Below are 56,376 nucleotides of genomic sequence, written 5' to 3'. Positions count from 1 at the left end.
GCTGGGCCAGGTCGGCCTGCATGCGCAGGCCCGCCAGCGGTGTCTTGAGCTGGTGGGCGGCGTCGGCCAGGAAGCGTTTTTGCGTGCCGATCGAGTCCTTGAGTCGCAGCAGCAGATCGTTGACCGATGAGACCAGGGGCGCTACTTCCAGCGGCACCGTCTGCGCATCCAGCGGGCTGAGGTCGTCCGGGCGACGGGCGCGGATGCGCTCTTCCAGGCGGCTGAGGGGCTTGATCGCCTGCACCAGTGCCAGCCAGACCAGCAGCACGGCCAGCGGCAGCGTCACGAATTGCGGCAGCATCACGCCCTTGATGATCTCGGCGGCAAGTACCGATCGTTTGTCCAGCGTTTCTGCGACCTGGATCAGGACCGTTTTCGAGGTCTGCGGGTTCAGTGGAACCCACATGTAGGCGACCCGGATGTCCTGGCCGTGAAAGGTGTCGTCCCGCAGGCGGACCTCGCCGCTGGTGATCGGGGCGTCCTCGGGCGGTAGCGGGAAGTCGCGCTCTCCACTGAGGTACTCACCGCGTACGCCCAGGACCTGGTAATAGACCGTGTCGATGTCATCGGCGCGCAACAGCTCGCGTGCAGGCAGGGGCAGGTTGAACTGCACATGCTGCTGGTTGACCGTGACCAGCTGGGCCAGGGCGTTGACGTTGTATTCGAGCGTGCGGTCGAAAGGCTTGCCGGCGATGCCTTGCGCGACCAGCCAGGTCAGCACCAGGCTGATCGGCCACAGCAGCAGCAGCGGCGTGAGCATCCAGTCCAGGATCTCACCGAAGAGCGAGCGCTGCTCGCGCTGGAAAAGTTTCACGATGCAGGCGTCGCGGTGGAGTAGGCCATGCCCGGCGGTCAGCTGTTCGGGATCTTTTCGAGACAGTAACCCAGGCCGCGCACGGTGGCGATGCGGATGGGGCCTTTCTCGATCTTCTTGCGCAGGCGGTGGATGTAGACCTCGATGGCGTTGTTGCTCACTTCCTCGCCCCACTCACAGAGGCGCTCGACCAGCTGGTCCTTGCTGACCAGGCGGCCGGTTCGCTGCAGGAGCACCTCCAGCAGACCCAGTTCGCGTGCCGAGAGTTCGACCATGCGCCCGTCGATGGTGGCCACGCGTCCGGCCTGGTCGTAGACGAGCGGACCGTGTTTGATATGGCTGCTGGTGCCACCCATGCCGCGGCGCACCAGCGCGCGTACGCGCGCTTCCAGCTCCTGCAGCGAGAAAGGCTTGGCCATGTAGTCGTCGGCGCCGTAGTCCAGGCCCTTGACGCGCTCCTCCACGCTGTCGGCCGCCGTGAGGATGAGCACGGGGAGGCTGGAGCCGCGGGCGCGCAGCTTTCTGAGCACTTCCAGCCCGTGCAGCTTGGGCAGGCCCAGGTCCAGGATCAGCAGGTCGAACTCATTGTTGGTCATCAGCGCCGCGTCGGCTTCGGAGCCGCTGGCCACGTGATTCACGGCCGCACCTGAACTGCGCAGTGTGCGCAGCAGGCCGTCGGCCAGTACCTGGTCATCCTCGGCGATCAGTATCCGCATGCATGTCTCCTCGCGCCTGCCGGCTGTGGACGCCGGCTGGGCGCTTCATGTGCCGATTCTAGGCGCTGGCATAGGCTTCGAGCCCAAGGGCAATCACGGTGGCTACTTCGGGGCTTACGGCCAGTTTGAGTTCGGCTTCCGCCTGGATCACGGCCCGCTGGAAGCCGCGCAACCAGGCCAGGCCCGCGGGCGTGAAGCGCACCAGCTTGGCGCGGCCATCGCGCCGGTCGGCTTCGCGTGTGACCAGGCCCCAGGCCTCGCACTGGTCGACCAGCTTGCCCATGGCCTGTTTGCTCATGCCGGCCGATTCCGCGAGCTCCTGAAGTCGCGCGCCCTGCACGGCCAGATGGCGTGTGATGTGGATGTGGGCGGCGCTGACCTGGCCGCGCGCCGCGAGGTTGGACAGGGCCAACGGCACCTCGGCGTCATGTGCCATCAGGTGGAGCACGCGCTGGTCAAAGCGGCGCATCGCGTGGCCCAGCAGGCGCCCCAGGTGGGTCTGGCGCCAGCCGTCGTCGAGCGGGAATGTGGCAGCATCCGTCATGACTAAATGGTAAACCAAAATGACTAATTTATGGCTTTACTCGAAAGTACAAGCCGGATAAATTACTGATCAAGCATCCAGCCTGTGATTAAAAACACTGGAACCAAGTCAACCCCACCCAAGGAGCAAGTCATGGACGTATCCGGCAAATCCATCAGCGTCGCCAATAGTGAAAAAGCCAAGGCCCTGCAGGCCGCGCTGGCCCAGATCGAGAAGCAATTTGGCAAGGGCACCATCATGCGCCTGGGCGAGGGTGAGGCGATCGAGGACATCCAGGTCGTCTCCACCGGCTCGCTGGGCCTGGACATCGCCCTGGGCGTGGGCGGCCTGCCGCGTGGCCGGGTGGTCGAGATCTACGGCCCCGAGTCCTCGGGCAAGACCACGCTGACCTTGCAGGTCATCGCCGAGATGCAGAAGATCGGCGGCACCTGCGCCTTCGTGGACGCCGAGCACGCGCTTGACGTGCAGTACGCGCAGAAACTGGGCGTCAACCTGCCTGACCTGCTGATCTCCCAACCCGACACAGGCGAGCAGGCGCTGGAGATCGTCGACAGCCTGGTGCGCTCCGGTGCCGTGGACCTGATCGTGATCGACTCGGTGGCCGCCCTGACACCCAAGGCCGAGATCGAAGGCGAGATGGGCGATTCCCTGCCCGGCCTGCAGGCGCGTCTGATGAGCCAGGCCCTGCGCAAGCTGACCGCGACGATCAAGAAGACCAACTGCATGGTCATCTTCATCAACCAGATCCGCATGAAGATCGGCGTCATGTTTGGCAGCCCCGAGACCACCACCGGTGGCAACGCGCTGAAGTTCTACGCCTCGGTGCGCATCGACATTCGCCGCACGGGCACCATCAAGAAGGGGGATGACGCCATTGGCAACGAAACCAAGGTCAAGATCGTCAAGAACAAGGTGGCGCCACCCTTCAAGACTGCGGAGTTCGACATCCTGTTCGGTGAAGGCATCAGCCGCGAGGGCGAGATCATCGACATGGGCGTGAACGCCAAGATCATCGAGAAATCCGGCGCCTGGTACGCCTATAACGGCGAGAAGATCGGGCAGGGCCGCGACAATGCGCGCGAGTTCCTGCGCGAGAACACGGAACTGGCGCACGAAATCGAGAACAAGGTACGCGAGTCGCTGGGCATCCCGTTGCTCAACGAGGCGGCAGAAGCCGAAGCTGAATAAGTCGAGAGCCGGTAACGGGGAACGAGCCATGGCGACGGCACGGTTGTCGTTCCAGGTCACCCTCAAGGGCCGGGCGCTGCGCCTGCTGAGCCGGCGCGAGCACTCGCGCCGCGAGCTTGAGCGCAAGCTCCAGCCTTACGAGGAGGAGCCCGGCACGCTGGCGCAGGCGCTCGACGAACTGCAGGCCCGGGGCTTCATCAGCGAGGAGCGGGTGGCCGAGTCGGTGCTGAACCGGCGCGCGAGCCGGCTGGGCTCGACGCGCATACGCCAGGAGTTGCAGGACAAGGGGCTGGACGGCGATCTGATCGCGCGGACCCTGTCCGGCCTCAAGGAAAGCGAGCTGGCACGTGCGCGCGAAGTCTGGCAAAGAAAGTTCGATGCCCTGCCGCAGACGCCCCAGGAGCGGGCGCGGCAGACGCGGTTTCTGCTGGCGCGGGGCTTCACCGGGGAGGTGGTGCGCCACGTGCTGGGCGGCGATCCGGCCGACGAGGAAGTCTGATCACAGGCCCAGCATCAGTTTGAGGTTTTGCACCGCGGCGCCGCTGGCGCCCTTGCCCAGGTTGTCCAGGCGCGCCAACAGTACGGCCTGGCCCAGCGCATCGTTGCCATAGACGCTGAGTTCCATTTTGTTCGTACCGTTGAGCGCGGTCGGCTCCAGCCGGCCACCTGCTGCCGGCGGTACCACGCTGACCCATTCGCTGCCGGCGTAGTGCGTACGGAGCACCTCTTCCAGCTGTTGCGTGCGCGTGACGCCCTTCAGCAGATCAAATTGCAGGCCGATCTGGTCCAGCATGCCGGCGTAGAAATTACCCACAGCCGGCACAAAGATGGGCCGGCGGCTCAGGCCGCTGTAGCGCAGCAGCTCGGGCAGGTGCTTATGGGCGAGGCTCAGACCGTAGATTTCCAGCGGCGGCGCGCTGTGCGTGACCTCATAGGCCTCGATCATCTGGCGGCCGCCACCCGAATAGCCGGAGTAGCCCGACATCACGACCGGATAGTCCGGCGGCAGCAGGCCGGCATCGACCAGCGGTCGCAGCAGGGCGATACCGCCGGTCGGGTAGCAGCCCGGGTTGGCGACGCGGCGCGCCTGCGCCACGGCCTGGGCTTGGCTGCCGGTGAGTTCCGGGAAACCATAGACCCAGCCCGGTGCGACCCGGTGCGCGGTGGAGGCGTCGATGATCTTGGGGCCGGGCCGGCCCGACGTCTTTTCCAGCGCGTCGACCAGTGCCACGGTCTCGACAGCGGCCTCGTCGTGCAGGCAGAGGATCACCAGGTCAGCGCCGGACAGCAAGTCCTGCTTCGCGGCCGGGTCCTTGCGCCGCTCCGCTGCAATGCTCAACAGTTCGACCTGCGGCATGGCCAGCAGGCGCTCACGGATCTGCAGGCCGGTGGTTCCGGCTTCACCGTCGATGAAGATTTTCTGGATGGACATGGCTTATGCCTTGATTGACCGAAATTATGGGATTGGGCCGAAATCCGTCAGTTTTGGTGCAGAGCAACATGATACATTCCAAGGCTGTGCTGACCCCAGCACCAGCCACGGGACACGCCGGTTCCGTGGCTGGACTGAAATCCATTTCCTGAGAGAGCCCTCATGAAGATCCACGAGTACCAAGGCAAGGACATCTTGCGTCATTTTGGTGTGCCTGTGCCGCGCGGCATTCCGGCCTTCACAGTCCAGGAGGCGGTCGAGGCTGCCCAGAAGCTGGGCGGCCCGGTCTGGGTCGTCAAGGCGCAGATCCATGCGGGCGGCCGCGGCAAGGGCGGTGGCGTGAAGGTGGCCAAGTCCATCGACGACGTCAAACGCCTGGCGGGCGAGATCCTGGGTATGCAGCTCAAGACCCACCAGACCGGTCCCGAGGGTCAGAAGGTCCGTCGCCTCTACATCGAGGATGGTGCCGACATCCAGAAAGAGTATTACCTCTCCGTGGTGACCGACCGCGCCACGCAGAAGGTCGCGTTCATCGCGTCCAGTGAGGGCGGCATGGACATCGAAGAAGTGGCGCACGCCACGCCCGAGAAGATCGTCAAGATCTTCGTCGATCCGCTGACCGGCCTGACCCAGGCGCAAGGCGTGGAACTGGCCAAGGGCGTGGGAATGCCCGCTGATTCGCAAGCCCAGTTCATCGACGTCTGCCAGAAGCTCTACAAGTGTTACATGGAGACCGACGCCTCGTTGGTCGAGATCAACCCGCTGAACCGCGATGGCAAGGGCAACGTCATCGCCCTGGACGCCAAGTTCAACTTCGACGCCAACGCCCTGTTCCGCCATCCCGAGATTGTGGCCCTGCGTGACCTGGACGAGGAGGACCCGGCCGAAATCGAGGCTTCCAAGTTCGACCTGGCCTACATTTCGCTCGATGGCAACATCGGCTGCCTGGTGAACGGTGCCGGCCTGGCCATGGCCACCATGGACACCATCAAGCTGTTCGGCGCCGAGCCGGCCAACTTCCTGGACGTGGGTGGCGGTGCCACCCCCGAGAAGGTCACGGAAGCCTTCAAGATCATGCTCAAGAACGACAAGGTGAAGGCCATTCTGGTCAACATCTTCGGTGGCATCATGAAGTGCGACACCATCGCCACCGGCGTGATCACGGCCTGCCGTGCAGTGAACCTGAGCGTGCCGCTGGTCGTACGCATGAAGGGCACGAACGAAGAGCTGGGCAAGAAGATGCTGGCTGGGTCCGGTCTGCCCATCATCAGTGCCGACACCATGGCCGAAGCCGCCCAGAAGGTGGTCGCAGCCGTCAAGGCCGCCAAGTAAAGCACGAAGGAAAAGTCATGTCGATCTACATCAACAAAGACACCAAAGTCATCACCCAGGGCATCACCGGCAAGACCGGCCAGTTCCACACGGAAAAGTGCCAGGAATACGCCAACGGCAAGAACTGCTTCGTGGCTGGCGTGAACCCGAAGAAGGCCGGCGAGTCCATCTTCAACATCCCGATCTACGCTTCCGTCAAGGAAGCGGCCAAGCAGACCGGCGCCACCGTGTCCGTGATCTACGTTCCCCCGGCTGGCGCCGCGGAAGCCATCTGGGAGGCCGTGGAGGCGGATCTGGATCTGGCGATCTGTATCACCGAGGGCATCCCGGTGCGTGACATGCTGATGGTGCGCAACAAGATGAAGGCCAAGGAAGCTGCAGGCGGCAAGAAGACCCTGCTGCTGGGCCCCAACTGCCCCGGCCTGATCACGCCCGACGAGATCAAGATCGGCATCATGCCCGGCCACATCCACCGCAAGGGCCGTATCGGCGTGGTGTCCCGCTCCGGCACGCTGACCTATGAAGCCGTGGCGCAACTCACCGAAATCGGCCTGGGCCAGTCCTCGGCCGTGGGCATCGGCGGCGACCCGATCAACGGCCTCAAGCACATCGACGTCATGCGGGCCTTCAACGACGATCCGGACACCGATGCCGTCATCATGATCGGCGAGATCGGTGGCCCGGACGAGGCGGAAGCCGCGCGCTGGTGCAAGGCCAACATGAAAAAACCCGTGGTCGGCTTCATTGCCGGCGTGACGGCCCCCCCCGGCAAGCGCATGGGCCATGCCGGCGCCCTGATTTCCGGTGGCGCCGACACGGCCGACGCCAAATTGGCGGTCATGGAGGAGTGCGGCTTCAAGATCACCCGCAATCCGTCCGAGATGGGCAAGCTGCTGAAGGCGCTGCTGTAAGCAAAAATACGCATCCATAAGTGTGTGCAGTTAAGGCACACTTGGTCGAAAGATCCCTGGGAGCGCTCCAGACGGGCTGTCTGGAGCGCTCTTTCATTACAGATATAACTTCAGGAGCACTTCGATGGAATTCTTGCAGGATGTCAACTTCTGGATCGGTCTGCTCAAGATCGTCTGGATCAACATCATTCTGTCCGGCGACAACGCCGTTGTGATTGCGCTGGCGGCCCGATCGCTGCCGCCGCATCAGCAACAAAAAGCCATTCTTTTTGGCTCGGGCGCCGCCGTTGTATTGCGTATCGCGTTGACCCTGGTGGCAGCCCAGCTGCTGCAGATGTCTTTCCTTCAGGTGGTCGGTGGTCTGCTGCTGCTGTATATCGGTGTGCAGCTGCTCAGTGAAGACGACGAAGAAGAAGAGGGGCATGGCAAGGAGGGCGGCGGCCTGATGGCTGCTGTGCGCACCATCCTCATCGCCGATGTGGTCATGAGTCTGGACAACGTGATTGCCGTCGCGGCCGCTGCCAAGGGCAGCAACCTGCTGCTCATGATCGGTCTGGCGATCAGTATTCCCCTGGTGATTTTCGGCAGCACCTTGATGATCAAGCTCATGGAGCGTTTCCCGATCATCGTGACATTGGGCGCGGCCTTGATTGGCTGGGTCGGTGGCGAGACCATCGTCAGTGACGTGGCGCTCAAGGAAATCGCCATGGAAAATCCCTGGCTGCATTACGTGGCCGCCGCAGCGGGCGCGATCTTTGTGGTCCTGCTGGGGCGCGCTCTGCAGAAGCGACATAAGTCGACGGCAGAAGGCTGATTTCGGCTGGGCCGGAGCCGGTTTCCGGGGTATCCCGGTTTCCGGGCCGGCCCTTATCCCGGCCAGGCCCAGGACTTTGCAAAAAAAAGACAAACCCTGCGCATTACTACCTTGCCGGCCGGAAGTTGCTCTGCTAAGGTTGTCAGCTTGTATTGCGTACGCTCAGTACGCTGGTTTCATGGTGGGCTCTTGAATATCTACATCACGAGCCCCGCGGATCTGAACAGGCACGAATTGGCAACTTCAAACTCCAGCAGGCGGTCTCCACCGGAATTGAGGCCGGCGTTTGCCGTGCCTTTGCGAGCATCCTTCCTGAATACGGGCGTGCGGCATGGCCTTTTTGCAGGTCCGATCTTCCCCCGGGTAAATCATTGAGCCATGACGACAGAAGCCATGATTTACAGGTTTTGCGCGCAGACCGACTCGGGCCTGACGCGGGAAAACAACGAAGACGCAGTCGGCTTTGACGAAGGCACGGGTGTAGCCATCCTCGCTGACGGCATGGGCGGCTATAACGCCGGGGAAGTGGCCAGCAGCATGGCCACGTCCATCATCAATTCGGAGATGAGCCGCTGGCTCACCGAATCGGCGACGACAGCTACCGTTCAGGACATACGCCGGGCACTTGAAATCTGCGTGGGCAATGCCAACGCGGCGGTTTTCCGGGCCGCGCACGCCAATGCGCACTATTCCGGCATGGGTACCACCCTGGTGGCCGGCGTGTTTCGTGGTGCAGACCTGGTGATCGGGCACATCGGCGATTCACGCTGCTACCGGCTTCGCCAGGGGGAATTGGTCCAGATCACGCGGGATCATTCATTGCTGCAGGAGCAGATCGACGCCGGCCTGCTGACGCCCGAGCAGGCGGCCTTGTCCATGAACAAGAATCTGGTGACGCGTGCCCTCGGGGTGGACGATGGGGTCCTGCTGGAGGTACATGAGCACGCTGTTGAACCCGGCGACATCTACCTGATGTGCTCGGATGGTTTGTCCGATATGGTCAGGGATCAGGACATTGCGAAAATCCTGCAGATGCCATTGACCGCTGAGCTGCGGGCGAAGGCCTTGGTCGACACCGCCAATGCACATGGCGGTCGCGACAATATCACGGTCCTGCTGGTCCAGGCCGAGATGGGTGCAGAAAAGCGCGGTCTAATGGCCCGATTGCTGGGAAAATAGCAAAGGCATATTCATAACGAGCAACAGGAATAGGAGTCGGGCATGCCGAAAATGATCGTATCGATCGACGGTGTTGTCATCAAGGAAGTGCAGTTGACCAAGGAGCGCACAACCTTCGGGAGGCGACCATACAACGACGTGGTGATCGACAATCTGGCCGTCAGTGGTGAACATGCAGCATTGCAGCTGTCTGGCAACGAGGTCACGCTGGAAGATCTGAACAGCACCAATGGCACCTATGTCAATGGCAAGGCCGTCAAGAAGCAGGCTTTGCAGAACGGCGACACCATTGAGGTTGGCAAGTACAAGATCAAGTTCGTCAACGAGGCCGAGGCCCCGGGATTTGACAAGACCATGCTCTTCAAGCCGGGAGAAACCCCGATGCCGGCCGCCGCCGCCGCAGAGGGCGGCAACCTCAATGGCGCGCTGCGCGTACTTTCCGGTACGGCTTCTGGCCGCGAAGTCCCGCTGACCAAGGCGGTCACGACGGTGGGCAAGCCGGGGGTGGCCGTGGCTTCGATCTCTCGCCGATCCCAGGGTTTTGTCGTGGCGCATGTCGAGGGCTCCGGTATTCCGCTGCTCAACGGTGCTCCGATCGGCAACGAGCCCGTAGCCCTCAAGAGTGGCGACGTGATCGAACTGGCGGGCACGAAAATGCAATTCATCCAGAATTGAGCCTGCGGCGGGTCCGGTCGGGTCCGCCGAACCCCGCAAGCCTGCGTCTGGCGCAGGCAGACTAAGGAGTGGTCATGAAGGTGCGTGTGTTGGGCTGCTCAGGCGCGATCGCCAGGGAATGCCGCACCACGTCCTTTCTTGTCGATGACGACGTTCTGGTAGATGCGGGGACGGGGGTTGGCGACCTGACCCTGGACGAAATGCTGGGCATCGACCATGTGCTGTTGACGCATGCCCACCTGGACCATGTGGCTGCTTTGCCCCTGATGCTCGACGCGATTGCAACGCGTCGTGGCCGTCCGGTGCTGGTACATGCGCTGGCGGGCACCATCGAGGCACTCAAGGACCATATCTTCAACGATGTCATCTGGCCGGATTTCACGCGTCTGCCCACGGTCACTACCCCGTTTATCCGCTTCGAGGAGATCCGGGTGGGGCAGGTGTTGCGCATAGGCGATAAGCACATCGAGGTGCTGCCGGCCGTGCACACGGTGCCAGCGGTGGGTTATGCCGTGATGGCGCAGCAGGCCTGCTGGGTGTTTTCGGGCGACACAGGGCGCAACCCCGCTTTCTGGCGCAGGGTCAACCAGCTCGACGTCAGCATGCTCGTGATTGAAACGGCCTTTAGCAGTCGCGAGAGCCAGCTCGCAGAAACGAGCCAGCATCTTTCGCCCGAAGTACTTGCGCAGGAGCTGGACTGTATTGCGACTGACAAAAAATACCCGATCTACATCACGCATACCAAACCAGCAGAAACCGAGTTGATCATGTCTGAAATCCGCAAACTGGAAGGCCACCGTCCCGGTGCGAAGCAGGCAGCGCATGACATACGCTGGATGCAGGCCGGGCAGGAGTTTGAACTATGAGCGCCGTCATGAAACCACCGGGCGGAGGCACGCCTGCCGAGCAGGCCTTCCCCGATTCCCGGCAACCGACATCGGACAAGCAGGACAAGTCTTTTGAGGCCCTGTTTGTGCGCCAGCTCAAGCAGGTGGTGCTGCGCATACACGAGACTGAAAACGTCGAGCAGATCATGCTGGAGGTCAGTCCCGAGATCTGCAAGCTGTTCAACGCCGACCGCCTGACCCTGTATGCGATCAGCGATGACGAAACATCCATCGTTTCCAAGATCAAGACCGGCCTGACCAGCAGCCGCGAACTGAAGCTGCCCATCAGCCCCCAGAGCATCGCAGGGTATGTGGCCTTCAGCCGCAAGCTGCTGAACCTCGCGGATGTCTACGATGAGGAGGCGCTCAAGCAGATCCATCCCCAACTGGCCTTCCTCAAGGAGGTCGACAAGCGCTCCGGCTACCGGACCAAGCAGATGCTGGTATCGCCCATCATCGAGGGCGGCAACCTTTACGGCGTGCTGCAGGTCATCAACAACAAGAACGACCAGCCCTTCAGCGAGCTGGATATCAAGGGTGTCATCCAGCTTTGCAAGACACTGGCCACGGCCATTCGCCAGCGCCTCCAGAAGGTGGATGAGCCGCAGCGTATCCGGGCGACCAAGTATGACGGCCTGGTTGCAGATGGCCTGCTCAGCGGTACCCAGCTGCAGGACTGCGTCCAGGAGGCGCGCAACGAAGGCCAGCCGGTCGAGCATCTGTTGCTGAGCAAGCACCAGATCACGCCGGCCCAGGTCGGCCCCTCGCTGGCCAGGTTTTTCGGCGTGCCTTACGAGCCCTTCAATGCGGGGCGCATCCGTTCCGAAATGCTGCATGGTTCGCTCAAGCGTGAATTCGCCGAAGGCCAGGGCTGGATCCCGCTGGAAGAGTCTCCCGAGGGCCTGGTCATCATGTGCCTGGACCCCGAGGCCACACGCGGCGCGCGCGTCGTGCCGCAGGTGTTCTCACGCATCAACAAGTTCTCCTACCGTGTCACGACGCAGACCGAGTTCGAGCAGACGCTGGCCCAGCTGTTCGGTGCCATAGCCGACGGCACTTCGATCGACCAGTTGCTGGCCGACATGGGCGGCCCGCTCGATGACGAGGGTGGCAACGACGATTCGCTGGAGTCGGCTGCGGCGGACAATGAACTGGTCAAGTTCGTCAACAAGATCATCATCGAGGCCTATCAGCAGAAGGCCTCGGACATCCACATCGAGCCCATGCCGGGCAAGCTCAAGACCGGCATCCGCTTCCGCATCGACGGCACATTGGCGCCCTATATCGAGGTGCCGGCACATTTCCGCCAGGCCATGGTCACGCGCCTGAAGATCATGTGCGACCTCGATATTTCAGAGCGTCGCAAGCCGCAGGACGGCAAGATCAAGTTCAAGAAGTACGGGCCGCTGGACATCGAGCTGCGGGTCGCGACCATTCCCTCGGCCGGCGGCGTGGAAGACGTGGTCATGCGTATCCTGGCGGCGGGTGAGCCGATCCCGCTCGAAAAGCTGGGGCTGACTCCGCATAACCGTGAACGCCTCGAATCCACGGTCAGCAAGCCCTATGGCCTGTTTTATGTCTGTGGCCCGACGGGCTCCGGCAAGACCACCACGCTGCACTCCATCCTCAAATTCCTCAACACGCCGGACACCAAGATCTGGACGGCCGAGGACCCGGTGGAAATCACGCAAAAGGGCCTGCGGCAGGTGCAGATCAACAAGAAGGCCGGCATCGACTTCGCGCTGATCATGCGGGCCTTCCTGCGCGCCGACCCGGACATCATCATGGTGGGCGAGTCGCGCGACAAGGAGACCGTGTCCATGGGCGTGGAAGCCTCGCTGACCGGCCACCTGGTGTTCTCCACCCTGCACACGAACTCCGCGCCGGAGTCCATCACGCGCCTGCTGGACATGGGCATGGACCCCTTCAACTTTGCCGACGCACTGCTGGGCATCCTGGCCCAGCGTCTGGCCAAGAAGCTGTGCGACTGCAAGGAGCCCTACAACCCAGGCACATCGGAGGTCAACAGCTTCATCTCCGAGTACGCCCAGGAATTGCGCAACACCAAGGCCTGGAAGGCGGACTTCAGTGGCGAAGCCCAGAAGCTCTATGAGGAGTGGGTGGTCAACTACGGAGAAGACGGCAAGCTGCGCTTCTACAAGGCCGTGGGCTGCGACAAATGCAACAAGACCGGCTACAAGGGCCGGCTGGGCTTGCATGAGTTGCTGATCGCCGACGACCACATCAAAAAGCTGGTGCAGGAGCGGGCCCGCGTGGCCGAAATCTTCGCTGCGGCCGTGGAAAGCGGGATGCGGACCCTGAAAATGGACGGCATGGAGAAGATCATGTTGGGCATGACGGACCTGAAGCAGGTGCGTCAGGTCTGCATCAAGTGACAAAGTTGGTTGAACAAAAATGTCAGTCCAATACGAAAATTGAACAGAGATGGGCTTGGAATGGGCCTTGATTCATGGACTTTGCCGCAAAGCAACGAATTAGTTCACAGTTCCGGGCTGGCACGGAAACTGCTGGTTAGGTACCATACAGCACCGCTGTATCCATTTCTTTAACCAAGGAGCTATTCATGCGTACTCTGCAAAAGGGTTTCACCCTGATCGAACTGATGATCGTGGTTGCGATCATCGGCATTCTGGCCGCCGTCGCCCTGCCGGCCTATCAGGACTACACCAAGCGTGCCAAGATGTCCGAAGTGATTCTGGCGGCTTCTGCCTGCCGTACCACCATCACCGAGATGTACCAGTCCGCCACCATGTCCACCGCCGCTAACAACTGGGGTTGCGAGGCCGGCCCGAACGTGTCGACCAATACCGCTCAGCCCAGCAAGTACGTGGCTTCCATCTACACCGATATCAATGGCAAGATCACGGTTACCTCCTTGGTGGAGGGTGCTCAGGGTGATGTGACCCTGGTGCCGATGAAAAGCGCGGCTGTGCCGTTGGTGGCTGCCGATCTGGGCACGCCGGTCTTCGGCTGGCGTTGTGGTGCCACGGGTGATGGCACGAACGTCAAGCCCAATTTCCTGCCCGGCTCCTGCCGCGGTTGATCTTGCCTAGCGCAAGCGTCACAAATAAAACGCCCCGCGAGGGGCGTTTTTCATGGCCCACGCTTGTTTTGGCGTTGGGTCTTTTGGCCTATCTAGGGGCTTGGTTGACGCCCAACCATTACCCGCCGTGGCTAAGCTTTCACAGCGAAGCCCTGACGTTTCTGTCCTTGGTGGTGGTGAGTCTGGCCTGGGCGTCCCGAAAACAGACTTTGGCGCTGGACCGGGCCGTCCTGCTGCCCATGGCACTGGTCGGGGTGATCTGGCTGCAATGGGCGGCGGGGCAAATCGCCTACTCTGGTGGGGCCGTCATGAACAGCCTCTATCTCTGTGGATTCACCTTGGCCTGGTTGCTGGGTAGTAACCTTGCGGATGAATCCACCGCCGGTGACAAGGTATTGAGCTGGCTGGCGGGTTTGCTGGTCGTCGCCGCTGTTATCTCAGTCTATATCGCGGCCTTGCAGTGGCTCGATCTGGAGGCGGGTTACGCCAATCTGATCGTGGAGCGCCCTCAGGGCGGGCGTCCCAACGGCAATCTGGCCCAGTCCAACCACTTGGCCACCCTGCTCCTGATGGGGCTGGTGATGAGCGTCTGGCTCTACCAGCAACACTACCTGAGGGGCTGGCAAACCTGGGCTTTGGTCGCTTGGCTGTCCTTCGGGCTGACCATGGCGCAATCCCGCGCCGGCTGGCTGTCCGCAGCCTTGCTGGGCCTCTTTCTTCTGTGGCGCGGCAAGAAATCCTGGAGGATCGGGGGGGCGCGAGCCATGCTGGGCTGGTGGGCCATGCTGCTGGGCATGTGGATAGCCTGGAAGCCTGCAAACGTCACGTTATTGGCAACAGGGGAGTCGCGGGCGGTTGCTAGCTTGACGCAGGACAGCGCCCGCGTGGTCTTATGGCGCCAGATCCTGGCCGGCATTGAGCAGTCGCCGTGGTGGGGTTACGGTTGGGGGCAAACGGTGGCGGGCCACAAGGCAGGTACGGCTTACATCAGCAACGGCTTGCTCACCGACTACGCACATAGCCTTGCGCTGGATCTCATGTTGTGGCTGGGTATACCGCTGGCGATTCTGTTGATGGCAACCATGGCCTGGTGGCTGCTACGCGCCGCGTACCGCATCAATGACCCGCGCCAACTGCTGCTGTTGGCAGCGACACTACCGGTTCTGGTTCACAGCCTGGTTGAATTCCCGTTCGCGTATGCCTATTTTCTCTTCACGGTCGCGTTCCTGTTCGGTTCAATGAGCATCAGGCAAAGTGCCGAGAAATCAAGTGCGTGGATTATCGATCGCTTGCCAGCAAGGTGGATAGGGATCACGCTGGTTCTGGTGTTTGCTGGTTTGTCCGCGCGAGTTGGATACGAGTATGTGCAGGTGGAGGAAGACTACCGGGTCATGCGCTTTGAGATGCGAAGCGTCGGTCGCACACCGGAAAATTATGAAGCACCAGATCTGTGGATACTCAACCAGCTGGGTGCCGTTCTGACACTGGGACGGGTCAATCCCCGCCCAGGGATGTCCAGCGCAGAGCTGGAGAGCATGAGAACGCTCAACAGAAACTACAACTGGGCGATCCTGCAAATGCGCTACGCAGTGGCACTTGCATTGAACGGGCAGGTTGAGCAGGCCCAAGTAGAGATGAAATCCCTCCGGGCCCACTACGGCGAAATCAGCTACAGGCAAACCAGACAGCTGATCCTGGAACAACAAAACAATCAGTACCCGCAGCTGAAAGAACTGAAGTTGCCAGAGTGAGTATGGGATACCGAGACAGCGCGCTGGTTTTGCTTCTGGCGCTACCGTGGCTCAATCCCTGGACGTTCGGTCCGTCGCCTAGCGTTTTGTCGTGGCAGGTGACCTTCGGCTCTGGCGTTCTGCTGTGGCTGGGCAGACGTCAGCTTTCGGCGAACGTCATCTTCACGGGCTGGTTGCTGGCCGCCGCTCTGAGCGCCGTCATCGGCTTGCTCCAGTATTCCGGATGGGCACATGGCCTCGGTCCGTGGCTCGCCTACGCTCCGGCAGGAGAGGCGTATGGCAATTTGCGCCAGAAGAACCAGTTTGCCACGCTGACCAATATGGGGTTGGCCGCGGCGATCGTGATGTCGGCGAAGGCAAATCCAGCGAACAGCATGCTGAAGACGGGGCTGTTCGGAATGGCGCTTGTTCTGGCTGCAGCCAATGCAACATCCGCGTCGCGTACCGGCCTGCTGCAGTTGATCATGCTGGCCGGGATGGCCGCAGTCTGGGGGCTGTGGCGCCAAGCAGACCAACGTCGGCTGCTGATTGGTGGATTGCTCGCGTATGTGGTCACAAGCATGCAGCTGCCACCATTTGCAGGCAATGATGCATCTACCCTGGGGGTGTGGTCGCGCTTGCGAGCGGCAGAAGATCCGTGTGCCAGCCGGCTCGCCCTCTGGGACAACGTGACGCACCTGATCGCTGCCAGGCCGTGGACCGGTTGGGGCTGGGGTGAACTGGACTATGCACATTTCATCACGCTCTATCCAGGCGTTCGCTTCTGCGAAATTCTCGATAACGCGCACAACCTGCCGCTGCATCTTGGTGTGGAATTGGGCGTGCCGGCAGCCTTGCTGCTTTGTGGACTGATACTGTGGCTGGGCTGGCGCGCGCGCCCTTGGCGAGAAACGGATGCCGACCGACAAGTGGCGTGGTGCGTGCTCGGCCTGATCCTTCTGCACAGCATGCTGGAATACCCGCTTTGGTTTGGCCCATTTCAGCTCGCGGCGCTGCTCTGCGTCTGGGTCCTGGTCAGGCAAACCGGGTCGCCGTCTGTGATGACGGCTCAGTTTGCCCGCAGGAAGCGGGAATGGGTCTTGGCAGCAATCGCTCTGGCGGGGCTGGGTTACTCGGCCTGGGACTACTACCGCGTCAGCCAGATCTTCTACCCGCCGGATTTCAGAGCGGCAGCTTACCGCGACAACACGTTAGAGAAGATACGGGGGACGTGGCTGTTTCAGGATCAGGTCCAGTTTGCAGAGTTCACCATAACGCCGCTGACCCCAGAGAATGCAGCGTACCTGTACGAAATGGGGGAGCGGGTGTTGCACTATTCACCCGAAGCACGCGTGATCGAGAAACTGATCGAGTGTGCGGTCCTTTTGGGACAAGACGATGCGGTGCGCTTCTATCTGGTGCGCTACAAAGCAGCCTTCCCGAAAGAGCATGCGCGTTGGGCGGAGAAACAGCTAAAGCCGGTAACGCCTCAGTAGCAAATCTTCAGGAAGCCAGATACCTGCCGGACTTTCCGCCATGCTTTTCCAGAAGATGGACACCGGTCATGGTCATGCCACGGTCAACCGCCTTGCACATGTCATAGATCGTCAGCAGCGCGACCTGCACGGCCGTCAGGGCTTCCATTTCAACCCCGGTCGGTCCTACGGTTTCCACGGTGGCCGTACAGACCACGTGGGCCGGTGTGTCAGCGCCAGCGGGGTGTAGCGAGAAATCGAGGGCGACACGCGTGAGTGCCAAGGGGTGACACAAGGGAATCAGATCGCTGGTCTTCTTGGTAGCCTGGATGCCCGCAATGCGGGCGATCCCCAGCACATCCCCCTTTTTGGCGGTGCCGGACTCGATAATTGCCAGGGTGGCCGGTAACATCTCGATCCTGCCGGTGGCCACCGCGATGCGGTGGGTGCTGGCCTTGGCGGCCACATCCACCATATGGGCCTGGCCTTGGGCATCAAAATGGGTCAGAGAACTCATGGAAAATCCCGGGTTTACGAAACCTCTACACAACTCAAGCATCATACGGCCATGACGCAGACGAGAGCATTCCACTGGCAAGACCGACTCAAAGCCAGCGTTATCCACCTGGGCCTCAGCCTGATCATTGCGACCCTGGCGGCATTGCTGGTGTTCGGGCTCTGGTATCCCTACCCCTACCGCGATACCTCGGGGGGGCGCGAGCTGTTCCTGATCGTGATCATGGTTGACGTCATTCTGGGTCCCCTGATCACCTTGACTGTCTTCAACCGCAGCAAGCCCCGCAGCGAACTGGTGCGGGATCTGACCGTGGTGGGTTTGATCCAGCTGGCGGCGCTGGGTTACGGTTTGTGGACGGTTTTCGTGGCCCGACCGGTGCATCTGGTGTTCGAATACGACCGCTTTCGCGTGGTGCATGCCATCGAGGTGCCCGAGGAGCTGTTGGGCCAGGCGCCGGGAGATGTGCGCGGGATGCCACTGACCGGGCCCACCATTCTGGCGCTGCGGCCCTTTCGCGATGTCAACGAAGAGACCACGGCCACCCTGATGGCCTTGCAGGGCCTACCGCTGAGCGCGCGCCCCGATCTCTGGCAGGCCTATCCGCAGGCGCGTGTACGCATCCTGGCAGCTGCCAAACCCGTGACTGAGCTGAGTGCACGCTTTCCGCAGCAGGCAGCGGCGATCCATGCGGGCGTGGCGCAAACGGGCAAGAGTGCGGGGGAACTGGTGTATCTGCCCATGGTGGCCCGCAAGTCCTTCTGGACTGTGCTGCTCGATGCGCAGAGCGCCGACTTGCGCGGTTTTGTAGCGCTGGATTCGTTTTGAAAAGAGCCCCGATTTTCCGTCCCCGTACCGTGCGGAAGTTTCTGGTCGGGCTGCTGGTGCTCCTCCAAGGCCTGGCACCGGTCGCAGCGCAGACCTCCTTGCCCGCACTTGGCGACGGGGTGGAGATGAGCAGCAGCGCCGAACGCCGACTGGGCGACCGGATCGCCCGGGAACTCTACCGTGACCCCGATTACCTGGACGATGCCATCCTGGGCGAATACGTCCAGGGTATCTGGCAACGCCTGATGGACGGGGCGCGCCAGCGCGGTGAGTTGCAGCCGGAACTGGAGGAGCGTTTTGCCTGGGATGTCGTCCTGGGGCGGGACCGCAGCGTCAACGCCTTTGCATTGCCTGGTGGCTATATGGGGGTGCATCTGGGCCTGATCGCCGTGGTGAGCAGCGAAGATGAACTGGCCTCAGTGCTGGCGCACGAACTCAGCCACGTGACGCAACGCCACATCGTGCGCATCATCAGCCGCCAGAGCAATCAGGCGCCCTGGCTGCTTGGCGCCATGATCCTGGGCGCGCTTGCCGCGGCCAGCAATCCCGGTGCGGCTGGCGCCATGATCGTGGGCGGACAGGCGGCCGCCGTGCAGGGGCAGCTCAATTTTTCACGTGACATGGAGCGCGAAGCCGATCGCGTGGGTTATGGCGTCATGACGCAGGCCGGCTTCGATGCCCGGGGCTTCGTCGGCATGTTCGAAAAACTGCAGCAAGCCAACCGTTTCAACGACACGGGAGCCTTTCCCTACTTGCGCAGCCACCCGCTGACCACGGAGCGCATTGCCGACATGCAGGCACGACAGCAGCTCCAGACGCATGCCACCGCACTTCAACTCACGATGACACATGCCATGCTGCCGGCGCGAGCGCGCATGTTGGCAAATCCGGAGGTCGACAGCCTGCGCGCTGCGCTGCTGCGGGCGCAGGGCGAAACCGCGGCGATGTCGCCGGCTGAGCAGGCCGGCGTGCTTTATGCGGCGGCTCTGGGTGCGTTGGGCCTGCGCGAATTTGAGCAGGCACTGCGTTTGCAGGAGCGTTTGCAGGGCACGGTGCGCGATGATGCGCGCGCGGCCTACCAGGCACGCCTGCTGGGTGCCGAGATCGCTCTGGCAGCCGGGGATCCGCGTCGCGCGAGCACTTTCCTGGCAGGGGCTGCGCCCGGTGCCGGCGGTGCCATGACCCGACCCCTGCTGTTCCTGCGGGCCCGCGCCCGGACGCAGAGCGGGCAGCCGAGCGAAGCGGCCGAGCCGCTTCAGGTCTGGCTGGCCAGCCGGCCACGGGATGCCCAAGCCTGGCAGCTGTTGTCGCAGGCCTATGCTGCCCAGGGCCAGACCTTGCGGGCCGTGCGGGCCGAGGCCGAGGTGCATGCTGCCCGCCTGGACTATGCCGCAGCCCGCGACCGCCTGCGCGCGGCGCAAGAGCTGGCACGACAGGGCCCCAACGTGGATCACGTCGAGGCGTCGATCATCGACACACGTAGCCGGCAGATCGATCTACTTTTGCGGGAACAGGCGCTCGAGCGCTGAGTCGATCACGAGGCTGAACATCGAGTACAGCAGCGAACCCAGCAGGGCGGCTGCGAAGTCGCGCACCTGAAAATCGTCCAGCACAATCGCCGCAGCCCAGAACAGCAGCGCATTGATGACAAAGAGAAACAGGCCGAGCGTGATCAGCGTGACAGGAAGTGTCAGCAGGACGAGGATGGGTCTCAGGAAGATGTTGAACAAGCCGATGACGAAGGCCGCCAGCAGCGCGGCGGTGAAGCTTTGGAGTTCGACGCCACTGTAAAGATGCGCGACCGCCAGCAAGGCGGTCGCGCTCAGTAGCCACTTGATCAGGAGTTTCATGGCGGGCAAGCATAGCACCCGCGCATGAAGTCCTTCGCTGGTGCTATTCGCTGGCCAGAACCAGGAAAGCGCCCATGCCGGCTACCGCCCCTGGGACGGCCCAACGTGCCTCCTGGGTGGCGGGCTGGTCCGGTGTGACCGGCGCCATATCCTGGCCAAACTTCGGGCGGCGTGCGTCGAGGACGCGCGCGGTGCCATGCTTTTCCAGCAGCTCGCGGGTCATTTCGACCAAGGGGCCGCGCGACAGAACCGGCGTGACCTTGTGGCCCTGTGCCTGCAGATCCGGCGTGATCTGGGAGAACAGCTTTTCCGCCCATTTGTTGCGCCAGTTTTCGCGCGCCGTGTGATTGACCCACTTGCTGATATGACGGGTCATCCGCGGCGGGCAGGCGACCACGATCCAGTGAGTCGCCTGCTGTTGACCAGGCAACTTGCCTTCCATCGGCACCAGCTGATGCTGTGCGTACTCGACATCGTCCACATACACAATGATTTTGTCCATGATCTACTCCTTGTTGATTAAGGGACGGGGGGAACAGGGTTGTCGGACTCAGGCCGCCTGGCCAGAGTGATGACTTTGGTTCTGGCGGCGCGCATTCCACCAGCCGGCAGCGAGTACGCCTACGACAGCGAACGTGTAAGCGGCCCAGCGCGCGGCAGTGTGCGGGTCAAACACCTCATCAAGCAGCGGCTCGTTGACAATCATCTTGGCGGCCGTGAAGGCCAGCACGGCAGCGCCGAGCTGGATGATGATGGGGAAGCGCTGCACGAGCTTGAGCACGACAGAGCTGCCGAACACGACGATCGGCACGCTGATGAGCAGGCCCAGCACCACGAGATCGAAGGCGCCATGGGCGGCACCGGCGACGCCGAGCACGTTGTCCACGCCCATCAGGGCATCAGCGACCACGATGGTCTTCATGGCCCCCCAGAAGGTCTGGGCGCCCACGCCATGCTGCTCGCCACCTTCCTGGTCGGCCAGCAGCTTGTAGGCGATCCAGACCAGACCGAGCCCACCGACGAGCATCAACCCCGGGACCTTGAGCAGCCAGACCACCCCGATGGTCATGACAGAGCGCACGACGATGGCGCCGACGGTGCCCCAGACGATGGCTTTCCTTTGCAAATCTGGAGGCAGGCTGCGGGCGGCCAGCGCGATCACGATCGCGTTGTCGCCTGCGAGGACGAGGTCGATGAGGATGATGGCCAGCAGCGCCGACCACCACGCGGCGGATAAAAACTCCATGACTAAGCTCCGAGTTGTTTCGATCAACAACCTGGAACAGGCGACGTCAACGGAGTCTTAGGGCCGAGAAGGACCAAGACGCACTTCGACGAAACCTGAAACAGGCTCCAATCGAAGGTCTTGCTCGGCATGGTGTCATGCAGATTTTTGCCCAACAAGCCGGAAGTCATGCTTCGTAATGACGACTTGCTGATATCTGTTGCAACGATGGTCTTTTTGACCACCTCCCTGTGCCGCAACAAATGGGAGCTACTCCCCTTCGTGGCGCTGATTGAAACACGGATGGCATCAACCATGCAAGATGTATGGTTTTGAGGCGGGTCAGCAAAACAACGAACATGAGGCCGGCCAGGCGCTATGATCCGGCTCCCCTGAGAAGCAACCATGGCAGGCATCCACATCACCGATATCGAAGCGGCCATCAACTACTGGCGCGACCGTGAACCCTCGCCCGATGGCATCACGCTGGCGAGGCCGGTACGCGCCCTGGCCGAGGTCTACGCCCTGATGGTCTTTTATCGGGAGCAGGAAGCCGACGAGTTCAGCATGCCGGCGCCGGCGCTGCAGGCCTGGATGAGCTGGTACGAGAGCACGCCTGATACGCCCTGCATTGCGATCTGTTCCACCAGCCAGGGGGATCCCGAATGCAAGGGCTGCGGCCGGACCTTCGACGAAGTGCAGCTGTGGACCGAGATGCGACCGGCACAAAAGCGGCAGACCTGGCGCCGCATCTCGCTGCATGGCGGCGCCTGGCGTTTCAACCGGTATGCCGAACGGGCGGCCGAGGGCCAGGTGGAGACGCCGGTGGAAGCCTGAGGCCTCGTACAGCTTATTTCCAGCGCTGTGCCTCGATGGTCACCTGATGCCGGCTGTTGCCCAGCATCAACGCGCCTTCCTGGATCGTGGCCTGCAGTTGCATGCTGCGCTCGGCCATCGCGGCCAGGGCCTGGGACGCTTCGGTCGGCACGCGCCAGACCTGCAGCTTGTCCAGCCGCGTGAGCTTGTTCTCGATTCCGCGCCACCAGACCTCTGCGGCGTGGGCAAAACAATAGACCACCACGGCATCCGATTTGCTGCAGGCCTTGGCCAGGGGCTTGTCCTCGGGCTGGCCGACCTCGATCCACAGGCGCGTCTGGCCGGTGTAGTCGCGCAACCAGACATCGGGTTCGTCGGGATCCGACAGGCCGGCGCCAAAGGCGAGCGTGCCGTCGCCCCCGCATACTGTCTGCAACCGGTGGGCCTGCAGGGCCAGCGCGACCAGCCGCACCATCATGCGCTCGTCGGTTTCGCTTGGATGTCGGGCCAGCGTCAGCGCATGGTCGGCGTAATAGCCGTGGTCGATGTCCGCAATCTGCAGACTGGCCTTGAAGACCGTGGATTTGATGGCCATCAGACCCGGCGTGCCAGTTCGGCTGCCTTGCCGGTGTAGCTGCCCGGCGTCATGGCCAGCAGGCGCTGCTTGTCGGCGTCAGGTATCTCCAGGCTGCGGATCAGCTTGTGCAGGTCTTCGGGTGTGACCGTCTGGCCACGCGTGACCTCCTTGAGCTTCTCGTAGGCGCCTTGCACGCCGTAGCGGCGCATCACGGTCTGGATCGGCTCAGCCAGCACTTCCCAGGAGGCGTCCAGGTCGGCGGCGAGCGCCTCGCTGTTGAGTTCGAGTTTGCCCAGGCCGGCCGACAGGGATTGGTAGGCCAGCACGGCGTAGCCGACGGCCACGCCCATATTGCGCAGCACGGTGGAATCGGTCAGGTCCCGCTGCCAGCGGCTGATCGGCAGCTTCTCGCTCAGATGGCGCAGCAGGGCGTTGGCCAGGCCCAGATTGCCTTCGGCGTTCTCGAAGTCGATGGGGTTGACCTTGTGCGGCATGGTCGAAGACCCGATCTCGCCGGCCTTGAGGCGTTGCTTGAAGTAGCCCAGCGAAACATAACCCCAAATGTCGCGCGAGAAGTCGATGAGGATGGTGTTGGCCCGCGCGAGGGCATCGTACAACTCAGCCATGTAGTCGTGCGGCTCAATCTGGATGCTGTAGGGCTGGAAGCTCAGGCCCAGGCCCAGGGGTTCAGGCGTTTCCACCACTTTTCGCGCAAACGCTTCCCAGTCGAAATCAGGCCAGGCGGCCAGGTGCGCGTTGTAGTTGCCGACGGCGCCGTTCATCTTGCCCAGGATCTTCACGGCGGCAATACGCTCGCAGGCGGCCTGCAGGCGCACCACGACATTGGCGATTTCCTTGCCGACGGTCGTGGGGCTGGCGGTTTGGCCGTGGGTGCGGCTGAGCATGGGCACCTCGGCATAAGCCTGGGCCATGTCGCGCAGCTTGAGCAGCAACTTGTCCAGCGCCGGCAGCACCACGGTGTCGCGTGCGCTACGCAACTGCAGGGCGTGGCTGGTGTTGTTGATATCTTCGCTGGTGCAGGCAAAGTGCACGAACTCGCTGGACTTTTCCAGTTCGGGCCGGGCTTCGAAGCGCGACTTGATCCAGTATTCGACCGCCTTGACGTCGTGGTTGGTGGTTTTCTCGATGTCCTTGATGGCGTGACCATCGGCCTCGGAGAAATTCTTCACCAGGTTGAGCAGGTAGGTGCGCGCGCCGGGCGACAGTGGCGGGAATTCCTTGAAACCGGCGTCGCTCAGGGCGATGAACCAGGCCACTTCGACCTGGACGCGGCGGTGCATGTAGCCTTGTTCGCTCATCAGCGGGCGCAAGGTGGCGAGCTTGGCGGCATAGCGCCCGTCCAGCGGGGACAGCGCTGAAATCGTGGAGAAAGTCATGCCCGGATTGTAGTTTGACGGCCGCGCGGGGCCCAGGAAAAGCACAGGGCGGGCCTGAATCGCTAGAATCCGCCCCCTGGACTACGAAAAGACCCATGAAACTGATCGGTTCCCATACCAGCCCCTACGTGCGCAAGGTGCGCGTCGTGATGGCCGAGAAAAAACTGGAATACGCCTTCGTGCTGGAGGATGTGTGGTCGGAGCAGACCCGCATCGTGGACGCCAACCCGCTGGGCAAGATCCCCTGCCTGATCATGGAGGGCGGCGAAGCCCTGTTTGATTCGCGCGTGATTGTCGAGTACCTGGACACCCTGTCGCCGGTGGGCAAGCTGATCCCGCCGGTCGGCCGCGAACGCGCCGAGGTCAAGACCTGGGAGGCCCTGGCCGACGGTGTCATGGACGCCGCCCTGCTGGCACGCATGGAGGCCGTGTGGCCCCAGCGGACCGACGCCCAGCGCAGCCCGGCCTGGATCGACCGCCAGCTCGGCAAGATCAATGCGAGCCTGGAGGCCATGAGCCGTGGCCTGGGCGACAAACCCTTCTGCGCCGGTACCCATTTCAGCCTGGCCGACGTGGCCGTGGGCTCCGCCCTGGGCTACCTCGATTTCCGTTTTCCCCAGATCGGCTGGCGCGATGCGCACCCCAGTCTGGTGCGCCTGCAGGACAAGCTGATGCAGCGCCACAGCTTTGCCGACACCTTGCCGCACTGAGGTAGGGCAGCACCGATTCCCCCGGGCGGCGTGCGGAAACGCCGACCTGTCAGGCGTTTGTCATCGCGTCGACCTAGAATCCTTGCACCGTGAAGGAACGCCATGCTTTACCCTGAACTGTTCAAGCAGCTTGAAGCCGTGCGCTGGGACATGGAGAAGGACATCCCGTGGGACGCCTTTGACGCCGCCCAGCTCAGCGATGAGCAGGCCCAGACCATCAAGATGAACGCCATCACCGAGTGGGCTGCCCTGCCGGCCACCGAGATGTTCTTGCGCGACAACCGCGACGACAGCGATTTTTCCGCCTTCATGTCGATCTGGTTCTTCGAGGAGCAGAAGCACTCGCTGGTGCTGATGGAATACCTGCGCCGTTTCCGCCCCGAGCTGGTACCCACCGAGCAGGAGCTGCACGACATCCGTTTCGAGTTCGATCCCGCCCCGGCGCTGGAGACGCTGATGCTGCATTTCTGCGGCGAGATCCGCCTCAACCACTGGTACCGCCGCGCGGCCGAGTGGCACACCGAGCCGGTGATCAAGCACATCTATGCCACGCTCAGCCAGGACGAGGCCCGCCATGGGGGCGCCTATCTGCGCTACATGAAGCGCGCCATCGGGCGCTTTGGTGCCGAGGCCAAGACCGCCTTTGCGAAGGTCGGTGTGCTCATGGCCAGTGCCCGGCGCACGGCCCAGGCCCTGCACCCGACCAATCTGCATGTGAGCAAGGCCCTGTTCCCGAACGACACCATCCAGAGCCGCCTGCCGGATCCTGCATGGCTGGAGCACTGGCTGGACAAGCAGATCAATTTCGACGCCGCCTGGGAGAGCAAGGTGGTCGAACGCATCCTGCACAACCTCAGCCTGCTGTTCGGGCGCAGCTTCCAGTCGGTGCAGGAACTCAACCGTTTCCGCAAGGAGCAGATGGCGTCGCTGGCACCGGTACCGGCTTCAGGCGCGGTCTGAGCCGCCTGCGGTGGTCAGCGCCAGCATGCGCTGGAGGTTGAGCTGGACCTTGACCTCGCGGTGCGGCACGCTGGCCACGATGCGGTAGTCGCGCAGGGACGTGTCGCGTATCACCGGCTCGGCCACCGGCATGCCTTCGCGGTTGATCAGTACCGCCACCCGGGGCGTGGTGGTGTTCGCACCGCGCCGGATCACGGCGGCCACCTCATCGGTGTTGAGCCGCACGAAGGAGCCCGGCGAATAGATGCCGACCGCCTTGATCAGGGCGGCGCCGGCTTCGTCCACCTGCCGGTTTTCGTCGAAATAGCTGGCCTGCATGGCCGCTGCCGGTGCGGTGGGCGTGCGCGAAGCGCGTGGCGCCAGCCGTGCGCCGAACATGTCGGCGCGCTGGATCAGGCGGGCCATGCGCTGACCCTCGGTCTTGGCGGACAGCGGCCCGGGGGGCACGCTGTGGTGATGGCGCACGGCCTCCAGCCAGACCGCATCGTCGACCCCGATCTTCTGCAGCAGGGCTACCGAGCGCAGGGCGTGCTGGTCGATCTGCTGACGCTGCTCCAAGGTGGGCGGTGTCAACTGCTGGGCCAGCTTGTCCTGCAGGTCGGTCATGCCGAGGTTCATGGTCAGCGCTGCCAGGCACATGACCTGCTCTTTCTCCGCCGGCCAGTTGAGCACCTCGCGCGCCGCCAGGCCGCACATCACACTGACCAGCATGGCATGGGTGGCGCTGTACATCCTGATCTCGCTGGCCGAGAGGTGGAACAGGGCGAACAAGGCGCCGTCCGGATTGCCGATCGAGTGCTGGCGCAATTGTTTTTGCAGGCGCACCAGGCGCTGCAGGAATTGCGGCGAGCCGCAGTCGCGCAGGATGCTGTTGGCCTGCACCTGGTAGTCCAGCCAGTCAGGCGGGCCGTCGGACAGGTCCGGCTCATTGCGGCTGGCATCAACTTCGGCACGCGACACCTGGACGCCGGCAATCTGCCCCAGGGTCTTTTCCTTGCGCACCAGGTCGTGCAGCATGCCCACGTAGGCACGGTGGTGGGCCTCGGAGTCAGCGACATCGATGTAGAGCGTGACGCCGCGGCCCACGAGCGACTGCAACTCGCTGCGCGACGCGATCACATAGCCCTTGTTGGCCAGCAGTGTTCCTTCGGCATCCATCAGCGGAAAAGGCAGAGGCTCACCGATCCGAAGCGAATCCAGGCTGACCGAGACGAGTTTGTTGGACATGGGCTGAACAATTATGCCCGTGCAGGTCTGGTGAAGGGACTGGATTGAGGGGTAATTTGCCACCGTTTCCAAGGATTGCAGCAGGTTGGCGCAGCCGTTGGGGCCCGGCTGCTAGGATGCGGGCCATGACGCAAGCCTCCGCCCCGTTTCCGCTGCCGGCCTTTCTCGGCAAGCTCTGTGCGCGTGCCGAACTCGGCATCCGGCTGGCGGCCCTGCCCCGGCCGCTGGTCTTCACCAACGGCGTCTTCGACGTCATGCACCGGGGACACGCCATCTATCTGGCGCAGGCCCGGGCCCTGGGGGCCAGCCTGGTCGTGGCCCTCAACACCGACGCGTCCGCGCGCCGCCTGGGCAAGGGGCCGGAGCGGCCCCTGAACAATGAGCAGGACCGCGCCGCGATGATGGCGGCCCTGGGTGCGGTCGATCTGGTGACCTGGTTCGACGAGGATACGCCGCAGGCGCTGATCGCAGAAATTCGTCCCGACATCCTGGTCAAGGGCGGCGATTACGACATGCGCAAGCTGCCTGAGACGGCCCTGGTCGAATCCTGGGGGGGGCGAGCCCTGGCGCTGCCTTTTGTCGACGGCTATTCCACCACCCTACTGGTGCGCAAGATCCGCAGCACGCCCTGAGCCGGGCGTTCAGGAGCGGTCGAACACGGCCTTCCACAGCGCCAGCACCGCCGCGCGTTCGCCGGTCATGGCCTCGGTCGGGACCTGGGTGGGCTCTTCGTTGAGGCGCGCGCGGTGCTGAACGCGCCGCAGTTCGCGATAGGCGTCGGCGGCTGCGCTGCCGACCCCGGTGGGCAGCAGGCCAGCCGCTTCGGCGGCGCGCAGCAGGGCGATATTGCCGACATTGGCGACCAGCTCGGGGTGGCCCGCCGACTGTGACAGCACCAGATACTGCACAGCGAACTCGGCATCGACCATCCCCCCCGGGCTGTGCTTGACGTCAAATTGCTCCCCGTGCACCGGGTGCGCCTGGCGCACCTTCTCGCGCATGGCGACGATTTCCAGGCGCAAGGCCTGCGCGTCACGCGGCGCGGCGATCACGGCCTGGCGCACGGTGTCGAAACGCTGCTGCAGTGCGGCGCTGCCCAACACGAAGCGCGCGCGCGTCATGGCCTGATGCTCCCAGGTCCAGGCGGTATTGCTGCCGCGCTGCTGCTGGTAATTGGCGTAGGCCTCGAAAGTGGTGATCAGCAGGCCCGAGTTGCCGTTCGGACGCAGTGCGGTATCGATCTCGTAGAGGTCGCCTTCACCGGTCTTGACGGTCAGCCAGTTGATCAGCTTGCGCACCAGCAGGGCGTAGACCTCGGGCGCATCTTCATGCTCGTCCTCATAGACAAAGACGATGTCCAGGTCGCTGCCGTAACCCAGCTCCTTGCCGCCCAGCTTGCCATAGCCGATGATGGCGAACTGCGGTTCCTCGCGGTGTTTCTTCTTCAGGCGCGCCCAGCACCAGCGGGTGGTGATGCGCAACATGGCATCGGCCAGGGCGGAGAGGTCGTCCGCCACCTGCTCCACCGTCAGCGCGCTCTCGACGTCGCGCGCCAGGGTGCGAAACACCTCGGCGTGGTGGGCACGGCGCAGCAGGTTGAGCAGCGACTCCTCGTCGTCATCGCCAGAAGCCTGCAGGGCTTTCTGGCGGGCATCGAGTTCGGCTTCGAAGGCGTTCGGGTCGAAGCGCTCGTCCATCATGGTGCGGCTGGCCAGCTCGTCGATCACGCCAGGATGCTGGAGCAGGTAACGCGCCGGCCAGCGCGCTGCACCGAGCAGACGCAGCAGGCGCTCGTGCACCGCAGGTCGCTCCAGCAGCATGGCCAGGTAGCTTTCGCGGCGCAGCAGCGGCTCCATCCAGTCCACCAGGCGACTGGCGGCGACGTCGCTGGCGCGGCCCTCACGCAGCCACTCGGCCGTGCGCGCCACCAGCCGGATGAGGCGGGCGCGGGATTCCTCGCGCAAGGCGAGCACGCGCGGATGCGTGCGCCAGGCGCTGACCCGTTCGCGGAACAGCGGCGGCAACTGTTCGATCAGGCTGTCGAAGTCCGGCGAGGCGGTACCCGTGCTTCCGTTCTTGCCATTGCCGTTGTTGCAGCCCTTGCATTCCTTCTGGCCGGAGCCGCCGAGCAGGATGTCGAATTCCTGGGCGACGACCTCGCGGTGGGCGTCGAGCTGGGTCAGGAAGCGGCAGGCATCGGGGTAGCCCATGCTGCGTGCGATCCAGTCCAGATCTTCATCGCGGGTGGGCAGCACATGGGTCTGCTGGTCGTCCAGGTACTGGATACGGTGCTCGACCCGGCGCAGAAACTCGTAGGCCTGGGCCAACGCTTCGGCCGTGGCCGCCGGCATCAGACCGGCCTTGACCAGGCGTTGCAGGGCGTCGAGCGTGGGGCGCGTGCGCAGTTCGGGGAACTGGCCGCCGCGCACCACTTGCAAGAGCTGCACGGTGAACTCGATCTCGCGAATGCCGCCGCGTGAGAGCTTGACGTCGTTGCTGCGCTCCGGGTGGCCGGCGCTGCGTCTGGCGGCGTGTTCGCGGATCTGCCGGTGCAGCACGCGCAGCGAGTCGAAGACGTTGTAGTCCAGATAACGACGGAAGACGAAGGGGACGACGAGGTTGCGCAACTGCATGACCGAGCCGTCCTGCAGCTGGCGCCGAGGCGCCACTGTGCGGCTCTTGAGCCAGGCAAAACGCTCCCACTCGCGGCCTTGCACCTGGAAATATTCCTCCAAGGCACCCAGCGACACGGCGGGCGGACCTGAGTTGCCGTTGGGCCGCAGCGCCAGGTCGACGCGGAACACAAAGCCGTGCTCCGTCGTGTCGCCCAGCAGGTTGTAGATGGCGCGCACCGCCTTGGCGAAGTATTCGTGGTTGGAGATGCGGTTGCGGCCCTCGGCGTTGCCGGCGGTCTCGCCGTCCTGGTCGTAGATATAGATCAGGTCGATGTCGCTGGAGACGTTGAGTTCGCGCGCGCCGAGCTTGCCCATGCCCAGGACCCAGAACAGGGCACGCTTGCCCGCCGGGGTCAGCGGTATGCCGTGGCTCTCGTCCAGAGTCTGCATGACCTCGGTGCAGGCGATGTCAAGCGCGAACTCGGCCAGTTCGGTCATGCTGGCGGTGACGTCGCGCAGCGGGGCCTGCTGTTCGCAGTCGAGCACGGCCAGGCGTTCCATGACCAGTTGACGCAGCACGCGCAGGGCGGCGGCGCTATCGTGTCCGTTGCTGCGCAGGTGGGCATAAAGCTGCTGCATGGCCTGCGGGTCAGGGCGGCCCGGGGGCAGTTGCGCCAGCAGCGTGGCATAGCGGCGCCGTATGCGCTGGACAAAACGGGAGTGGTCGGCACAGACCTGGGACATTGCCGGCGCGGTGGTCGCGTCCGCCACCGGGCCGCATGCATCGTTGCGGGTCATAATTCCTGTCGAGTTCTCGATCTGCAAAATGGTTACCCTGCCGCGCCGCCCATCCCTGTCGCTCAAAGTCCTGACGATTTCGACGCGTGCGCTGCTGTGGCTGGTTGTCTTGGCCTGGCTGGTATTGGGCGCCGCCTGGGCGGCGCTGCATCTGGTCATTGTGCCGCGAATCGGCGAGCTGCGCCCGGAAATGGAAACCCGGGCCAGCCAGGCCCTGGGCGTTCCGGTACGTATCGGCGCCATCGTGGCGCATTCCGACAGCCTGTTTCCCTCCTTTGAGCTGAGCAACGTGCAGTTGCTCGATCGCGAGGGGCGCGTGGCATTGCAGCTGCCGCGCGTGACGGCCACGCTTTCGCCGCGTTCACTCTGGAACCTCGGGTTCGAGCAATTGGCCATCGAGGGGCCCGAGCTGGACGTGCGGCGCGCCGCCGATGGTCGCATCTTTGTCGCAGGCATCGAGATCCCGCAGCAGCAGGACGGCGACGGCCTTGCGGCCGACTGGGTGTTCTCGCAGACCGAATGGATCATCCGCGGCGGTCGTGTGCAGTGGCGCGACGAACTTCGCGGTGCGCCGCTGTTGCAGCTGCAGGGGGTCGACCTGCGCATGCACAACGGAGCGCGCCTGCATGAACTTCGGCTGGATGCCACCCCACCGCCTGAACTGGGGGGGCGCTTCAGCTTGCGCGGGCGCTTTCGCCAGCCCCTGCTTTTCACCCGGGCTGGCGAGTGGCAGCGCTGGCAGGGCCAGTTCTATGCCGTGTTCGAGCGGGTCGACATCGATCAGCTGCGTCGCCATGTGCCGCTGCAACTGGAGGTGGCCGGCGGCAGTGGTGCCGTGCGCACCTGGATCGACGTGGACGCAGGCCGCGTTAGCGGCGTCACGGCGGACGTGGCGCTGTCGCAGCTCGGTCTCAAGCTGGGCCCCGGGCTGCCGCCGCTGGACTTGGCACGCCTCACCGGCCGGCTGGGCGGTAGCCGGCTGGAGAACGGCTTCGAGGCCTACACCCAGGGTCTGAAGTTCGATACGGTCGACGGCCTGCACTGGCCAGGGGGCGATGTGCGCGTCAGCCACCACGGCGGCGATACGCCGAATGCGGCGGGCGGTGAAATCCGGGCCACCCGGCTGGACCTGGCGACCCTGGCCCAGCTGGCCCAGCGCCTGCCGCTGGAGCGGCGCATGCACGAGATGCTGCTCCTCTATGGCCCCAAGGGCCTGATCGAGCAGCTGCAGGCCCGCTGGCAGGGGCCGTGGGAGGCGCCCACGCGCTTCGATGCGCGCGGCCGCCTGCAGAAACTCGAGGTGGCGGCGCGGCCACACCTGGACCCGCGGCTGCCTGATACGGAACCCGCCTCTTCCATCGGCTCGCCCGGTGTACGCGGCTTGAACGTCGACTTCGAACTGACGCAGGACGGCGGGCGAGCCAGTGTGGTCGTGCAGCAGGGGCATCTGGAGTTGCCGGGGGTGTTCGAGCAGCCGCGCATCGCGCTGGACCAGCTGGCCGCCGAGCTGCAGTGGAAATTGCAGGGAGCGCAGACCAGCCTGCAGATCAGCAATGCGCGTTTTGCCAGTGCCGATGCCCAGGGCGAGTTCCAGCTCAAGTGGCATACCGGTGCCGCGGCCGACACCCGTCTGCCTGGGGTGCTGGAGCTGCAAGGCAGCATGAGCCGGGCCGATCTCGCTTCCCTGCACCGGTATCTGCCGCAGGCCATCAATCCCGGCGTGCGCGATTACCTGCGCCAGGCCCTGCCGCAGGGCCGGGCCGGCGGGGCGCGGTTCCAGGTCAAGGGGGATCTGCGCGATTTCCCCTTCAGCCAGCCCGGGCAGGGTGAGTTCCGTATCACCGCCAGCGTGTTCGACACACGCTTCGTCTATGTGCCGACCAGTCTGCAGCCTGTGCAGCAGCTGCCTTGGCCGGCCCTGACGGACCTGCGCGGTGAACTGCTGATCGACCATGCCAGCCTGCAGCTGCGCAACATCAACGCCCGGGTCCAGGGTGCGCCACAGCTGCGCATCAGCCAGGGCGAAGCCCGCATTCCGGACATGGGACATGACGCGCGGGTGGTGACCAGTCTGCAGCTGGCCGGGCCGCTTGACGACGCGCTGCGCAGCCTGATCAGCGGTTCACCGCTCGATGCGATGCTGGGTGGCCTGCTGGGGCAGGCGCGGGCCGCCGGGAATGCCGACGTGCAACTCAAGCTGGATCTGCCGCTGCTGCACCTGGAGCGTTCCACCGTGCAGGGGCAGATCAAGCTGGCTGGCAACGAACTGCAGCTCGCGCCCGAGTTGCCGCGCCTGACACGGGCGCGCGGCCTGCTGCATTTCAGCGAGCGCGGTTTTGCCCTGGCCGGTGTGCAGGCGCGGCTGCTGGGCGGTGACGTGCGCGCCGAGGGGGGCACCATGGGGCTGCCGGGGACCCCCGCCGATGCCCCGGCTCGCCTGCGTGTGCAGGGCACGCTGACGGCCCAGGGCTTGCGGCAGGAAACGCAGCTCGGCGTCGTGGCCCGCCTGGCACAGCAGATGAGCGGCAGCACCACTTACACGGCCGAACTCGGTCTGCGCCAGGGCGTGCCTGAGTTCCAGCTCAACTCCACTTTGCAGGGCCTGGCCTTGAATTTGCCGGCGCCGCTGACCAAGCCGGCCGAGGCGGCCCTGCCCCTGCGCCTGCAGGCCGCCTTGATGGGGGTCGATGCGGGAGACGCCGCGCAAGGCGCGCGACGGGATCTGTTGCGCTTCGATCTCGGGCGTCTGGTCGCGCTGCGGTATGAACGCGAACATGTCCGGGGCACGACGCAGGTCTTGCGCGGCACCCTGGGTATCGGTCTGGCGACGGGTGAGAGCCTGCCCATGCCCGATGCCGGTGTGGTGGCCAGCGTCCAGTTCGATGAGCTGGACCTCGACGCCTGGCGCAAGGCGGCTGCGGCACCCGTCACCGCTGGCGCCGTGCCGGCGGCCCCTCCTGGCGGCCCGCCCGTGCCAGCCGCGCTGAGGGACTATTTGCCCACCAGCCTCATGGTGCAGGGCGCGACCCTGCGGGCGGGAGGTCAGAAGTTCGGCCAGCTGGTGGCGGGGGGCACGCGCGAAGGCCAGACCTGGCGTGTCAACCTAGACGCGCGTGAACTTAGCGGTTATCTGGAATATCGCATGCCCACCAACGTCGGGGCTGGCAGCGTCTATGCGCGGCTGGCGCGCCTGGTGCTGGCGCAGGAGAATGCCAGCGGTGTGGAGCACCTGCTGGACGAGCAGCCGGTGAGCATTCCGGCGCTCGACGTGGTGATCAACAGTCTGGAGCTGCGCGGCAAGAACCTGGGCCGGGTAGAGGTCGAGGCCGTCAACCGCGGCCTGGCGCGGCGCGATGCGGGCGCGCGTGAATGGCGCCTGAGCAAGCTCAATATCAGCATGCCGGAGGCCGAGTTCGCAGCCAGCGGCAACTGGGCCGTTTACCAGGAGGCCGGCGAGCCTCTAGGCCGGGTGGCTGTGCCGCGCGCAGGGGCCGGCGCCGCGCGCAACGAGCGGCGCCGGACCACCATGAATTTCCGGCTCGAGATCAGCGATGCCGGCGGCCTGCTCAGCCGTCTGGGCATGCCTGGCCTGATTCGCGCGGGCAAGGGCCGCATGGAGGGCCAGGCCAGCTGGATCGGTTCGCCCATGGGCCTGGACTATCCGAGCCTGGGCGGCAGCTTCAATGTCAATGTCGAGACCGGCCAGTTTCTCAAGGCGGACCCCGGCATTGCCAAGCTCATGGGTGTGCTCAGCCTGCAGTCCCTGCCGCGGCGCCTGACGCTCGATTTCCGTGACGTGTTCACCGAAGGTTTTGCCTTTGATTTCGTGCGCGGCGATGTCCAGGTCGAGCAGGGGATTGCCAAGACCAACAATCTGCAGATGAAGGGCGTCAATGCCGCGGTGCTCATGGACGGCCAGGCCGACCTGGCGCGCGAGACGCAGGACCTGCGCGTCGTGGTGGTGCCCGAGATCAACGCCGGTACCGCTTCGCTGATCGCCACCTGGATCAACCCTGCGGTTGGTCTGGGCACCTTCCTCGCCCAGGTCTTGCTGCGCGGGCCGATGATCGCCGCGACCACGCAGGAGTTCCGCATCACCGGCAGCTGGAGCGACCCGCAGATGAGCAAGGTGGAAACCCCGGCACCAGCGGCCAGCAACCCGACGGGCAACACGCCATGAAGATCGCGGCCATCCAGATGGTTTCAGGTGTCGACCGCGACGCCAACCTGTTGCGCGCACGCGCCCTGCTCGAAGACGCGGCGCGACAGGGCGCCGAGCTGGCCGTGCTGCCCGAATACTTCTGCGTGCTGGGACGCCAGGACAGCGACAAGCTGGCCTTGCGCGAAACCCTGGGTCAGGGGCCGATCCAGGACTTCCTGGCGCGAGCTGCGCGCGAACTGGGCCTGTGGGTCGTCGGCGGCACCCTGCCGCTGGATGGCGGGGCGCCGGCGGGCGACGGCTCCGCGCGCGCCTACAACAGCACGCTGGTTTATGCGCCTGCTGGAGAACGGGTGGCGCATTACGACAAGATCCACCTGTTCCGTTTCGACAACGGGCGCGAACGGTACGACGAGGCGCGCACCTTGCACCCCGGGCGAACGCCGGTCACCTTCGAGCTGCCTTCGCGCGACGGTCACCGCTGGCGGGTGGGCCTGAGTGTCTGCTACGACCTGCGCTTCCCCGAACTCTACCGGGCGCATGCCCGGGCCGGCGCCGAACTGCTGCTGGTGCCCAGCGCCTTCACGCACACCACCGGCCAGGCGCACTGGGAGCTGCTGCTGCGTGCACGCGCCATCGAAAACCTGGCCTTCGTCGCGGCTGCGGCGCAAGGCGGTCTGCATGAGAACGGGCGACGCACCTGGGGGCACTCCATGCTGGTCGATCCCTGGGGGCGGGTATTGGGCGTGCAGCCGCAGGGCGAGGGCGTAGTGCTCGCCGAGTTCGATGCGGCATTGCAGCAGCAGTGCCGTCAGCAACTGCCGGCGTTGGAGCATCGCGTCCTTTGAACACCTTGGCCCTTCCCCTGCTGTCCAAGCGCTGGCGTGCCAGCTGGCGCCGCCGTGTGCTGTGGTCGGCGCTGGCGGCGCTGGTGGTGGCCCTGCTGGTCACGCTGGTGTGGCTGGCTGGTCGATATGAGGCCAGCCAGGTGCAGAGCCGGCTGGAGCGCGATGCCGCTGATGCGGTGGGCGATATCCGTTCGCGCCTGACGCGTAATCTGCAGAGCCTGCAGGCCCTGCAGTTCGGCGATCCCAAGCCGGGGGCGTGGACCGGCGAGGCCACGGCCTTGCTGCGCGAGCGACGCGAGTTGCTGCGCATCGAATGGCGTGACAGCCAGTTCGGCATCCTGGCGCAGGCCGGCACGCCCTACCGCCCGCCGGTGTTCGAGCGACTGGGTCGCGACAGCGTGCAGTCCGAGGTGACACAGGTCTGCAATGCCGCGCGCCGCATCAGCGGGCCGGCCTATTCCACCAGCTATTTCGTGCCCCTGACCGACGGCCTGGGCATCGAGGTCATGGAGATGTGCCTGCCGCTGGCCAGCGCCGGGGTGGTCATGGGTTACCTGGTGGCCACCTATTCCTTGCAGGACCTGCTGGACGATCTGGCGCGCCAGCTCACGCGCAGCCAGGAGGTTGCCTTCACCGAAGGCGACGGCACCCGCCTGGCCATGCGCGGCACGGCGCGCCGCACCAGCCGCGTGTTTTCAGCCCAGCACCTGCTGGACCTGCCCGGCACGACCCTGGTGCTGCGCATGGACAGCTGGCGTGGCGCGCCCGATCTCTTCCCCAATGTGCTGACGGCCCTGGTCACGGCCATGTCGATCGCCCTGGTTTCCATCCTGCTGCTGCTGGGCAAGGACATGCGCCGTCGGCTCAAGGCCGAGAACGACCTGGCCGACGCGCTGGCCTTTCGCAAGGCCATGGAGGACTCGCTGGTCACCGGGCTGCGCGCCCGCGACCTGGAGGGGCGCATCACCTACGTCAACCCTGCCTTCTGCCAGATGGTGGGCTTCAGCGCCGAGGAGTTGATGGGGCAAAGTGCCAATGCGCCCTATTGGCCTCCCGAGCTGGCGGACGAGTACAAGAAGCGCCAGGAGATCCGCTTGGCCGGCAATGTGCCGCCGCGCGAAGGCTTCGAGTCGGTCTTCATGCACAAGGACGGCACGCGTTTTCCCGTGCTCATCATCGAGGCGCCGCTGATCAATGCCCATGGTGTGCAGACCGGCTGGATGAGTGCCTTCCTCGACATCCGCGAGCAGCGCCGCATCGAGGAGTTGTCGCGCGCCAGCCAGGATCGCCTGCAGGCCACGGCCCGCCTCGCCATGGTGGGCGAGATGGCGTCGCTGCTCAGCCACGAGCTCAACCAGCCGCTGGCGGCCATCTCCAGTTACGCCACGGGCACGCGCAACCTGCTGCAGCAGGGTGTGCACACCCTGGCCGACGTCGAACTGGCCATGCACCGCATTGCCGAGCAGGCCGAGCGGGCCGGCAAGGTCATCAAGAGCGTTCACGATTTCGTGCGCCGGCGCGACCAGGCGCGTGAGGTCGTCGCGCCCCAGGCCCTGTTCGACGCCATCCTGCCCCTGGTCAACCTGCAGGCGCGCAAGCTGGGCGTTCAGGTGCAACTGCGTCTGGACCCCGGTCTGCCGCAGGTGCTGTGCGACCGCACCATGGTCGAGCAGGTGCTGCTCAACCTGGCGCGCAACGGCATGCAGGCCATGGACCGGCCCGAGATCCGCCGGCGTGTGTTGCAACTGGGTGTGCAACGCGTCGCGGCCGACCCGCGCTGGATCGAGTTTTCGGTCACCGACGTCGGGCCGGGTATCGCGCCCGAAGTCGCGCAGCAGCTGTTCACGCCCTTTTTCACCACCAAGGCCGAAGGCATGGGGCTGGGCCTGAGCCTGTGCCGTACCGTGATCGAGCAGCACGGCGGCACACTCGCGTTCGGGCCGAACGCGCCGCAGGGCACCGTATTCACCTTCACCCTGCCGGCGAACAGGCCCTAGTACTAGGCTTCACTGCCTTACCATCACGCCATGCAACCTGTAATCGACGCCGCCGTATACATCGTGGACGATGACGCCAGCGTGCGCGAAGCGCTGGCCTGGCTGCTGCGTTCGCGTCGCCTGGGCAGCCAGGCCTTTGACAGTGCCGAGGCCTTTCTCGAGATGATCGAGGGCGCGCACCTGCCGCCGCGTCCCGCCTGCCTGCTGCTGGATGTGCGCATGCCCGGCATGAGCGGACTGGCCCTGTTCGAGCGTCTGGTGGAGCGTGGCTTGCACCAAGCCCTGCCGGTGATCTTTCTCACCGGTCATGCCGACGTGCCCACGGCCGTGAGCGCCGTCAAGCGCGGCGCCTTCGATTTCTGTGAGAAGCCGTTTTCTGACAATGCGCTGGTGGACCGCGTCGAGCAGGCGCTGGCCCAGTCGGCCACCATCGTGCAGGCCCAGCAGGCGCGTGCGCGCCTGCGCCAGCGCCTGGGCGAACTGACCGACCGCGAGCGTGCCGTGATGCAGCTGGTGATCGAAGGCCTGCCCAACAAGCGCATCGCCGACCAGCTCGACATCAGCGTGCGCACGGTGGAGGTGCATCGCGCGCGCGTGTTCGACAAGATGGAAGTCAAGTCGGCCGTCGAACTGGCCAATCTGCTGCGCGAGTTCTGAGCGCGCTGCTCGCGAAGGACGGCCAGTCCGGCCGTTCCGGCTCAGGTGCCGGGAGGGCGGGTAGGGTCTTCGCCGCCCTGTTCGGGCGGGGCGAGTTCGCCTTTTTTGCGACCCGAGAACATGGTCCACCACACGATCAGCACCAGCAACAGCAGGGCCGCCAGGGCTTCGAGGAAAATCAGCAGCATGAAACGACTCCAACGACTTTATTTTGTCTTCAACTTTCTTATTGTAGGAACGCTGGTCGGCTGCGGTGGCGTTCCGGTCGGCGAGATGGTGCCGGAGTCGGGGAGCCCGCAGATCGCGGTGGAGCAGCCTGCTGCACCAGCTTCGAGGTTGTCCTTCCCCAGCCAGCCCGCCAGCAGCGCCGTGCTGCAGCAGGCGCGCAGCCGCTGGACACCGGTGGGCTGGGCCGATTTGCCCGGACTGGGTGAGGATCCCCTGGGGGAGGCCTGGTCCGCCTGGGTGCGCAGCTGCGAGCGACCTGGTCCGGCCTTTGCACCCCTGTGCGCCGATGTGCGGCGCCTGGGCCAGGGCAGTGACGAGGAACGGCGCGGCTGGATGCTGGAGCGCCTGCAGCCCTACCGTGTCGAGACTTTCCAGAGCGAGCCGGTGGGTTTGCTGACCGGTTATTACGAGCCGGTGGTCGAGGCCTCGCGCCTGCCTACGGCCAACCATACTGTGCCCCTGTACGGGCTGCCGGCCCAGTTGCACCTGCGCAAGCCCTGGTACAGCCGCCAGGAGATCGACACCCTGCCCGAAGCCCAGGCCGCGCTCAAGGGCCGCGAGATCGCCTGGCTGGCCGATCCGGTGGCCGCACTCAATCTCCAGATCCAGGGTTCAGGCCGTCTGCTGGTGACCGAACCCGACGGCCGCCAGCGCATGGTGCGTCTGGGTTACGCCGGCACCAACGATCAGCCCTACCGCAGCGTGGGGGGCTGGCTGCTCTCGCGTCGCGAGGTGCGGGACGCCTCCTGGCCGTCCATCCGCAACTGGGTGGCCCAGAACCCGGGGCGCGTGCAGGAGATGCTGTGGAGCAACCCGCGGGTGACCTTTTTCCGCGAGCAGCCCCTGCCCGAGAGCGAGACTGCCGTGGGCCCGCGCGGCGCGCAGGGCGTGCCGCTGACAGCCGGGCGTTCCATCGCGGTGGATCCCGGCAGCATTCCCTACGGCACACCGGTCTGGCTGGCGTCGGCCGGCCCGCAGCTGCAGCTGCAGCGCCTGGTGCTGGCCCAGGATACGGGCAGCGCCATCACGGGCGCGGTGCGCGCCGACTACTTCGTGGGCACCGGCCCCGACGCCTCCTTGATTGCCGGGCGGCTCAAGCAGCCCTTGCGTCTGTGGGTGCTCTGGCCGCGTTGAGCGGCTTCAGCGCAGGCTGACCCGCACCAGCACCCGCAGGGACTGGCGGCTGCTGCGGGTGTCGCGTCCGGCGCCGCCCAGGCCCGCGGCGCCTTGCCGGTTGTCCTGCAGGTCCTCGCTGTCGGCCACCGTCATCCATTCATCGAGGGGCAGCAGCAGCGTGGTAGACGTGCTGGCGCTTTGCCCCAAGGGCTGGCGGCCCTGGGTGGCGGCCAGTTCCAGATACACCGAGTCGCCGCCTTCCCAGACCGGGGTGGCCGTGAAGCCGGTGCCCGCCTGCAGCCACACGGTACCGGGCACGCTCCTGCGCACGCCCCCCTGCGTGACGAGCTGGCGCAGACGCAGGGGCACGTTCAGGCCCAGCACGATGGCCGCGGGCCGGCCGTTGAGTACGAGCACCTGCTGCTGGGCGCTGCCGCGTCGATCCAGCTGGCGGCTCTGCGCATCGATGGACACCCGGGCCTCGGTGCTGCCGGGCTGTACGCGTGCAGCCACCTCGCCGGCCACGCGCTCGCGCGTACTGCTTTCCCCATCGTCCTGGCGGACCTCGATCAGCAGATTGCGCAGCGGTAGCGGGGCAACCACCCCGGCGGTCTGGGCCTGCAGCAGGGCCGGCAGGCCGAGCAGGGCGAGCATCAAAAGGCGGCAGTGTTTCATCGTGATCTCCGGCGGGTCTTGACGGCAGAGGCTTGCGGTTTCGGTGTGGGTGCCTGCAGATGGCCCAGGGGCAGTGTAGGGCTGGCCTTGACTTCGCCCAGCGAGAAGCTGGTGTGCAGGTCTTTCACGTTGGGCAGGTTGATCAGGCGCTGCAAGGCGAAGCGCGAGAAGCTGTCCAGGTCCTGCGCCACCACCTGCAGCTCGAAGGTGCCGGTGCCGCTGATGTAGTGGCAGGCCACCACCTCGGGCAGGGCACGCACCGCTTCCTCCAGCACGCGCGTGGCGTCGCCCGTGTTGCGCTCGGCGTCCAGGCGGACGAAGGCCAGCACGCCCAGGCCGATCTTGTGGCGGTCGATTTCGGCGTGGTAGCCCTTGATATAGCCCTGCTGCTCCAGCGTGCGCATGCGGCGCCAGCAGGGTGCCGGCGACAGGCCCACGCGGCTGGCCAGCTCGGCATTGGTCAGCCGGGCGTTGGCTTGCAATTCGCTCAGGATGGCCAAGTCGAATTTGTCGAGTGTTTCCATAAACTGTATTTTCCAGCAATTTCCTTTCAAAAATACCGCCAAATCAGGCAAAGAAAGCAAAGACCTATCAGGGCCTGCGGCATACACTGCGACCGATCACAACAAGCGAGGCTCAGCGCCTGGAGACAAGCCGCCCATGAATGCCCCCCTGCCCGAATCGATCCGCCAGGCGCTGGAGACCGTCACCCTGGACGACAAATACACGCTGGACCATGGCCGCGCCTTCATGAGCGGGGTGCAGGCCCTGGTCAAGCTGCCCATGCTGCAGCGCCTGCGTGACCGGCAGGCCGGCAAGAACACGGCGGGTTTCATCAGCGGCTATCGCGGCTCGCCCCTGGGCAGCTACGACCAGGCCTTGTGGAAGGCCGCGCCGCACCTGAAGGCGCAGAACATCGTGTTCCAGCCCGGTGTCAACGAGGAGCTGGCGGCCACGGCCTTGTGGGGCACGCAGCAGCTGGGGTTTGCCCCGCCGGGCACCAACAGGTTCGACGGCGTGTTCGGCATCTGGTATGGCAAGGGTCCAGGCGTGGACCGGACCTCCGACGTCTTCAAGCACGCCAACAACGCCGGTACCACGCCCTGGGGCGGCGTGATTGCCGTGGCCGGTGACGACCACGTGGCCAAGAGCTCGACGGCCGCGCACCAGAGCGACCACATCTTCAAGGCCTGCGGCCTGCCGGTGTTCTTCCCGGCTTCGGTGCAGGAGATCCTGGACCTCGGCATCCATGCCTTTGCTCTGAGCCGTTACGCCGGCGTCTGGGCCGGCATGAAGACCATCCAGGAGATCGTCGAGTCCAGCGCTTCGGCCATGATCGACCCGGAGCGCGTGCAGATCCAGCTGCCCACGGATTTCCAGATGCCGCCCGGCGGCCTGCACATCCGCTGGCCCGACCACGCACTGGAGCAGGAAGACCGTCTGTTCCACCACAAGTGGTACGCGGCCCTGGCCTACATCCGCGCCAACCGCCTGAACCACAACGTCATCGAAGGCCCGAACGACAGGTTCGGCCTGATCGCCAGCGGCAAGGCTTACAACGACGCGCGCCAGGCCCTGCTGGACCTGGGGCTGGACGACGCCACCTGCCGCCAGCTGGGCATCCGCCTGCACAAGGTGGCCGTGGTCTGGCCGCTGGAGGCGCAGAGCGCACGCGACTTCGCCACCGGCCTGCAGGAAATCCTGGTGGTGGAAGAAAAGCGCCAGCTCATCGAATACCAGCTCAAGGAAGAGCTCTACAACTGGCGCGACGACGTGCGCCCCAACATCCTGGGCAAGTTCAACGAAGGTGACCGCGCAGGCGGTGAGTGGTCGCAGGCCAATCCCTCCAGCAACGAGCTGCTGCGCGCCAACGCTGACCTGACACCGGCCATGATCGCGCGCGCCATCGCCGGGCGACTCAAGAAAAACAACATCCTGCCTGCCGGCAGCGATATCGCGGCGCGTGTGGACGCGCAACTTGCGGTGCTGGACGCCAAGGAGCGGTCCATGCAGGCCCTGTTGCGGGCCGGGCCGGCGGCCGAACGCCAGCCCTGGTTCTGCTCGGGCTGTCCGCACAACACCAGCACGCGTGTGCCCGAGGGCTCGCGCGCCCTGGCCGGCATCGGCTGCCATTTCATGGCGACCTGGATGGACCGCAGCACCATCGGTTTCACGCAGATGGGCGGCGAGGGCGTGCCCTGGGTGGGCCAGCAGCCTTTCAGCACGGAAGGCCATGTGTTCGCCAACCTGGGCGACGGCACCTACTTCCACAGCGGCATCCTGGCCATCCGCCAGAGCATCGCGGCCGGTGTCAACATCACCTACAAGATCCTCTACAACGATGCGGTGGCCATGACGGGCGGCCAGCAGGTGGGTGAGCGGCCCGAGGGCCACAGCGTGATCCAGATCGCGCAGAGCATGCGCGCCGAAGGCGCGCACAAGATCACCATCGTCACCGACGAGCCCGAGAAGTACGAGGGTGTGCAGGGATTGCCGGCCGGCATCGCCATCGAGCACCGCGACGAACTCGACCGCATCCAGCGCGAGTTCCGCGAACTCAAGGGCTGTACCGTCATCATCTACGACCAGACCTGCGCCACCGAGAAACGCCGTCGCCGCAAGCGCGGCAGCCTGGTGACACCAGCCAGGCGCGTGGTGATCAACGAGCTGGTCTGCGAAGGCTGTGGCGACTGCGGCCAGCAGAGCAACTGCCTCTCGGTGGAGCCGCTGGAGACCGAGTTCGGCCGCAAGCGCACCATCAACCAGAGCACCTGCAACCAGGACTTTTCCTGCCTCAAGGGTTTCTGCCCGAGCTTCGTGACGGTGGAAGGCGGGCAGCTGAAAAAGAAGGCCAAGGGGCAGGCGACTTCGCCTTATGCGCTGGGGGCCCTGCCCGAACCAGCCTTGCCCAGGGCAGCCACGGCCTATGGCATCGTGGTGGCCGGTGTGGGCGGTACCGGCGTCATCACCATCGGGCAATTGCTGGGCATGGCCGCGCACATCGAGGGCAAGGGCATCGTCACGCAGGACGCGGCGGGCCTGGCGCAAAAGGGCGGCGCCACCTGGAGCCATGTGCTGATTGCCGACACCGCGGAGGAGATCCGCACCACCCGTGTGGGCATGGCCGCGGCCGACCTGATCCTGGGCTGCGACCCTATCGTCACGGCAGCGAAGGAAAGCACGCTGCGCATGCGCGAGGGGCGCACCCGTGTGGCGCTCAATGGCCACAGCGCGCCGACCGCCGCCTTCGTGAAAAATGCCAACTGGCAGAACCCGTCGGATCGCTGCGTGGCCGACATCAGCGCCGCCGTGGGCGCTGCCGGCATAGGGGTGTTTGATGCGGATGCCGTGGCGACCCGGCTCATGGGCGACTCCATCTATGTCAACCCTATGCTGCTGGGTTACGCCTGGCAAAGGGGCTGGATTCCGCTGGGCCTGGTTTCGCTCCAGCGCGCCATCGAGCTCAATGGCGTGGCGGTAGAGGCCAACAAAGCTGCCTTCGAATGGGGCCGCCAGGCGGCGCATGACTGGGCTCGCGTGCAACAGCTGCTGGCACCAGCGCAAGCCATCCAGTTCCAGCCGCGCGAGACGGTGGAGAGCCTGGTGGCGCGGCGGGTCGAGTTTCTGCGTGCTTATCAGAACGAGGCTTACGCGCAAACCTACCGGGCCTTCGTGTCCCGGGTGCAGGGGGTCGAAAGCCGGCTGGGCAAGACCGGGCTGAGCGAGGCGGTGGCCCGTTATCTGTTCAAGCTCATGGCCTACAAGGACGAGTACGAGGTGGCCCGCCTGCACGGCGACACCGCGTTCCTCTCGCGGATCAATGACATGTTTGAGGGTGAGTACAAGCTCCACTACCATCTGGCGCCACCGCTGCTGGCCAGGAAAAACGAAAAAGGCGAGCTGATCAAGCGGCCTTTCGGCCCCGCCATGGGCACGGCCTTTCGCCTGCTGGCGCGACTGAAGGGCTTGCGGGGTACGGCGCTCGATCCTTTTGGCCTTACCGAGGAGCGCCGAGCCGAGCGGGCCCTGGTCGCCGAATACCGTGCCTGCATCGAGGAGTTGCTGGCCGGCCTGAGCGCGGCCAAACATGCGGCGGCCGTCGAGATCGCGCGCCTGCCCGAGCAGATCCGCGGCTACGGCCACGTCAAGGCGCGGCACCTGGCGGCCGTCCGTCCCCTGTGGGATGAACGCATGGCAGCCTGGCGGGCCGCCTAATCCAGACAGCGTTGCGGGGCTTGGAATCCGCATACCCCGGCCCCGTACAATGGGCGGCCGCCTGTTCCGGGGTGCCTGCCGTGCACGCTTGGATGTCGGCGTGTCCCGATTTTTGAACCCCTGACGTGGAGTAAGCCGTGTTTATTTCTTCCGCTTTTGCCCAGACCGCCCCCGCAGCCGCTGCCGAGGGTGGCATCCAGTCCTCGCTGATGAGCATGCTGCCCATCGTGCTGATGTTCGTGGTGCTGTACTTCATCATGATCCGTCCGCAGATGAAGAAGCAGAAGGAGCACCGTGCCATGGTCGAGGCCCTGGCCAAGGGTGACGAGGTGGTGACCGCCGGTGGCCTGCTGGGCCGCGTGAGCAGCCTGAATGAAAACTTCGTTGGCGTGGAAATTGCCTCCGGTGTGGAAGTGCAGCTGCAGCGCCAGGCTGTGGTGCAGGTGCTGCCCAAGGGCACGATGAAGTAAGAGACTTTCCAGCCCCGCAGACGCGAGAGAACAATGAACCGTTATCCGGTATGGAAGTACGCGATCATCGTGATCGCGCTGCTGGTGGGGGCGATCTACACCGCCCCGAATTTCTTTGGCGAGGCGCCCGCCGTCCAGGTCTCGGCGGCCAAGACGGGCCTCAAGGTCGATCCCGCCACGCAGTCGCGGGTGGAAGCGGCCTTGCAGGAAGCCCGTATCCGACCCGAGGCCATCAGCCTGGAGGTCGGGTCCCTGCGCGTGCGGCTGGATTCCACCGATACGCAGCTCAAGGCCAAGGACGCGATCCAGCGCGCGCTGGTCAAGGATGCGGCCGACCCCGACTACATCGTGGCGCTTAACCTCCTGCCGCGCACGCCGGGCTGGCTGTCCGCGCTGCATGCAGCGCCCATGTACCTGGGCCTGGACTTGCGCGGTGGCGTGCATTTCATGTTGCAGGTCGACATGGAGGCCGCACTGAGCAAGAAGGCGGAGTCGCTGGCGGGCGACCTGCGCACCGTGCTGCGGGAGAAAAACGTGCGCCATGGCGGCATCAGCCGCAACGGCCAGGCCATCGAGTTGCGCCTGCGCGACGCCGCCACGCTGGCCGCTGCCAAGCGCGTGCTGCTGGAGCAGTTCGCCGACTTGCAGACCACGGAAACTCAGGACGGCAGCGATTTCAAACTGAGCGCCACCATCAAGCCCCAGGCCGCGCGCCTGGTGCAGGAGCAGGCCCTCAAGCAGAACATCACCACGCTGCACAACCGGATCAACGAGCTTGGCGTGGCCGAGCCGGTGATCCAGCAGCAGGGCCTGGACCGCATCGTCGTGCAGCTGCCCGGGGTGCAGGACACGGCCAAGGCCAAGGACATCCTGGGCCGCACCGCCACGCTGGAAGTGCGCATGGTGGACGAAAGCGTCGAAGGCCGCGCGGCCGAGGCCGGTTCTGGCGCGGTGCCGTTTGGCACGGAGCGCTACCCGGACCGCAGCGGTCAGGCCGTGATCGTCAAGAAGCAGGTCGTGCTGACCGGCGACAACCTGACGGACGCCCAGCCCGGTTTCGATAGCCAGACCCAGGAGCCCACCGTCAACCTGTCGCTGGACGCCAAGGGCTCGCGCATCTTCAAGGATGTGACGCGCGAGAACGTCGGCAAGCGCATGGCCATCATCCTGTTCGAAAAGGGCAAGGGCGAGGTGGTCACGGCGCCGGTGATCCGCACCGAAATCGGCGGTGGCCGGGTGCAGATCTCCGGCCGCATGACTTCCACCGAGGCGGCCGACACGGCCCTGCTGCTGCGCGCCGGCGCACTCGCCGCACCCATGGAGATCATCGAGGAACGCACCATCGGCCCGAGCCTGGGGGCCGAGAACATCGACAAGGGTTTCGCCAGCGTGACCTGGGGCTTCGTCGCCGTGGCGACCTTCATGTGCGTCTATTACTTGCTGTTCGGCGTGATCTCCAGCGTGGCGCTGGGCATCAACCTGCTGCTGCTGGTGGCCGTGCTGTCGATGCTGCAGGCCACCCTGACGCTGCCGGGCATGGCGGCCATGGCCCTGGTGCTGGGCATGGCCATCGACGCCAACGTGCTGATCAACGAACGGGTGCGCGAGGAGCTCCGAGGCGGCGCGTCGCCGCAGGCCGCCATCCATACCGGCTACGACCGCGCCTGGGCCACCATCCTGGACTCCAACGTCACGACCCTGATCGCCGGCCTGGCCCTGCTGGCTTTCGGCTCAGGCCCGGTGCGGGGCTTTGCCGTGGTGCACTGCCTGGGCATCCTGACCAGCATGTTCTCGGCGGTTTTCTTCTCACGCGGCCTGGTGAATTTGTGGTACGGTAGCCGTAAAAAGCTCAGGACCGTTTCGATCGGAACGGTCTGGCGGCCCGACGGGCAAGTCCCGGCCAAAGTGGATTGAGGGAAGAAGAACATGGAGTTTTTTAAGATCCGGCGCGACATTCCGTTCATGCGGCATGCGCTGGTGCTCAACATCGTTTCGCTCGTCACCTTCCTGGCGGCCGTTTTCTTCCTCTTTTCCCGTGGCTTGCACCTGTCGGTGGAGTTCACCGGCGGCACGCTGATCGAGGTGAGTTATTCGCAGCCGGCGGATCTGGAGGCGGTGCGCGGCGGCATTGCCAAGCTGGGCTACAGCGACGTGCAGGTCCAGAATTTCGGCACCGCCCGTGACGTGCTGATCCGCATGCCGGCCGCCAAGGGCGTGAGTTCGGGCCAGCAGAGCGAACAAGTCATGGCGACGCTCAAGTCGCTGGACGCCAGCGCCACCCTGCGCCGCAGCGAGTTCGTCGGCCCGCAGGTCGGTGACGAGCTTGCCGTGGATGGACTGATGGCCCTGGCTTTTGTCGTGGGCGGCATCATGATCTATCTGGCGCTGCGCTTCGAGTGGAAGTTCGCGGTGGCGGCCATCATTGCCAATCTGCACGATGTCATCATCATCCTGGGTTTCTTCGCCTTCTTCCAGTGGGAGTTCTCGCTGCCCGTGCTGGCCGCGGTGCTGGCGGTGCTGGGCTATTCGGTCAACGAGTCGGTGGTGATTTTCGACCGCATCCGCGAGAACTTCCGCCGCCTGCGCAAGCTCGATACGGTGGCGATCATCGACAACGCCATCACCTCCACCATCAGCCGCACCATCATCACGCATGGCAGCACGCAGCTCATGGTGCTGTCCATGCTGCTGTTCGGCGGCCCGACGTTGCACTACTTTGCCCTGGCGCTGACCATCGGCATTCTCTTTGGCATCTATTCCTCGGTCTTCGTGGCGGCCGCCATTGCCATGTGGCTGGGCGTGAAGCGTGAAGACCTGATCAAGGGCGGCGCACCCAAGCGTGGTGAGACGGACCCCAATGACCCGAACGCGGGCGCTGTCGTCTGAGCCAGAGGGAACAGTCAGATGGCGACCCAGCTCTCCTACATGCAGCGTATGCAGCTGGCGGAGAAGACGCGCCAGCGCTTCCTTGGGGATGTGGAGAAGATCCTGGTCGAGCTGGCGGGGCTGGTCCAGGAGCGGCTGACCACGCTGCTCAACGAAAAGGGCACGACCCGGGACATGCAGAACCGGCGTGACGCCTGGATGCTGTACCAGAAGCAGCGCGGGCCCTGGATCGACAGCACCATGAAGGTCTGGCAGGACTCACTCAAGTCCCCGGCCGGCAAGAAGGCCGAGAAGAAGGAAGAACTCGGGCTGGCAGGTGACGGCGGCCTGTCCCTGGTCGGCACCGATGCGGTCGAGGACAAGATCATCTCCTCGCGTCTGGTGCTGGCGGTGGTGGAGAAGATGAGCGGTGAGCTTGACGACCTGCGCGTGCGCATCAAGACGCTGGAGAGCCGCGATGATCTTGAAGGCCACGACATCCTTCGTCCCGAAGTCCTGATCCTGCTGATGATCGAACAGTGGACCACCAGCGGCATGCCACGCGAGTCCTGGGTCATGGTCAACGATGTGGTGCAGAAGCATCTCATTGAAAAACTCAAGGCGGCGTACGCCAATGGCAATGAATTTCTGATCCAGCAGGGCGTGATGCCCACGATCGATCTGAAGGACCGCGTCAAGCGCGCCGCGGTCGGACGGCGTCCATCATCGGCCGGTGGTGGTGGACCCGACTCGGTTCTACCCGACTCGCAGTTCCAGGGGGATGCTGGCGGTTCTGACGCGGCCTGGGGCGGTTCGACCGGGGCGTATGGACCAGCCTCCGGCTATCCTGGCCAGCCGGTGTCGGCGCCGGCGCCTTTGGGCAGCATGCCGATGGCACGTGGACCTGGGGCGATGCCGCCGGGGCCTGCTGGCGGCTATGCCGGCCAGCCCGGTTTCGCAGGCATGCCCGGCTCGGCGACCGCCGCCTATCTTGGCCAGCCGGCGGCCGGTCGTATGGGGGGCGGCGCGCCTCAGGCGGGCTATCCGGGTCAGCCAGCGATGCCACAGGGGCCGGCAGCTAGCGGGCCCGCCGGGCGCAGTGCGGGCCATCTTTTTGGCGGCCGCCTGGGTTGGGACGATGCACAGGGTCCGTTGACGCCAGGCCGGTTGGCACCCGTACCACCCGCCGGCGCCCCTGTCCCTGCGGGAATGGGACAGTCCCCCGCGCAGATGCAGCAGGCGCTGGCAGCGCAGGGCACGCCATCCAATTTCGGCGGCGCCCATGAAGAAACGCGTCTGATGACGCAGACCACCCCGCTGGCGCGCACGCGCAGTCGCGCCCAGGGCATGTTTGGTCAGCTCAAGCGCCTGCTCGTCGGGCAGGGCGGTGGTGATTTCACGGCGACTTCGGCGCAGCCCCCTTCGCCCGCCCTGGCCGCCGCCATGGCCGAACGCCCGCCCTATTACGCGGGCGGCGGTGGTGGCACGGTCTACGAGGATTACAGCCCGGCCGGTGTGGTCAAGGTGGCCGACAAGCTGCGCGAAAAGACCGACGAGCTCAAGAAGAAAGCCGAGACCAAGAGCGAAAAGGCCATCATCGAAATGGTGGCCCTGATGTTCCAGGCGATCCTGGCCGAAGAGCGCATCCCCACGACGATCCGGGTCTGGTTTGCCCGTTTGCAGATGCCGGTGCTGCGTGTGGCGCTGGCCGAGCCCGAGTTCTTCGGCACGTTGAACCATCCGGCGCGCCAGCTGATCGATCGCATGGGTTCCTGCGTCATGGGTTTCGAAGCGAGCAGCATCACGGGCGGTGCGCTCGAGGCCGAGATCAAGCGCATCGTGCAGGTCATCGAGCAGTACCCGGAAACCGGCAAGCGTGTCTTCCAGATCGTCTATGACGAGTTCCAGAAGTTCCTGGCCAAGTTCCTGACGGGCAAGGAGAAGACGCAGAAGGTCGTGAGCGTTGCGCAGCAGGTCGAGCAGAAGGAGACACTGGCGATTCAGTACACCATCGAGCTGCGCAACATGCTCAAGGACATTCCGGTGCGTGACGAGATCCGCACTTTCCTGTTCAAGGTCTGGGCCGAGGTGCTGGCGGTGTCGGCCGTGCGCAAGGGTCCCAAGGACAGCGAGACCGTGGCCATGAAAAAGGCCGCCGCCGATCTGGTCTGGTCGGCCAGTGCCAAGCCCAATCGCAATGACCGTGCGCGTGTCATCCAGGATCTGCCGCAGCTGCTGCAGCGCCTGCGCGCGGGCATGAGCCTGCTGGGCATGTCGCAGACTGACCAGGACGCACACATCAAGATCGTCAGCGACACCATGGCCGATGCCTTCATGTCCAAGACCCAGGCCATCCCGCAGGCGCAGATCGATGCCATGACGCAGCGCCTGGCCAACCTGGAAGACTTCGTCAGCGAGGACGGGCTGGGTGACCTGCCGCTGGATGCCGAGAGCATCGAGATGATGCTGGGCATCGACGCCTCCACCATCGACGTGGTGACCAACGGTGGTTCCAAGCCAACCCCGGCCATGGTGGCCTGGGCGCAGGAGCTGCAGCTGGGCTCCTGGTTTACACTGGACCACAACGGCAAGGTCAACCAGGTGCAGTTCGTCTGGCGCAGTGATCGCAAGCACCTGAACCTGTTTGCCTCAAGCGATGGACACAGCTACCTGATCCAGGCCGGTCGCCTGGCGGCCTATCTGCAGGCCGGCCTGTTGCTACCGCAGGAAGAGGAAACGCTCACCGTGCGTGCCACGCGCGAGGCGCTCACAAGGCTGGAAGCCCACCCGGAACGACTGCTCACCTGAAACAGAAGGCCCCTCGCGAGGGGCCTTCTGTTTTGCGCGGTGGCGCATGCGCTCAAGCGCCAGCTTCAGTGTGCGATGCGCTCGGCGCTGTCGTCGTAGAGTTCGTCGAGTACCAGGGTGTCGGGTTCCTCGCCAAAACTCCAGTACACCATGAGGATGATGATCTTCAGATCGTCCAGGGCCATGGGCTCGCCCGGTACCGCCATGGCGCGGTCAAGGATGACCTCGCGCATGGGCGGGGGCAACACCCCGGCCGATTCAAGGAAGCTGATGAAGCCCAGGCATTCCGCGCCCAGATGGTTCTGCTCGGCGACCGAATACACGCGCATGCTGTCCGTGGCCGGAAAGCTGGGTAGTGTGGTGTCGGGGAGGGTGCTTGGGGCGGCATCCAGCCAGAGGGTGCTCTGGGCGGCCAGGTTCAGGCCGTCCAGCCAGAGCAGCGCATCGCGAATCTCGTCGGCGTCGAAGCCGATGGCGTTGAGCTTGCGTTCGAGTTGCGGCAGTTCGGGACAGGCATCACCGCGCCAGTAGTTTTCGTACACATACACAAGCACTTCAAACATGACTTCAATATAGCGCAGAAAGCGCCAGGGCAAGCCTCGAATTCACGGGTGTTGCCGGTGCTGTTGCGCTTCAGGCACGCACCAGGCGCTGCAACAGGCCGCCGGGCAGGCGAGCCACCTGCCCATTGAGTTCCAGCGCCATGAGGCGGGCTTGCAAGGGCGCAATGTCGAGGCCCGTGCGGGCCTGCAAGGCATCCAGGCTGACCGGGTCCAGCCCCATGGCCTGCAAGACGCTGTCCTCCGTCGAGTCATGGTGCGTGGCAGCCGGTTCGGGCGGCGTGGACCCGCCAGGACATTCTTCCAGAATGTCCTGCGCCGATTCGACCAGCTTGGCGCCCTGGCGGATCAGGGCATGGCAACCGTGCGATTGCGCGGCATGGATGGAGCCGGGAATGGCGAAGACGTCCTTGCCCTGTTCGGCGGCGAGCCGGGCCGTGATCAGCGAACCGGACTGCAGGGCCGCTTCCACCACCAGGGTGGCGCTGGAGAGGCCAGCGATCAGGCGGTTGCGGCGCGGGAAATTGGCCGCCAGCGGCGGTGTGCCCAGCGGGTATTCACTGATCAGCAGGCCGTGCTCGCAGATGCGGTGTGCCAGTTCGCGGTGGCCCTTGGGATAGACCCGGTCCAGGCCGGTGCCGACCACGGCCACGGTGGCCAGCCGATCCGGCGTCTGGGCATGGCCGGCCAAGGCGCCTTCATGCGCCGCGCCATCGATGCCCAGCGCCAGTCCGGAGACGATGGTCAGGCCCGCCTGGCCCAGGGCCTGCGCGAACTGGCGGGCATTCAGGGCACCCTGCGGCGTCGGGTTGCGGCTGCCGACCATGGCCAGGCTACGGTGGGTGTCCAGCGGCAGGTCCAGCCGACCCATCAGGTAGAGCAGCAGGGGTGGGTCTTCGATGTTCAGCAAGGAGGCCGGATACTGTGCATCGCCCAGCGCTACGAGCGCGCGCGCCTGTGGCGCCTCCTGCAGCCAGGCCCAGGTGCGGTCGAGCAAGGCCGGTAGATCTTCGGGGGGGGCCTGCAGGGCCTGGGCCTGCGAGGGCTTGAGCAATTGCCGCAGCGCCGCCGGGTCTTGCTCGAAGATGAGGGCCGGCAGGCCCAGGGCCGCGAGCAGGCGGCGTGCGCTGTCGTTGCCGATGCCGGGCGTGAGTGTCAGGCGCAGCCAGGCGCCCAGTTCATCACGCTCCATGGCTGCACGCGCCGCCGGTGCCCGAAGTCCTTATTGCGGCGAGGTCAGGCGGTCGCCGACCCGTACGCTGTCGGTGACGTCCAGGATCAGGGCGTAGGACAGCTTTTCGTAGGTACGGAACACCATCATCAGGCCGTTGCGCTCATTGGGCAGCTTGATCAGCGGCCGGGAAGCGTCGGTCTTGTCGACCAGCTGCTGGCCGTCTTTCAGGATGGCCAGCACATGCCCGCTTTCCATGCCGTCACGCTTGCCGCGATTGATGACCACCACCTGGTTCTGCGAGGCGTTGGCCACGGCGTTGCTGCCGTAGATCGAGACGATGCGGCCAGTGACGGCCCCCGCTGGAGCCCGTGGCGTGAAACTGAGGAACTCGCGCTCGGGTTCGGGCGCCATGCGGTCGCCGACCAGCATTTCGCTTTTCGCCGACAGAATGTCGATCGTGGCCGGCACCGGGGCGGTACTGGTCTTGCCGGAGGTCGAGGAAAGTTCGGTGCTGCTCTCGCCGCGCGCCAGCGCGGCCTTGCCCAGGAACTCGGCCTCGTAGCCCAGGATTTCGCCGGTGTCCGGGTCCTTGAGCGGCCTGGCGTTGCGGAAGATCCGGTACTGCTTGAGTTTCTGCTGGTCGTCGACCAGGGGCGCACTGGCCGGGCCGCGCGCGTAGACGCGGTCACCGCGACCCATGATGACGCGATTCTCGCCGGCGGCCACGATGCGCGGCGCGGTCTGCAACTCGGATTCCTCGACGATCAGGGGTTCGGCCAGGAAGGCTTCGATATCACGGGTTTGCAGCGTGGTCAGGGGGCTGCGCGCCTCTTCGGAGCGGATGCGCGGCGACAGTCGCACGGTCTCGATACCGCTGGCGCCATCGCGACCCGTGCTCACGGCCACAGAACCACTGTCGCTGCCGGCAACAGCGACGCTGCCTTCGGTGCCGGGCGCGGTACCCGTCAGGCGGGCGCGGCCGTCACGTTTGTCCAGGTAGAGGGTCTGTCCCGGATAGATCAGGTGAGGGTTGAGGATTTCCTCCAGGTTCATGCCCCAGAGTTCGGGCCAGCGCCAGGGGCTGCGCAGGAACAGCTTGGAGATGGCCCACAGCGTGTCGCCGGACTTGATGACGTAGCTGTCAGGCGCGTCGGGCACCAGTTCGGACAGCGGAACGCCGGCCTCTGCCACTTTTTTTGCAGTCGCGGATTGCTCGGACGTGATCGGGTAGTTGGGGAATTTCTGGCTCCAGGCGGGCTGGGCCAGCAGGCCACACAGGCCCAGGGCCGTGATTGTGGAAATTCGGGCGCTGACCCCCATCCTGCTATGCGTCATGTCTTGCTGTTTCACGTTGCCCCCGGCTAGCTCCGGACGCGGGCTAACCGCCCGCTGCCCCCGGAAAACTTAATAAATCACGCACGATTCTGCGCCCAAGCCCTTGATTGGGCAATGTTTTCTAAACTTTGTTGCAAACTCGCCGGCCAAAAGTGGCGAAAATAGCGACATCGACGAGCTTTTTTATGGCGCTACTACCCATCCTCACTTTTCCCGATCCACGCCTGCACACGGTGGCCAAGCCGGTGCAGACGGTCGACGCACGCATCAGGCAACTCATCGCCGACATGTTCGAAACCATGCACGAGGCCAGTGGCATCGGCCTGGCCGCGACCCAGGTCGATGTGCATGAGCGGCTGATCGTGATCGACGCCTCCGAGGGGCGCGACCAGCCCCTGGTGTTGATCAATCCCGAGATCGTCTGGGCCAGCCCCGAGAAGAAGATCAACGACGAGGGTTGCCTGTCCGTGCCCGGCATCTACGACGGCGTCGAGCGCCATGAGCGCGTGCATGTGCGCGCACTCGACGGCGAAGGCAAGCAGCGCGTGATCGAGGCCGACGGCCTGCTGGCGGTGTGCATCCAGCACGAGATGGATCACCTGCTGGGCAAGGTCTTTGTGGAATACCTGTCGCCGCTCAAGCGCAACCGTATCAAGACCAAGATGCTCAAGGCCCAGCGCGAGGAGCGCCGTTGAGGGTTGTCTATGCGGGCACGCCCGAGTTCGCGCGGGCGGCGCTGGAGCGACTGCACGCCGCCGGTTTCGAGATCCCGCTCGTCCTGACCCAGCCCGACCGGCCCGCTGGTCGCGGCATGAAACTGCAGGCCTCGCCGGTCAAGCAGTTCGCCTTGGCGCATGGCATGGCCGTGGCCCAGCCGCACGGCTTGCGCCTGGAGGGCAAGTACCCTGAGGAAGCGGCGGCCGCGCGCGCGGCGATCGAGGCGGCCCGGGCGGACGTGATGGTCGTCGCGGCCTACGGCCTGATCCTGCCGCAGTGGCTGCTCGATGCCTTCCCGCACGGTTGTCTCAACATCCATGCCTCCCTGCTGCCGCGCTGGCGCGGTGCGGCACCCATTCATCGTGCCATCGAGGCAGGCGATGCCGAGACCGGCGTCACCATCATGCAGATGGACGCGGGGCTGGACACGGGCGACATGCTGCTGGTGGAGCGCTTGTCGATCGCGGCGAACGACACCACGGCCAGCCTGCACGACAAGCTGGCGACTCTGGGCGGTCGTCTGATTGTCGAGGCGCTGGAGTTGTCGGCCTGTGGCGGTCTGCGGCCCGTGCCACAGCCGGCCGAGGGCGTGACGTATGCGCACAAGATCGAAAAACAGGAAGCCGCCGTCGACTGGCGCCTGCCCGCGACGGTGATTGAACGCCGCGTCCGCGCGTTCAATCCCTTCCCTGGTGCCGCAACCGCCTGGCAGGGCGAGTCCATCAAGCTCTGGCAGTGCCATGTCGAGCAGGACCGAAGCGGTGATCAGGCGCCGGGCTCGGTGCTGGCCGCCGGCCCGGAGGGCATTGCCGTGTCATGCGGCCAGGGCGTGTTGCGCCTGACCGAGCTGCAGCGTGCTGGCGGCAAGCGCCTGCCAGCGGCGGATTTCCTGCGTGGTTTTGATCTCCCGCCCGGCGCAGTGCTGGGCACCTGAGCCATGGGCAGCCTGCGCCAGATCGTCCGCCATCCCGAGTTCCAGCGCGGCATGCGCGACATGAGTTCGGTCGCGCCGGGCCTGGCGGCCTGGGGCATGATGACCGGCGTGGCCATGGTCAAGTCCGGCATGAGCCTGTTCGAGTCCATTGCCATGACCCTGCTGGTCTACGCCGGCAGTTCCCAGCTGGCGGCCATTCCGCTGATCGCGGCCGGCGCGCCCGTGCTCGTGATCTGGGCCACGGGCTTCTGCGTGAACCTGCGCTTCGTGGTGTTCAGCGCGCATATGCGGCCTTACCTCATGCATTTGCCGCGGCGTTGGCGCCTGCTGGCGGGTTACGTCACGGCCGACATCAGCTACGTGATGTTCACCAAGCGTTACCACCAGCCGCCGCAGACGGCCGAAGAGCGCCAGACCCAGCTGGCCTACCTCATGGGCGGTTGCGCCACCAACTGGAGCAGCTGGCAGGCAGCCAGTCTGCTGGGCATCTTCCTCGCGCATTCCGTGCCCGCGCACTGGGGCCTGGGTTTTGCCGGCATCCTGGCCCTGCTGGGCGTGGGCTGCTCGCTGGCCAGCAGCCGGCTGCGCATCGTGTCCGCCGGCGTGGCGGGCGCGGCGGCTGTGGCGGCTTTTGCCATGCCCTTCAAGCTCAACATCTTGGTAGCCATCGCCGCGGCCGTGGCCCTGTGCCTGTTGCTGGAGAAGACTCCGCCGTTCCGACGGGAGGCGACACGATGAAGGAGACCGATCTCTGGACCCTGGGTGTCATCGTCGGCTTGGCCGCGGTGACCGTCATCACGCGCTCCTTCTTTTTCATCTCCAGCAAGCCCTGGAGCCTGCCCCACTGGGCCCAGCGTGGTCTGCAGTACGCGCCCATCGCGGCGCTGTCGGCGGTGATCGTGCCCGAGATCGTGATGACGCAGGGCCATCTGGTGCAGACCTGGCAGGATGCGCGCCTGTTTGCCGTAGCAGCCGGCGCCGCCTGGTATTTCTGGCGCAAGAAGAGTGCCTGGGCCATGCTGGGCACCATCGTGGTGGGCATGGCCGTCTATCTGTCCTTGCACCTGGGGCTGGGCTGGTAAGCCGGTTGACAGGCGCAGCCGCCTAAAATTGTGGGTTACATGCAGGTTTCAGGCCTGCCAGCCAGTTTCCAAACTCTCCGCCCAGACCACCATGAACTTCCTCCGATTCCAGAGCCTGTGTGAACAGGGCCAAGCCCAGGGCCAGCGCGTCTTCATCCGCGCCGACCTCAACGTGCCGCAAGACGACAGCGGCGCCATCACCGAAGACACCCGCATCCGCGCCAGCCTGCCCTGCATCCGCATGGCCCTCGATGCCGG

The 56,376-nt window shown here is 64.9% G+C and carries 52 protein-coding genes (1 of these 52 only partly in view); 33 read left to right on the top strand and 19 right to left on the bottom strand.

Annotation, left to right across the window (positions count from 1 at the left end):
• The 3 genes in view from AC1RRP_RS11285 to AC1RRP_RS11275 are tightly spaced (at most 58 nt apart) and all read right to left on the bottom strand, a layout consistent with a single transcriptional unit that may run on beyond the window.
• On the bottom strand, positions 1–814 hold the 5' portion of the coding sequence (locus tag AC1RRP_RS11285; protein WP_493036179.1) for a sensor histidine kinase. 626 nt of this gene lie to the left of the window's left edge; only the first 814 of its 1,440 coding nucleotides appear in the window; it begins with the start codon at positions 812–814; its stop codon lies off the left edge, out of view.
• Positions 815–852: 38 nt separating this feature from the next.
• Entirely contained in the window at positions 853–1,530 is a 678-nt protein-coding gene (locus AC1RRP_RS11280; RefSeq protein WP_057674361.1) for a response regulator, read from the bottom strand.
• 58 nt (positions 1,531–1,588) lie between these two features.
• Positions 1,589–2,074, bottom strand: a complete 486-nt coding sequence (locus AC1RRP_RS11275) for a MarR family winged helix-turn-helix transcriptional regulator (RefSeq protein WP_493036177.1) — start codon at positions 2,072–2,074, stop codon at positions 1,589–1,591.
• A 132-nt stretch (positions 2,075–2,206) separates the two neighbouring features.
• On the opposite strand from AC1RRP_RS11275, the gene recA reads away from it, so the two are divergent.
• The gene (gene recA / locus AC1RRP_RS11270; protein WP_493036175.1) at positions 2,207–3,262 is read left to right on the top strand and encodes a recombinase RecA; all 1,056 of its coding nucleotides are present in this window, start codon (positions 2,207–2,209) and stop codon (positions 3,260–3,262) included.
• Between the two features lie 28 nt (positions 3,263–3,290).
• Positions 3,291–3,761 (top strand): recombination regulator RecX, encoded by a 471-nt coding sequence (recX, locus tag AC1RRP_RS11265; protein ID WP_493036173.1) that lies wholly within the window; start codon positions 3,291–3,293, stop codon positions 3,759–3,761.
• Here the strand turns inward: recX and argC are convergent, their stop codons facing one another.
• Positions 3,762–4,688, bottom strand: coding sequence for an N-acetyl-gamma-glutamyl-phosphate reductase (gene argC, locus AC1RRP_RS11260; protein WP_493036621.1), 927 nt, complete (start codon positions 4,686–4,688; stop codon positions 3,762–3,764).
• A gap of 168 nt (positions 4,689–4,856) precedes the next feature.
• On the opposite strand from argC, the gene sucC reads away from it, so the two are divergent.
• The 10 genes from sucC (at position 4,857) to AC1RRP_RS11210 (ending at position 16,782) form a co-directional block, all read left to right on the top strand.
• A complete protein-coding gene (sucC, locus tag AC1RRP_RS11255) occupies positions 4,857–6,026 on the top strand; it encodes an ADP-forming succinate--CoA ligase subunit beta (RefSeq protein ID WP_493036171.1) in 1,170 nt (389 codons plus the stop codon).
• 17 nt (positions 6,027–6,043) lie between these two features.
• Positions 6,044–6,937, top strand: coding sequence for a succinate--CoA ligase subunit alpha (gene sucD, locus AC1RRP_RS11250; RefSeq protein WP_493036169.1), 894 nt, complete (start codon positions 6,044–6,046; stop codon positions 6,935–6,937).
• 124 nt (positions 6,938–7,061) lie between these two features.
• Positions 7,062–7,751 (top strand): TerC family protein, encoded by a 690-nt coding sequence (locus AC1RRP_RS11245; RefSeq protein WP_493036167.1) that lies wholly within the window; start codon positions 7,062–7,064, stop codon positions 7,749–7,751.
• A 393-nt stretch (positions 7,752–8,144) separates the two neighbouring features.
• The gene (locus AC1RRP_RS11240; RefSeq protein ID WP_493036619.1) at positions 8,145–8,930 is read left to right on the top strand and encodes a Stp1/IreP family PP2C-type Ser/Thr phosphatase; all 786 of its coding nucleotides are present in this window, start codon (positions 8,145–8,147) and stop codon (positions 8,928–8,930) included.
• Between the two features lie 42 nt (positions 8,931–8,972).
• On the top strand, positions 8,973–9,605 hold the full coding sequence (locus AC1RRP_RS11235) for an FHA domain-containing protein (protein WP_493036165.1): 633 nt from the start codon (positions 8,973–8,975) through the stop codon (positions 9,603–9,605).
• Between the two features lie 74 nt (positions 9,606–9,679).
• Positions 9,680–10,471 (top strand): 3',5'-cyclic-nucleotide phosphodiesterase, encoded by a 792-nt coding sequence (locus AC1RRP_RS11230; protein ID WP_493036163.1) that lies wholly within the window; start codon positions 9,680–9,682, stop codon positions 10,469–10,471.
• Positions 10,468–12,888, top strand: coding sequence for a GspE/PulE family protein (locus AC1RRP_RS11225; RefSeq protein WP_493036161.1), 2,421 nt, complete (start codon positions 10,468–10,470; stop codon positions 12,886–12,888). The genes AC1RRP_RS11230 and AC1RRP_RS11225 overlap by 4 nt, the downstream gene beginning before the upstream one ends.
• A 188-nt stretch (positions 12,889–13,076) precedes the next feature.
• The gene (locus tag AC1RRP_RS11220) at positions 13,077–13,556 is read left to right on the top strand and encodes a pilin (protein WP_493036159.1); all 480 of its coding nucleotides are present in this window, start codon (positions 13,077–13,079) and stop codon (positions 13,554–13,556) included.
• Between the two features lie 104 nt (positions 13,557–13,660).
• A complete protein-coding gene (locus AC1RRP_RS11215) occupies positions 13,661–15,307 on the top strand; it encodes a PglL family O-oligosaccharyltransferase (protein ID WP_493036157.1) in 1,647 nt (548 codons plus the stop codon).
• A 2-nt stretch (positions 15,308–15,309) separates the two neighbouring features.
• Positions 15,310–16,782, top strand: coding sequence for a PglL family O-oligosaccharyltransferase (locus AC1RRP_RS11210; protein ID WP_493036155.1), 1,473 nt, complete (start codon positions 15,310–15,312; stop codon positions 16,780–16,782).
• Between the two features lie 7 nt (positions 16,783–16,789).
• Here the strand turns inward: AC1RRP_RS11210 and moaC are convergent, their stop codons facing one another.
• The gene (gene moaC, locus AC1RRP_RS11205; protein WP_493036154.1) at positions 16,790–17,278 is read right to left on the bottom strand and encodes a cyclic pyranopterin monophosphate synthase MoaC; all 489 of its coding nucleotides are present in this window, start codon (positions 17,276–17,278) and stop codon (positions 16,790–16,792) included.
• Between the two features lie 51 nt (positions 17,279–17,329).
• On the opposite strand from moaC, the gene tfpZ reads away from it, so the two are divergent.
• Complete coding sequence (tfpZ, locus tag AC1RRP_RS11200) at positions 17,330–18,103, top strand: TfpX/TfpZ family type IV pilin accessory protein (protein WP_493036152.1); 774 nt, start codon at positions 17,330–17,332, stop codon at positions 18,101–18,103.
• 29 nt (positions 18,104–18,132) lie between these two features.
• Entirely contained in the window at positions 18,133–19,632 is a 1,500-nt protein-coding gene (locus tag AC1RRP_RS11195) for a M48 family metalloprotease (RefSeq protein ID WP_493036150.1), read from the top strand.
• Here AC1RRP_RS11195 and AC1RRP_RS11190 read toward each other — a convergent pair.
• The 4 genes from AC1RRP_RS11190 to AC1RRP_RS11175 are packed head-to-tail and all read right to left on the bottom strand — an operon-like array spanning position 19,600 to position 21,495.
• Complete coding sequence (locus tag AC1RRP_RS11190; RefSeq protein WP_493036148.1) at positions 19,600–19,953, bottom strand: phage holin family protein; 354 nt, start codon at positions 19,951–19,953, stop codon at positions 19,600–19,602. The genes AC1RRP_RS11195 and AC1RRP_RS11190 overlap by 33 nt on opposite strands.
• A gap of 43 nt (positions 19,954–19,996) precedes the next feature.
• Complete coding sequence (locus AC1RRP_RS11185) at positions 19,997–20,455, bottom strand: hypothetical protein (protein WP_493036146.1); 459 nt, start codon at positions 20,453–20,455, stop codon at positions 19,997–19,999.
• 48 nt (positions 20,456–20,503) lie between these two features.
• A complete protein-coding gene (locus AC1RRP_RS11180) occupies positions 20,504–21,199 on the bottom strand; it encodes a TerC family protein (protein WP_493036144.1) in 696 nt (231 codons plus the stop codon).
• 23 nt (positions 21,200–21,222) lie between these two features.
• On the bottom strand, positions 21,223–21,495 hold the full coding sequence (locus AC1RRP_RS11175; RefSeq protein WP_493036142.1) for a hypothetical protein: 273 nt from the start codon (positions 21,493–21,495) through the stop codon (positions 21,223–21,225).
• Positions 21,496–21,583: 88 nt separating this feature from the next.
• Here AC1RRP_RS11175 and AC1RRP_RS11170 point away from each other — a divergent pair, with 88 nt between their 5' ends.
• Positions 21,584–22,015, top strand: coding sequence for a DUF3717 domain-containing protein (locus tag AC1RRP_RS11170; protein ID WP_493036140.1), 432 nt, complete (start codon positions 21,584–21,586; stop codon positions 22,013–22,015).
• 13 nt (positions 22,016–22,028) lie between these two features.
• On the opposite strand, the gene AC1RRP_RS11165 is transcribed toward AC1RRP_RS11170, so the two are convergent.
• Positions 22,029–22,589, bottom strand: coding sequence for a YaeQ family protein (locus AC1RRP_RS11165; protein WP_493036138.1), 561 nt, complete (start codon positions 22,587–22,589; stop codon positions 22,029–22,031).
• Positions 22,589–23,968, bottom strand: coding sequence for an adenylosuccinate lyase (gene purB, locus AC1RRP_RS11160; RefSeq protein ID WP_493036136.1), 1,380 nt, complete (start codon positions 23,966–23,968; stop codon positions 22,589–22,591). Before purB ends, AC1RRP_RS11165 begins: the two co-directional genes overlap by 1 nt.
• Before the next feature lie 95 nt (positions 23,969–24,063).
• On the opposite strand from purB, the gene AC1RRP_RS11155 reads away from it, so the two are divergent.
• Both AC1RRP_RS11155 and AC1RRP_RS11150 read left to right on the top strand, forming a co-directional pair.
• The gene (locus tag AC1RRP_RS11155; protein WP_493036134.1) at positions 24,064–24,678 is read left to right on the top strand and encodes a glutathione S-transferase C-terminal domain-containing protein; all 615 of its coding nucleotides are present in this window, start codon (positions 24,064–24,066) and stop codon (positions 24,676–24,678) included.
• A 102-nt stretch (positions 24,679–24,780) separates the two neighbouring features.
• Positions 24,781–25,638 (top strand): ferritin family protein, encoded by an 858-nt coding sequence (locus tag AC1RRP_RS11150; RefSeq protein WP_493036132.1) that lies wholly within the window; start codon positions 24,781–24,783, stop codon positions 25,636–25,638.
• On the opposite strand, the gene AC1RRP_RS11145 is transcribed toward AC1RRP_RS11150, so the two are convergent.
• Positions 25,624–26,865 (bottom strand): HD-GYP domain-containing protein, encoded by a 1,242-nt coding sequence (locus AC1RRP_RS11145; RefSeq protein WP_493036130.1) that lies wholly within the window; start codon positions 26,863–26,865, stop codon positions 25,624–25,626. The genes AC1RRP_RS11150 and AC1RRP_RS11145 overlap by 15 nt on opposite strands.
• Positions 26,866–26,990: 125 nt before the next feature.
• Between AC1RRP_RS11145 and rfaE2 the strand changes: the two genes are divergently transcribed.
• A complete protein-coding gene (gene rfaE2 / locus AC1RRP_RS11140) occupies positions 26,991–27,497 on the top strand; it encodes a D-glycero-beta-D-manno-heptose 1-phosphate adenylyltransferase (protein WP_493036128.1) in 507 nt (168 codons plus the stop codon).
• Between the two features lie 9 nt (positions 27,498–27,506).
• Here rfaE2 and glnE read toward each other — a convergent pair whose 3' ends face one another.
• A complete protein-coding gene (glnE, locus tag AC1RRP_RS11135) occupies positions 27,507–30,278 on the bottom strand; it encodes a bifunctional [glutamate--ammonia ligase]-adenylyl-L-tyrosine phosphorylase/[glutamate--ammonia-ligase] adenylyltransferase (RefSeq protein WP_493036126.1) in 2,772 nt (923 codons plus the stop codon).
• Between the two features lie 28 nt (positions 30,279–30,306).
• On the opposite strand from glnE, the gene AC1RRP_RS11130 reads away from it, so the two are divergent.
• From AC1RRP_RS11130 to AC1RRP_RS11115, 4 genes are read left to right on the top strand one after another with little or no spacing between them, the layout of a single operon-like run.
• A complete protein-coding gene (locus tag AC1RRP_RS11130; RefSeq protein ID WP_493036124.1) occupies positions 30,307–34,458 on the top strand; it encodes a YhdP family protein in 4,152 nt (1,383 codons plus the stop codon).
• Entirely contained in the window at positions 34,455–35,285 is an 831-nt protein-coding gene (locus AC1RRP_RS11125; RefSeq protein ID WP_493036122.1) for a carbon-nitrogen hydrolase family protein, read from the top strand. The genes AC1RRP_RS11130 and AC1RRP_RS11125 overlap by 4 nt, the downstream gene beginning before the upstream one ends.
• On the top strand, positions 35,282–37,282 hold the full coding sequence (locus AC1RRP_RS11120) for a two-component system sensor histidine kinase NtrB (RefSeq protein WP_493036120.1): 2,001 nt from the start codon (positions 35,282–35,284) through the stop codon (positions 37,280–37,282). The genes AC1RRP_RS11125 and AC1RRP_RS11120 overlap by 4 nt, the downstream gene beginning before the upstream one ends.
• A 30-nt stretch (positions 37,283–37,312) precedes the next feature.
• Entirely contained in the window at positions 37,313–37,939 is a 627-nt protein-coding gene (locus AC1RRP_RS11115) for a response regulator transcription factor (protein ID WP_493036118.1), read from the top strand.
• A gap of 41 nt (positions 37,940–37,980) precedes the next feature.
• Here AC1RRP_RS11115 and AC1RRP_RS11110 read toward each other — a convergent pair whose 3' ends face one another.
• Complete coding sequence (locus tag AC1RRP_RS11110; RefSeq protein WP_493036116.1) at positions 37,981–38,127, bottom strand: hypothetical protein; 147 nt, start codon at positions 38,125–38,127, stop codon at positions 37,981–37,983.
• On the opposite strand from AC1RRP_RS11110, the gene mltA reads away from it, so the two are divergent.
• Positions 38,060–39,301, top strand: a complete 1,242-nt coding sequence (mltA, locus tag AC1RRP_RS11105; protein ID WP_493036114.1) for a murein transglycosylase A — start codon at positions 38,060–38,062, stop codon at positions 39,299–39,301. The two genes, AC1RRP_RS11110 and mltA, sit on opposite strands and share 68 nt — an antisense overlap.
• Before the next feature lie 6 nt (positions 39,302–39,307).
• Here the strand turns inward: mltA and AC1RRP_RS11100 are convergent, their stop codons facing one another.
• Positions 39,308–39,958 (bottom strand): hypothetical protein, encoded by a 651-nt coding sequence (locus tag AC1RRP_RS11100; protein ID WP_493036112.1) that lies wholly within the window; start codon positions 39,956–39,958, stop codon positions 39,308–39,310.
• Positions 39,955–40,482, bottom strand: coding sequence for an Lrp/AsnC family transcriptional regulator (locus AC1RRP_RS11095; RefSeq protein WP_493036110.1), 528 nt, complete (start codon positions 40,480–40,482; stop codon positions 39,955–39,957). Before AC1RRP_RS11095 ends, AC1RRP_RS11100 begins: the two co-directional genes overlap by 4 nt.
• A 136-nt stretch (positions 40,483–40,618) precedes the next feature.
• On the opposite strand from AC1RRP_RS11095, the gene AC1RRP_RS11090 reads away from it, so the two are divergent.
• From AC1RRP_RS11090 to AC1RRP_RS11070, 5 genes are all read left to right on the top strand, one after another.
• Positions 40,619–44,173 (top strand): indolepyruvate ferredoxin oxidoreductase family protein, encoded by a 3,555-nt coding sequence (locus tag AC1RRP_RS11090; RefSeq protein ID WP_493036108.1) that lies wholly within the window; start codon positions 40,619–40,621, stop codon positions 44,171–44,173.
• A 137-nt stretch (positions 44,174–44,310) separates the two neighbouring features.
• Entirely contained in the window at positions 44,311–44,643 is a 333-nt protein-coding gene (gene yajC, locus AC1RRP_RS11085) for a preprotein translocase subunit YajC (protein ID WP_493036106.1), read from the top strand.
• A 33-nt stretch (positions 44,644–44,676) separates the two neighbouring features.
• Positions 44,677–46,557 (top strand): protein translocase subunit SecD, encoded by a 1,881-nt coding sequence (gene secD, locus AC1RRP_RS11080; RefSeq protein WP_493036104.1) that lies wholly within the window; start codon positions 44,677–44,679, stop codon positions 46,555–46,557.
• Positions 46,558–46,569: 12 nt separating this feature from the next.
• Positions 46,570–47,529 carry a protein translocase subunit SecF gene (gene secF / locus AC1RRP_RS11075; protein ID WP_493036103.1) on the top strand — a complete coding sequence of 320 codons (960 nt, stop codon included), beginning with the start codon at positions 46,570–46,572 and terminating at the stop codon, positions 47,527–47,529.
• Positions 47,530–47,547: 18 nt separating this feature from the next.
• Positions 47,548–50,316: a DUF1631 family protein gene (locus AC1RRP_RS11070; protein ID WP_493036101.1), complete on the top strand. Its 2,769-nt coding sequence runs from the start codon at positions 47,548–47,550 to the stop codon at positions 50,314–50,316.
• 65 nt (positions 50,317–50,381) lie between these two features.
• On the opposite strand, the gene AC1RRP_RS11065 is transcribed toward AC1RRP_RS11070, so the two are convergent.
• The 3 genes from AC1RRP_RS11065 to AC1RRP_RS11055 all read right to left on the bottom strand — a co-directional run bounded on the left by AC1RRP_RS11065 (position 50,382) and on the right by AC1RRP_RS11055 (position 53,385).
• Complete coding sequence (locus AC1RRP_RS11065; protein WP_493036099.1) at positions 50,382–50,879, bottom strand: Smg family protein; 498 nt, start codon at positions 50,877–50,879, stop codon at positions 50,382–50,384.
• 70 nt (positions 50,880–50,949) lie between these two features.
• Positions 50,950–52,068 carry a DNA-processing protein DprA gene (dprA, locus tag AC1RRP_RS11060; protein WP_493036097.1) on the bottom strand — a complete coding sequence of 373 codons (1,119 nt, stop codon included), beginning with the start codon at positions 52,066–52,068 and terminating at the stop codon, positions 50,950–50,952.
• 30 nt (positions 52,069–52,098) lie between these two features.
• Complete coding sequence (locus tag AC1RRP_RS11055; protein ID WP_493036095.1) at positions 52,099–53,385, bottom strand: LysM peptidoglycan-binding domain-containing protein; 1,287 nt, start codon at positions 53,383–53,385, stop codon at positions 52,099–52,101.
• Between the two features lie 185 nt (positions 53,386–53,570).
• Here AC1RRP_RS11055 and def point away from each other — a divergent pair, with 185 nt between their 5' ends.
• The 5 genes from def to pgk form a co-directional block, all read left to right on the top strand.
• Positions 53,571–54,080: a peptide deformylase gene (gene def, locus AC1RRP_RS11050; protein ID WP_493036093.1), complete on the top strand. Its 510-nt coding sequence runs from the start codon at positions 53,571–53,573 to the stop codon at positions 54,078–54,080.
• The gene (gene fmt, locus AC1RRP_RS11045; protein ID WP_493036091.1) at positions 54,077–55,036 is read left to right on the top strand and encodes a methionyl-tRNA formyltransferase; all 960 of its coding nucleotides are present in this window, start codon (positions 54,077–54,079) and stop codon (positions 55,034–55,036) included. Before def ends, fmt begins: the two co-directional genes overlap by 4 nt.
• Before the next feature lie 3 nt (positions 55,037–55,039).
• On the top strand, positions 55,040–55,774 hold the full coding sequence (locus AC1RRP_RS11040) for an AzlC family ABC transporter permease (protein ID WP_493036089.1): 735 nt from the start codon (positions 55,040–55,042) through the stop codon (positions 55,772–55,774).
• Entirely contained in the window at positions 55,771–56,118 is a 348-nt protein-coding gene (locus AC1RRP_RS11035) for an AzlD domain-containing protein (protein WP_493036087.1), read from the top strand. The genes AC1RRP_RS11040 and AC1RRP_RS11035 overlap by 4 nt, the downstream gene beginning before the upstream one ends.
• 91 nt (positions 56,119–56,209) lie before the next feature.
• The coding region (gene pgk / locus AC1RRP_RS11030) for a phosphoglycerate kinase (RefSeq protein WP_493036617.1) at positions 56,210–56,376 on the top strand (167 nt) is incomplete at its 3' end.

It is taken from the genome of Hylemonella sp. GW821-FHT12C09, assembly GCF_058807395.1.
The sequence above is the reverse complement of the archived record's forward strand: the minus strand, read 5'-3'. Positions and strand labels throughout refer to the sequence as shown.

What these genes read in the sequence shown, in the direction of transcription:
- AC1RRP_RS11280 (WP_057674361.1), bottom strand. Translation starts at nt 1,530, where the DNA reads ATGCGGATACTGATCGCCGAGGATGACCAGGTACTGGCCGACGGCCTG.
- AC1RRP_RS11275 (WP_493036177.1), bottom strand. Translation starts at nt 2,074, where the DNA reads ATGACGGATGCTGCCACATTCCCGCTCGACGACGGCTGGCGCCAGACC.
- recA (WP_493036175.1), top strand. Translation starts at nt 2,207, where the DNA reads ATGGACGTATCCGGCAAATCCATCAGCGTCGCCAATAGTGAAAAAGCC.
- recX (WP_493036173.1), top strand. Translation starts at nt 3,291, where the DNA reads ATGGCGACGGCACGGTTGTCGTTCCAGGTCACCCTCAAGGGCCGGGCG.
- sucC (WP_493036171.1), top strand. Translation starts at nt 4,857, where the DNA reads ATGAAGATCCACGAGTACCAAGGCAAGGACATCTTGCGTCATTTTGGT.
- sucD (WP_493036169.1), top strand. Translation starts at nt 6,044, where the DNA reads ATGTCGATCTACATCAACAAAGACACCAAAGTCATCACCCAGGGCATC.
- AC1RRP_RS11245 (WP_493036167.1), top strand. Translation starts at nt 7,062, where the DNA reads ATGGAATTCTTGCAGGATGTCAACTTCTGGATCGGTCTGCTCAAGATC.
- AC1RRP_RS11240 (WP_493036619.1), top strand. Translation starts at nt 8,145, where the DNA reads ATGATTTACAGGTTTTGCGCGCAGACCGACTCGGGCCTGACGCGGGAA.
- AC1RRP_RS11235 (WP_493036165.1), top strand. Translation starts at nt 8,973, where the DNA reads ATGCCGAAAATGATCGTATCGATCGACGGTGTTGTCATCAAGGAAGTG.
- AC1RRP_RS11230 (WP_493036163.1), top strand. Translation starts at nt 9,680, where the DNA reads ATGAAGGTGCGTGTGTTGGGCTGCTCAGGCGCGATCGCCAGGGAATGC.
- AC1RRP_RS11225 (WP_493036161.1), top strand. Translation starts at nt 10,468, where the DNA reads ATGAGCGCCGTCATGAAACCACCGGGCGGAGGCACGCCTGCCGAGCAG.
- AC1RRP_RS11220 (WP_493036159.1), top strand. Translation starts at nt 13,077, where the DNA reads ATGCGTACTCTGCAAAAGGGTTTCACCCTGATCGAACTGATGATCGTG.
- AC1RRP_RS11210 (WP_493036155.1), top strand. Translation starts at nt 15,310, where the DNA reads ATGGGATACCGAGACAGCGCGCTGGTTTTGCTTCTGGCGCTACCGTGG.
- moaC (WP_493036154.1), bottom strand. Translation starts at nt 17,278, where the DNA reads ATGAGTTCTCTGACCCATTTTGATGCCCAAGGCCAGGCCCATATGGTG.
- tfpZ (WP_493036152.1), top strand. Translation starts at nt 17,330, where the DNA reads ATGACGCAGACGAGAGCATTCCACTGGCAAGACCGACTCAAAGCCAGC.
- AC1RRP_RS11190 (WP_493036148.1), bottom strand. Translation starts at nt 19,953, where the DNA reads ATGAAACTCCTGATCAAGTGGCTACTGAGCGCGACCGCCTTGCTGGCG.
- AC1RRP_RS11185 (WP_493036146.1), bottom strand. Translation starts at nt 20,455, where the DNA reads ATGGACAAAATCATTGTGTATGTGGACGATGTCGAGTACGCACAGCAT.
- AC1RRP_RS11180 (WP_493036144.1), bottom strand. Translation starts at nt 21,199, where the DNA reads ATGGAGTTTTTATCCGCCGCGTGGTGGTCGGCGCTGCTGGCCATCATC.
- AC1RRP_RS11175 (WP_493036142.1), bottom strand. Translation starts at nt 21,495, where the DNA reads ATGGTTGATGCCATCCGTGTTTCAATCAGCGCCACGAAGGGGAGTAGC.
- AC1RRP_RS11170 (WP_493036140.1), top strand. Translation starts at nt 21,584, where the DNA reads ATGGCAGGCATCCACATCACCGATATCGAAGCGGCCATCAACTACTGG.
- AC1RRP_RS11165 (WP_493036138.1), bottom strand. Translation starts at nt 22,589, where the DNA reads ATGGCCATCAAATCCACGGTCTTCAAGGCCAGTCTGCAGATTGCGGAC.
- purB (WP_493036136.1), bottom strand. Translation starts at nt 23,968, where the DNA reads ATGACTTTCTCCACGATTTCAGCGCTGTCCCCGCTGGACGGGCGCTAT.
- AC1RRP_RS11155 (WP_493036134.1), top strand. Translation starts at nt 24,064, where the DNA reads ATGAAACTGATCGGTTCCCATACCAGCCCCTACGTGCGCAAGGTGCGC.
- AC1RRP_RS11150 (WP_493036132.1), top strand. Translation starts at nt 24,781, where the DNA reads ATGCTTTACCCTGAACTGTTCAAGCAGCTTGAAGCCGTGCGCTGGGAC.
- AC1RRP_RS11145 (WP_493036130.1), bottom strand. Translation starts at nt 26,865, where the DNA reads ATGTCCAACAAACTCGTCTCGGTCAGCCTGGATTCGCTTCGGATCGGT.
- rfaE2 (WP_493036128.1), top strand. Translation starts at nt 26,991, where the DNA reads ATGACGCAAGCCTCCGCCCCGTTTCCGCTGCCGGCCTTTCTCGGCAAG.
- glnE (WP_493036126.1), bottom strand. Translation starts at nt 30,278, where the DNA reads ATGACCCGCAACGATGCATGCGGCCCGGTGGCGGACGCGACCACCGCG.
- AC1RRP_RS11130 (WP_493036124.1), top strand. Translation starts at nt 30,307, where the DNA reads ATGGTTACCCTGCCGCGCCGCCCATCCCTGTCGCTCAAAGTCCTGACG.
- AC1RRP_RS11125 (WP_493036122.1), top strand. Translation starts at nt 34,455, where the DNA reads ATGAAGATCGCGGCCATCCAGATGGTTTCAGGTGTCGACCGCGACGCC.
- AC1RRP_RS11115 (WP_493036118.1), top strand. Translation starts at nt 37,313, where the DNA reads ATGCAACCTGTAATCGACGCCGCCGTATACATCGTGGACGATGACGCC.
- mltA (WP_493036114.1), top strand. Translation starts at nt 38,060, where the DNA reads ATGGTCCACCACACGATCAGCACCAGCAACAGCAGGGCCGCCAGGGCT.
- AC1RRP_RS11110 (WP_493036116.1), bottom strand. Translation starts at nt 38,127, where the DNA reads ATGCTGCTGATTTTCCTCGAAGCCCTGGCGGCCCTGCTGTTGCTGGTG.
- AC1RRP_RS11100 (WP_493036112.1), bottom strand. Translation starts at nt 39,958, where the DNA reads ATGAAACACTGCCGCCTTTTGATGCTCGCCCTGCTCGGCCTGCCGGCC.
- AC1RRP_RS11095 (WP_493036110.1), bottom strand. Translation starts at nt 40,482, where the DNA reads ATGGAAACACTCGACAAATTCGACTTGGCCATCCTGAGCGAATTGCAA.
- AC1RRP_RS11090 (WP_493036108.1), top strand. Translation starts at nt 40,619, where the DNA reads ATGAATGCCCCCCTGCCCGAATCGATCCGCCAGGCGCTGGAGACCGTC.
- secD (WP_493036104.1), top strand. Translation starts at nt 44,677, where the DNA reads ATGAACCGTTATCCGGTATGGAAGTACGCGATCATCGTGATCGCGCTG.
- secF (WP_493036103.1), top strand. Translation starts at nt 46,570, where the DNA reads ATGGAGTTTTTTAAGATCCGGCGCGACATTCCGTTCATGCGGCATGCG.
- AC1RRP_RS11070 (WP_493036101.1), top strand. Translation starts at nt 47,548, where the DNA reads ATGGCGACCCAGCTCTCCTACATGCAGCGTATGCAGCTGGCGGAGAAG.
- AC1RRP_RS11065 (WP_493036099.1), bottom strand. Translation starts at nt 50,879, where the DNA reads ATGTTTGAAGTGCTTGTGTATGTGTACGAAAACTACTGGCGCGGTGAT.
- dprA (WP_493036097.1), bottom strand. Translation starts at nt 52,068, where the DNA reads ATGGAGCGTGATGAACTGGGCGCCTGGCTGCGCCTGACACTCACGCCC.
- AC1RRP_RS11055 (WP_493036095.1), bottom strand. Translation starts at nt 53,385, where the DNA reads ATGACGCATAGCAGGATGGGGGTCAGCGCCCGAATTTCCACAATCACG.
- def (WP_493036093.1), top strand. Translation starts at nt 53,571, where the DNA reads ATGGCGCTACTACCCATCCTCACTTTTCCCGATCCACGCCTGCACACG.
- AC1RRP_RS11040 (WP_493036089.1), top strand. Translation starts at nt 55,040, where the DNA reads ATGGGCAGCCTGCGCCAGATCGTCCGCCATCCCGAGTTCCAGCGCGGC.
- AC1RRP_RS11035 (WP_493036087.1), top strand. Translation starts at nt 55,771, where the DNA reads ATGAAGGAGACCGATCTCTGGACCCTGGGTGTCATCGTCGGCTTGGCC.